General features: G+C 58.2%; 57 protein-coding genes, 1 tRNA gene, 1 other RNA gene and 1 riboswitch (2 of these 60 cut by a window edge). Of the genes, 27 read left to right on the top strand and 32 right to left on the bottom strand.

Annotation, left to right across the window (positions count from 1 at the left end; genetic code table 11):
- Positions 1–1,243: the 5' portion of an autotransporter assembly complex family protein gene (locus tag HB376_RS05835; protein ID WP_255631173.1), read on the bottom strand. Its footprint begins 611 nt before the window's first position; only the first 1,243 of its 1,854 coding nucleotides appear in the window; the start codon lies at positions 1,241–1,243; its stop codon lies beyond the left edge, outside the window.
- A gap of 562 nt (positions 1,244–1,805) precedes the next feature.
- On the opposite strand from HB376_RS05835, the gene HB376_RS05830 reads away from it, so the two are divergent.
- The 4 genes from HB376_RS05830 (at position 1,806) to panD (ending at position 4,230) form a co-directional block, all read left to right on the top strand.
- Entirely contained in the window at positions 1,806–1,994 is a 189-nt protein-coding gene (locus tag HB376_RS05830) for a DUF3460 family protein (RefSeq protein WP_031362245.1), read from the top strand.
- A gap of 113 nt (positions 1,995–2,107) precedes the next feature.
- The gene (locus HB376_RS05825; RefSeq protein ID WP_346730450.1) at positions 2,108–2,893 is read left to right on the top strand and encodes a ScpA family protein; all 786 of its coding nucleotides are present in this window, start codon (positions 2,108–2,110) and stop codon (positions 2,891–2,893) included.
- 105 nt (positions 2,894–2,998) lie between these two features.
- Positions 2,999–3,832 (top strand): pantoate--beta-alanine ligase, encoded by an 834-nt coding sequence (gene panC, locus HB376_RS05820; protein ID WP_213762482.1) that lies wholly within the window; start codon positions 2,999–3,001, stop codon positions 3,830–3,832.
- A gap of 11 nt (positions 3,833–3,843) precedes the next feature.
- Positions 3,844–4,230: an aspartate 1-decarboxylase gene (gene panD, locus HB376_RS05815; RefSeq protein ID WP_047896052.1), complete on the top strand. Its 387-nt coding sequence runs from the start codon at positions 3,844–3,846 to the stop codon at positions 4,228–4,230.
- A gap of 107 nt (positions 4,231–4,337) precedes the next feature.
- Here the strand turns inward: panD and HB376_RS05810 are convergent, their stop codons facing one another.
- On the bottom strand, positions 4,338–4,964 hold the full coding sequence (locus tag HB376_RS05810) for a ParA family protein (RefSeq protein WP_213762644.1): 627 nt from the start codon (positions 4,962–4,964) through the stop codon (positions 4,338–4,340).
- A 162-nt stretch (positions 4,965–5,126) separates the two neighbouring features.
- Between HB376_RS05810 and HB376_RS05805 the strand changes: the two genes are divergently transcribed.
- Complete coding sequence (locus HB376_RS05805) at positions 5,127–5,546, top strand: PaaI family thioesterase (protein WP_213762481.1); 420 nt, start codon at positions 5,127–5,129, stop codon at positions 5,544–5,546.
- A gap of 235 nt (positions 5,547–5,781) precedes the next feature.
- Here HB376_RS05805 and HB376_RS05800 read toward each other — a convergent pair whose 3' ends face one another.
- Positions 5,782–7,266 (bottom strand): cobyric acid synthase, encoded by a 1,485-nt coding sequence (locus tag HB376_RS05800; protein ID WP_213762480.1) that lies wholly within the window; start codon positions 7,264–7,266, stop codon positions 5,782–5,784.
- Between the two features lie 67 nt (positions 7,267–7,333).
- On the opposite strand from HB376_RS05800, the gene cobU reads away from it, so the two are divergent.
- From cobU to HB376_RS05780, 4 genes are all read left to right on the top strand, one after another.
- On the top strand, positions 7,334–7,870 hold the full coding sequence (gene cobU / locus HB376_RS05795) for a bifunctional adenosylcobinamide kinase/adenosylcobinamide-phosphate guanylyltransferase (protein WP_213762479.1): 537 nt from the start codon (positions 7,334–7,336) through the stop codon (positions 7,868–7,870).
- Position 7,871: 1 nt separating this feature from the next.
- On the top strand, positions 7,872–8,813 hold the full coding sequence (cbiB, locus tag HB376_RS05790) for an adenosylcobinamide-phosphate synthase CbiB (RefSeq protein ID WP_213762478.1): 942 nt from the start codon (positions 7,872–7,874) through the stop codon (positions 8,811–8,813).
- Complete coding sequence (gene cobD, locus HB376_RS05785; protein ID WP_213762477.1) at positions 8,806–9,813, top strand: threonine-phosphate decarboxylase CobD; 1,008 nt, start codon at positions 8,806–8,808, stop codon at positions 9,811–9,813. Before cbiB ends, cobD begins: the two co-directional genes overlap by 8 nt.
- A gap of 136 nt (positions 9,814–9,949) precedes the next feature.
- Positions 9,950–10,861, top strand: coding sequence for a cobalamin-binding protein (locus tag HB376_RS05780; protein ID WP_213762476.1), 912 nt, complete (start codon positions 9,950–9,952; stop codon positions 10,859–10,861).
- 4 nt (positions 10,862–10,865) lie between these two features.
- On the opposite strand, the gene cobC is transcribed toward HB376_RS05780, so the two are convergent.
- The 5 genes from cobC to HB376_RS05755 are packed head-to-tail and all read right to left on the bottom strand — an operon-like array spanning position 10,866 to position 15,036.
- A complete protein-coding gene (cobC, locus tag HB376_RS05775) occupies positions 10,866–11,438 on the bottom strand; it encodes an alpha-ribazole phosphatase (protein ID WP_213762475.1) in 573 nt (190 codons plus the stop codon).
- On the bottom strand, positions 11,423–12,184 hold the full coding sequence (locus tag HB376_RS05770; protein ID WP_213762474.1) for an adenosylcobinamide-GDP ribazoletransferase: 762 nt from the start codon (positions 12,182–12,184) through the stop codon (positions 11,423–11,425). The genes cobC and HB376_RS05770 overlap by 16 nt, the downstream gene beginning before the upstream one ends.
- Positions 12,185–12,191: 7 nt before the next feature.
- Positions 12,192–13,241, bottom strand: a complete 1,050-nt coding sequence (gene cobT, locus HB376_RS05765; RefSeq protein WP_213762473.1) for a nicotinate-nucleotide--dimethylbenzimidazole phosphoribosyltransferase — start codon at positions 13,239–13,241, stop codon at positions 12,192–12,194.
- Positions 13,242–13,249: 8 nt separating this feature from the next.
- Positions 13,250–14,047, bottom strand: a complete 798-nt coding sequence (locus tag HB376_RS05760) for an ABC transporter ATP-binding protein (protein WP_213762472.1) — start codon at positions 14,045–14,047, stop codon at positions 13,250–13,252.
- Positions 14,044–15,036: an iron ABC transporter permease gene (locus tag HB376_RS05755; protein WP_213762643.1), complete on the bottom strand. Its 993-nt coding sequence runs from the start codon at positions 15,034–15,036 to the stop codon at positions 14,044–14,046. Before HB376_RS05755 ends, HB376_RS05760 begins: the two co-directional genes overlap by 4 nt.
- 225 nt (positions 15,037–15,261) lie before the next feature.
- Positions 15,262–15,542, bottom strand: a riboswitch (cobalamin riboswitch).
- Between the two features lie 293 nt (positions 15,543–15,835).
- Between HB376_RS05755 and HB376_RS05750 the strand changes: the two genes are divergently transcribed.
- The 5 genes from HB376_RS05750 to HB376_RS05730 all read left to right on the top strand — a co-directional run bounded on the left by HB376_RS05750 (position 15,836) and on the right by HB376_RS05730 (position 18,371).
- On the top strand, positions 15,836–16,219 hold the full coding sequence (locus tag HB376_RS05750) for an ATPase (protein ID WP_213762471.1): 384 nt from the start codon (positions 15,836–15,838) through the stop codon (positions 16,217–16,219).
- Positions 16,216–16,530 (top strand): cell division protein ZapA, encoded by a 315-nt coding sequence (locus tag HB376_RS05745; protein ID WP_213762470.1) that lies wholly within the window; start codon positions 16,216–16,218, stop codon positions 16,528–16,530. Before HB376_RS05750 ends, HB376_RS05745 begins: the two co-directional genes overlap by 4 nt.
- A 229-nt stretch (positions 16,531–16,759) precedes the next feature.
- A non-coding RNA gene (gene ssrS, locus HB376_RS05740) (6S RNA) lies at positions 16,760–16,941 on the top strand.
- 161 nt (positions 16,942–17,102) lie between these two features.
- Positions 17,103–17,561, top strand: a complete 459-nt coding sequence (locus tag HB376_RS05735; protein ID WP_213762469.1) for an EVE domain-containing protein — start codon at positions 17,103–17,105, stop codon at positions 17,559–17,561.
- Positions 17,562–17,645: 84 nt separating this feature from the next.
- Complete coding sequence (locus HB376_RS05730; RefSeq protein WP_213762468.1) at positions 17,646–18,371, top strand: SIMPL domain-containing protein; 726 nt, start codon at positions 17,646–17,648, stop codon at positions 18,369–18,371.
- An 86-nt stretch (positions 18,372–18,457) separates the two neighbouring features.
- Here the strand turns inward: HB376_RS05730 and lgt are convergent, their stop codons facing one another.
- Together lgt and HB376_RS05720 are read right to left on the bottom strand one after the other, a co-directional pair.
- A complete protein-coding gene (gene lgt / locus HB376_RS05725; RefSeq protein ID WP_213762467.1) occupies positions 18,458–19,363 on the bottom strand; it encodes a prolipoprotein diacylglyceryl transferase in 906 nt (301 codons plus the stop codon).
- A gap of 21 nt (positions 19,364–19,384) precedes the next feature.
- The gene (locus HB376_RS05720; RefSeq protein WP_346730447.1) at positions 19,385–20,332 is read right to left on the bottom strand and encodes a LysR family transcriptional regulator; all 948 of its coding nucleotides are present in this window, start codon (positions 20,330–20,332) and stop codon (positions 19,385–19,387) included.
- Positions 20,333–20,438: 106 nt separating this feature from the next.
- Here HB376_RS05720 and ilvD point away from each other — a divergent pair, with 106 nt between their 5' ends.
- A complete protein-coding gene (gene ilvD, locus HB376_RS05715) occupies positions 20,439–22,112 on the top strand; it encodes a dihydroxy-acid dehydratase (protein ID WP_213762465.1) in 1,674 nt (557 codons plus the stop codon).
- A gap of 158 nt (positions 22,113–22,270) precedes the next feature.
- Here the strand turns inward: ilvD and HB376_RS05710 are convergent, their stop codons facing one another.
- The 3 genes from HB376_RS05710 to HB376_RS05700 all read right to left on the bottom strand — a co-directional run bounded on the left by HB376_RS05710 (position 22,271) and on the right by HB376_RS05700 (position 24,790).
- Complete coding sequence (locus HB376_RS05710) at positions 22,271–22,684, bottom strand: DUF2486 family protein (protein WP_346730446.1); 414 nt, start codon at positions 22,682–22,684, stop codon at positions 22,271–22,273.
- A 131-nt stretch (positions 22,685–22,815) separates the two neighbouring features.
- Positions 22,816–23,241 carry a DNA polymerase III subunit chi gene (locus tag HB376_RS05705; RefSeq protein WP_213762463.1) on the bottom strand — a complete coding sequence of 142 codons (426 nt, stop codon included), beginning with the start codon at positions 23,239–23,241 and terminating at the stop codon, positions 22,816–22,818.
- Between the two features lie 37 nt (positions 23,242–23,278).
- The gene (locus tag HB376_RS05700) at positions 23,279–24,790 is read right to left on the bottom strand and encodes a leucyl aminopeptidase (protein ID WP_213762462.1); all 1,512 of its coding nucleotides are present in this window, start codon (positions 24,788–24,790) and stop codon (positions 23,279–23,281) included.
- 229 nt (positions 24,791–25,019) lie between these two features.
- On the opposite strand from HB376_RS05700, the gene lptF reads away from it, so the two are divergent.
- From lptF to HB376_RS05675, 5 genes are all read left to right on the top strand, one after another.
- Positions 25,020–26,117, top strand: coding sequence for an LPS export ABC transporter permease LptF (lptF, locus tag HB376_RS05695; protein ID WP_213762461.1), 1,098 nt, complete (start codon positions 25,020–25,022; stop codon positions 26,115–26,117).
- Between the two features lie 4 nt (positions 26,118–26,121).
- Entirely contained in the window at positions 26,122–27,270 is a 1,149-nt protein-coding gene (gene lptG / locus HB376_RS05690) for an LPS export ABC transporter permease LptG (protein WP_213762460.1), read from the top strand.
- Between the two features lie 53 nt (positions 27,271–27,323).
- Positions 27,324–27,692: a CbiX/SirB N-terminal domain-containing protein gene (locus HB376_RS05685; RefSeq protein ID WP_213762459.1), complete on the top strand. Its 369-nt coding sequence runs from the start codon at positions 27,324–27,326 to the stop codon at positions 27,690–27,692.
- A 339-nt stretch (positions 27,693–28,031) separates the two neighbouring features.
- Entirely contained in the window at positions 28,032–28,373 is a 342-nt protein-coding gene (locus tag HB376_RS05680; RefSeq protein WP_213762458.1) for a helix-turn-helix transcriptional regulator, read from the top strand.
- Positions 28,363–29,667, top strand: coding sequence for a HipA domain-containing protein (locus HB376_RS05675; RefSeq protein WP_213762457.1), 1,305 nt, complete (start codon positions 28,363–28,365; stop codon positions 29,665–29,667). Before HB376_RS05680 ends, HB376_RS05675 begins: the two co-directional genes overlap by 11 nt.
- 179 nt (positions 29,668–29,846) lie before the next feature.
- Here the strand turns inward: HB376_RS05675 and cobA are convergent, their stop codons facing one another.
- From cobA to HB376_RS05645, 6 genes are all read right to left on the bottom strand, one after another.
- Positions 29,847–30,611, bottom strand: coding sequence for a uroporphyrinogen-III C-methyltransferase (cobA, locus tag HB376_RS05670; RefSeq protein ID WP_213762456.1), 765 nt, complete (start codon positions 30,609–30,611; stop codon positions 29,847–29,849).
- A gap of 9 nt (positions 30,612–30,620) precedes the next feature.
- Positions 30,621–31,946: a GTP-binding protein gene (locus tag HB376_RS05665; RefSeq protein ID WP_213762642.1), complete on the bottom strand. Its 1,326-nt coding sequence runs from the start codon at positions 31,944–31,946 to the stop codon at positions 30,621–30,623.
- Positions 31,947–31,977: 31 nt separating this feature from the next.
- The gene (gene cysD / locus HB376_RS05660; protein WP_158936350.1) at positions 31,978–32,940 is read right to left on the bottom strand and encodes a sulfate adenylyltransferase subunit CysD; all 963 of its coding nucleotides are present in this window, start codon (positions 32,938–32,940) and stop codon (positions 31,978–31,980) included.
- Positions 32,941–33,007: 67 nt separating this feature from the next.
- Positions 33,008–33,739: a phosphoadenylyl-sulfate reductase gene (locus HB376_RS05655; protein ID WP_213762455.1), complete on the bottom strand. Its 732-nt coding sequence runs from the start codon at positions 33,737–33,739 to the stop codon at positions 33,008–33,010.
- Entirely contained in the window at positions 33,736–34,275 is a 540-nt protein-coding gene (locus HB376_RS05650) for a DUF934 domain-containing protein (RefSeq protein WP_213762454.1), read from the bottom strand. The genes HB376_RS05655 and HB376_RS05650 overlap by 4 nt, the downstream gene beginning before the upstream one ends.
- A gap of 19 nt (positions 34,276–34,294) precedes the next feature.
- On the bottom strand, positions 34,295–35,974 hold the full coding sequence (locus HB376_RS05645) for a nitrite/sulfite reductase (RefSeq protein WP_213762453.1): 1,680 nt from the start codon (positions 35,972–35,974) through the stop codon (positions 34,295–34,297).
- Positions 35,975–36,194: 220 nt separating this feature from the next.
- Here HB376_RS05645 and HB376_RS05640 point away from each other — a divergent pair, with 220 nt between their 5' ends.
- The 6 genes from HB376_RS05640 (at position 36,195) to HB376_RS05615 (ending at position 42,557) form a co-directional block, all read left to right on the top strand.
- The gene (locus tag HB376_RS05640; RefSeq protein ID WP_213762452.1) at positions 36,195–37,136 is read left to right on the top strand and encodes a CysB family HTH-type transcriptional regulator; all 942 of its coding nucleotides are present in this window, start codon (positions 36,195–36,197) and stop codon (positions 37,134–37,136) included.
- Positions 37,137–37,277: 141 nt separating this feature from the next.
- Positions 37,278–38,420, top strand: coding sequence for an ABC transporter substrate-binding protein (locus tag HB376_RS05635; protein WP_255631197.1), 1,143 nt, complete (start codon positions 37,278–37,280; stop codon positions 38,418–38,420).
- Positions 38,421–38,555: 135 nt separating this feature from the next.
- Positions 38,556–38,640: transfer RNA gene (locus tag HB376_RS05630), tRNA-Leu, on the top strand.
- A gap of 172 nt (positions 38,641–38,812) precedes the next feature.
- The gene (locus tag HB376_RS05625) at positions 38,813–40,036 is read left to right on the top strand and encodes an integrase arm-type DNA-binding domain-containing protein (RefSeq protein ID WP_213762450.1); all 1,224 of its coding nucleotides are present in this window, start codon (positions 38,813–38,815) and stop codon (positions 40,034–40,036) included.
- 1,068 nt (positions 40,037–41,104) lie between these two features.
- Positions 41,105–42,034: a hypothetical protein gene (locus HB376_RS05620; RefSeq protein WP_213762449.1), complete on the top strand. Its 930-nt coding sequence runs from the start codon at positions 41,105–41,107 to the stop codon at positions 42,032–42,034.
- A 202-nt stretch (positions 42,035–42,236) separates the two neighbouring features.
- The gene (locus HB376_RS05615; RefSeq protein WP_213762448.1) at positions 42,237–42,557 is read left to right on the top strand and encodes a hypothetical protein; all 321 of its coding nucleotides are present in this window, start codon (positions 42,237–42,239) and stop codon (positions 42,555–42,557) included.
- 334 nt (positions 42,558–42,891) lie between these two features.
- Here the strand turns inward: HB376_RS05615 and HB376_RS05610 are convergent, their stop codons facing one another.
- On the bottom strand, positions 42,892–43,134 hold the full coding sequence (locus HB376_RS05610) for a hypothetical protein (protein ID WP_213762447.1): 243 nt from the start codon (positions 43,132–43,134) through the stop codon (positions 42,892–42,894).
- A gap of 25 nt (positions 43,135–43,159) precedes the next feature.
- Between HB376_RS05610 and HB376_RS05605 the strand changes: the two genes are divergently transcribed.
- A complete protein-coding gene (locus HB376_RS05605) occupies positions 43,160–44,200 on the top strand; it encodes an SMEK domain-containing protein (protein WP_213762446.1) in 1,041 nt (346 codons plus the stop codon).
- Between the two features lie 555 nt (positions 44,201–44,755).
- On the opposite strand, the gene HB376_RS05600 is transcribed toward HB376_RS05605, so the two are convergent.
- The 12 genes from HB376_RS05600 to HB376_RS05545 form a co-directional block, all read right to left on the bottom strand.
- Positions 44,756–45,514, bottom strand: a complete 759-nt coding sequence (locus HB376_RS05600) for an HAD family hydrolase (RefSeq protein ID WP_213762445.1) — start codon at positions 45,512–45,514, stop codon at positions 44,756–44,758.
- Positions 45,511–46,662: a hypothetical protein gene (locus HB376_RS05595; protein WP_213762444.1), complete on the bottom strand. Its 1,152-nt coding sequence runs from the start codon at positions 46,660–46,662 to the stop codon at positions 45,511–45,513. Before HB376_RS05595 ends, HB376_RS05600 begins: the two co-directional genes overlap by 4 nt.
- Before the next feature lie 82 nt (positions 46,663–46,744).
- On the bottom strand, positions 46,745–47,974 hold the full coding sequence (locus tag HB376_RS05590) for a DGQHR domain-containing protein (RefSeq protein ID WP_213762443.1): 1,230 nt from the start codon (positions 47,972–47,974) through the stop codon (positions 46,745–46,747).
- Between the two features lie 6 nt (positions 47,975–47,980).
- The gene (locus HB376_RS05585) at positions 47,981–48,793 is read right to left on the bottom strand and encodes an HNH endonuclease (protein ID WP_213762442.1); all 813 of its coding nucleotides are present in this window, start codon (positions 48,791–48,793) and stop codon (positions 47,981–47,983) included.
- Positions 48,794–48,942: 149 nt separating this feature from the next.
- Entirely contained in the window at positions 48,943–49,308 is a 366-nt protein-coding gene (locus HB376_RS05580; RefSeq protein ID WP_213762441.1) for a 6-carboxytetrahydropterin synthase, read from the bottom strand.
- Between the two features lie 66 nt (positions 49,309–49,374).
- On the bottom strand, positions 49,375–50,097 hold the full coding sequence (queC, locus tag HB376_RS05575) for a 7-cyano-7-deazaguanine synthase QueC (protein WP_213762440.1): 723 nt from the start codon (positions 50,095–50,097) through the stop codon (positions 49,375–49,377).
- Complete coding sequence (gene dbpB, locus HB376_RS05570; protein WP_213762439.1) at positions 50,094–51,185, bottom strand: DGQHR domain-containing protein DpdB; 1,092 nt, start codon at positions 51,183–51,185, stop codon at positions 50,094–50,096. Before dbpB (HB376_RS05570) ends, queC begins: the two co-directional genes overlap by 4 nt.
- Positions 51,182–52,456, bottom strand: coding sequence for a tRNA-guanine transglycosylase DpdA (gene dpdA / locus HB376_RS05565; protein ID WP_213762438.1), 1,275 nt, complete (start codon positions 52,454–52,456; stop codon positions 51,182–51,184). The genes dbpB (HB376_RS05570) and dpdA overlap by 4 nt, the downstream gene beginning before the upstream one ends.
- Positions 52,453–53,583, bottom strand: coding sequence for a DGQHR domain-containing protein DpdB (dbpB, locus tag HB376_RS05560; RefSeq protein WP_213762437.1), 1,131 nt, complete (start codon positions 53,581–53,583; stop codon positions 52,453–52,455). Before dbpB (HB376_RS05560) ends, dpdA begins: the two co-directional genes overlap by 4 nt.
- Positions 53,580–54,530, bottom strand: a complete 951-nt coding sequence (locus HB376_RS05555) for a hypothetical protein (RefSeq protein ID WP_213762436.1) — start codon at positions 54,528–54,530, stop codon at positions 53,580–53,582. Before HB376_RS05555 ends, dbpB (HB376_RS05560) begins: the two co-directional genes overlap by 4 nt.
- A 496-nt stretch (positions 54,531–55,026) precedes the next feature.
- The gene (locus HB376_RS05550) at positions 55,027–56,226 is read right to left on the bottom strand and encodes a hypothetical protein (RefSeq protein ID WP_213762435.1); all 1,200 of its coding nucleotides are present in this window, start codon (positions 56,224–56,226) and stop codon (positions 55,027–55,029) included.
- Positions 56,227–56,235: 9 nt separating this feature from the next.
- Positions 56,236–56,971 carry the 3' end of a DEAD/DEAH box helicase gene (locus HB376_RS05545; RefSeq protein WP_213762434.1) on the bottom strand. The gene runs 1,631 nt beyond the window's last position, so 736 of the gene's 2,367 nt are visible here — the last part of the coding sequence; its start codon lies beyond the right edge, outside the window; the stop codon is at positions 56,236–56,238.

Here is a 56,971-nt window from a genome sequence, read left to right as displayed (position 1 = left end):
GGTCGGCATAGAAGAGCAGCGAAAACGTGGTGTCTATGTTCTGCAGCGAGCGCGTGCGCTGCACGCCCACGCGTGCGCTGTAGATGCGTGTATCGGATACGTTCGTGTTCGTGTACGAAGCCAGCACGCTGTTCACCCAGGTGCGGCCGTCCGGCGGCATCGCGAGCTGCACCTGGCCGTATTGCTGAGTCTGGTCGAGGCGGCCGGATATCGTGAACGGATAAGCCTTGCCGAAGGTATCGAGGTAGCTGTAAGCGCCCTGGATGTGCGGGCCCGTATCTGTCGCATAACCCACGCCGTAACGCACGCTGTTGTACGGATACTCGCTGACCTTCAGGTGCATCGGCGTTTCATTCGGCTTGGTGACGTCGTTGTCCGCGTCAATAGCAACCGACGCGTAATACGGCGTGTTCTGCAACTGGCGCTGCAACTCGTTCACGCGCGCGACGTCGTAGGTGTCGCCTGGATGAATCCGGTTCACATTGTGAATGATCTTTTCCGGATAACGCCGCACGCCGCTGATGTCCAGCTGGCCGAAGGTGAATGTCGGGCCGCTATCGAATGTCACCGACAAATCCGCTATATGCGTGCGTGGATTCACGCGCGCCTTCGACTCCGAGATTTTCGCGCCGAGATACCGGCGGGCCTGTAGCGCTTTGAGCGCGGCATTCTTCGCGTCATCCCACGCGTTTTGGGAGAACGGATCGCCTTCCTTGACTGAAAACGCGAGGCGCGCGGTGTTTTCCTGCGCGGGGTCTTCGGTCGTGATTGCGCCCTTGAACGTCAGCGAAACGGACGCGATCTTGGTCTGAGGACCGGGATCGACGCTGATGGTGACTGACTTTTTATTGCCGTCATGTTTCACGTCGGTGCGCACGATCGGCGTGAAATAACCGTCGGTCGCGACGAGATCGCGGACTTCCTGCGGCGTGGCCGTGACCAGGAAGTCGAATTGTTCGTCGCTGATGTCGTCACGCTTCTTGAACCGCGACAGATCGAGATGGTCTTTCAACAGCGCCCGGACGCTGCGCGGCGCGTCGATATCCACGTCGTATTTCGCATGCGCCGGTTGGGCCACGGCAAACAACGCCAGTGCGTGGAGCGACCAGAATACACGGCGCGCGGATGTCCACCACCACGCACGGGAAGGCGCCTTCGACGACGCGATGACCGGCGGCGGAAGCCGCCGGTCATCGGCTTGCCCGCGCTTGAAGCGCAGCGGATCAAACAGGCGCCCCGCCAAACGTGACCTCCGGGGTTGAATTAATGGGATTGCGTGGGTGACACGGGATGGCCGGCGCTCGGTGCCGGCTTGATGCTGAGGCGGTCGCGGCGAATTGCCGGCGCATTTGCCTGGCAAGCGCCGAGCGTCGGTCCAGCAGGCGCTATTTCACCACACTGGCGCGGCCGGCTGTCCCAAAAACCACTGGGTTGGCCGATCGGACAACGTTCAACCCGACCGTCGCCCGGCTTCGGCCGCTTCGCCTCACTCGCTCCTGGAAATGCCGGAGGTGCGCCTTGGACGGCTCTGTACGGCGCTTGTTCCGCGCTGCATCAATAATTGACATCGTTTTACCGTCGCTTTTCGTTCACGTTTCGTTCACGCCTCGTTCACTTTTCCGGCCGCTCCGGTAGACCTGATGGCCGATGTCCCCGCTTTCCGGCGACCTTCCGGCGGGTTAACCGCTCCGCTCCCCGATGCTTGCGGTAAAATTGCGATGAATCACGGCGGCAAGTCACGGTGGCAACTCGCTTGGCCCCCCGCCGCGCCCGTTTTCGAATCGCTCTGAGCCAACGGAAGTCGAATCATGTACCTGTCGGACATCACCCAGTTCATCAACCAGATGAAAGAGCAGAAACCGTCGCTCGAAGCAGAGCAGCGCCAGGGCCGTGCGCTGCTGTGGGACAAGCAGCCTATCGACCTGGACGAGAGCTCGGAAATCAAGACATCGCGGGTCGAACAAACGCCCTACGTCTATTACCAGAATTTCTGAACGTGAGTGCCGCCCGCGAGGCGCCGGAGCGTTCGGGACACCCAGGACACTCCGGCAAGGATGATCGCGCCGCGGCGCTTGCCGCGCCCGCGACCGACTCCACGCCGAACACCATTGACGGCGTGGCGTTTGCGCACCTGTACGGCGAGCCGCTCTGGAAGCTGCCAACGGACCTGTATATCCCGCCGGACGCACTCGAGATTTTTCTCGAAGCGTTTGAAGGTCCGCTCGACTTGCTGCTGTACCTGATCCGCAAGCAGAATTTCAACGTCCTCGACATCCCGATGGCCGACGTCACGCGCCAGTACCTGGGCTACGTCGACCAGATTCGCGAATCCAACCTGGAACTCGCGGCGGAATATCTGTTGATGGCGGCCATGCTGATCGAGATCAAGTCGCGCATGCTGCTGCCGGTGAAAAAGGCGGATACCGGCGAGGAAGCGGAAGATCCGCGCGCCGAACTCGTGCGGCGCTTGCTGGAATACGAGCAGATGAAGCTCGCGGCGCAGCGTCTGGATCACCTGCCGCAACTGGGCCGCGACTTCCTGCGGGCAGACGTGTACGTCGAGCAGAGTTCGGCGCAACGCTTCCCCGACGTCGATGCAAACGACCTGCGCGCCGCCTGGGCCGACGTCATCAAGCGCGCCCGGCTGGTCGAGCATCACAAGATCTCGCGCGAGGAATTGTCGGTGCGGGAGCATATGAGCGTGATCCTGCGGCGCCTGCAGAATGCCCGCTTCATGGAATTCTGCGATCTCTTCGACCCCTCGCGCGGCGTGCCCGTCGTGGTGGTGAATTTCATCGCGATGCTGGAACTGTCGCGTGAAGCGCTGATTGAAATCACCCAGGCCGAGCCGTATGCGCCTATCTACGTGAGACTCGCGTATTCGCCGGCCTAAGCCTTCCGCTGCGAGTAGTAGCGCGAAAGCAGCGCAGCGCCCTTCCCCTTTTCTTTCCCCTTGGAGCAGTGTTTTCAAAGCTGCCCGCCAGGAGACACCTGCTAGATGAAAGTCATCAGCTCGATCCATGAACTGCGCGACCAGTTGCGCGGCCAGAACCGAACCGCCTTTGTCCCGACCATGGGTAACCTGCACGACGGCCACCTGTCGCTCATGCGGCTGGCGCGCCAGCATGGGGACCCGGTGGTTGCCAGCATTTTCGTGAACCGGCTGCAGTTCGGACCGAACGAAGATTTCGATAAATACCCGCGCACACTGCAAGACGACATCGAAAAGCTGCAGGCCGAGAACGTATACGTGCTGTTCGCGCCGACCGAAGCCGATCTTTATCCGGAGCCGCAGCAATACCGGGTTCATCCGCCCACTAATCTGGGCGACATCCTGGAAGGCGAATTCCGGCCGGGTTTCTTCCAGGGCGTGTGTACCGTCGTGATGAAGCTGATGTCATGCGTGCAGCCGCGCGTGGCAGTTTTCGGCAAGAAGGATTATCAACAACTGATGATCGTGCGGCAGATGTGCCACCAGTTTGCGCTGCCCACCGAGATCATCGCGGCTGAAACCGTGCGCGACGCCGACGGCCTGGCGCTCAGTTCGCGCAATCGCTTCCTGCAAGCGGCCGAGCGCGCCGAAGCGCCTATCCTCGCAAAAACGCTGAATCGCGTGCGCGATGCGGTGCTGGCGGGCAATCGCGACTTTGCATCGATAGAAAAAGAAGCCGTGGAATCATTGGCACAGCGCGGCTGGCAGCCCGATTACATCGCGGTGAGAAAGCGCGTGGACCTGCTGCCGCCCGGCCCCGGCGATACCGCGACCCCGCTCGTCGTACTGGCCGCCGCCAAGCTGGGCACTACGCGCTTGATTGACAACCTGGAAATTTGAACGAGAAACACATGCAGCGAACGCTTTTGAAATCGAAGATTCACCGCGCCACGGTCACGCATTGCGAATTGCATTACGAAGGTTCGTGCGCTATCGACGAGGATTTGCTGGAAGCGGCGAATCTGGTTGAAAACGAGCAGATCGATATCTGGAACGTGAACAACGGCGAACGCCTGACGACCTATGCCATCAAGGGCGAGCGCGGCAGCGGCATGATTTCGCTGAATGGCTCGGCAGCGCGCCGGGCGCAACTGGGCGATCTGGTGATCATCGCGGCGTTTGCGCTGGTCGATGAGGCGGAACTGAAGGCGGGCTGGAAGCCGGATCTCGTGTTCGTCGATGAAAAGAACCGCATCAAGGGAAACCGCGACCACGTGCCGACGCAGAACTGGACCTGAATCGGGTTCTGGTCTGCTAAGAAAACGCAAAAAAACGCCGGTCGGCTTTCATGGAAATGAAGCCAACCGGCGTTTTTTATGGTCTTCGGGGTCGTCTACATCACCTTCTACTTCTTCGACACCCATTCAATAATCGGCTGCCACTGCTCGATATCCTTCTCCACCCGGCTTTTAGCGACGTCCCAGATAGTGAGCCCGTGCGCCGCGACCTGCACGTAGTTCTGCGTATCGCGGATAAAACCCAGCACCGGCAGGTCAAGCCCTTCCACGAACCGATGCAGCTGATCCGCTGATTTCGTCCGGGCATCCACCCGCATACCCACCACGCCGACCTCGATCGTGCCCTTGCGTACCGCCTTCTCTTTCTGCAGCCGTTCGAGGAATTCCTGTGTGGCGAGAATATCGAACATGGACGGCTGCAACGGCACAATCACCTTGTCGGCCAACTCCAGCGCCAGCGCGAGACGGGTGCCGTGAATCCCTGCAGGCGTGTCGATAACCGCCTTCTCCAGGCCTCTCGGCGGCTTCGACGGCGCATCAACGTTTGTCTTCCACTCTTCTATCTTCGGCAGCGTGTCCGGGCGCAAGCCAAGCCAGCCATGGGCAGACTGCTGCTTGTCCAGGTCCGCGAGTGCGACCCATTCGCCGTTCGCCGCAAAATAACCAGCCAGATTAGTAGACAGCGTGCTCTTGCCCACGCCGCCCTTCGGATTCGCCACCACGATCACCGTCATAGGTTCAATCCACGCGTTGTCGGCCGCGCTCCACAGCCGATAACCCCCGGCGTGCTGTAAGCGCTGCATTAAGTGAAAAGTTCGAGCCGTTGATACTATCGGATTTGCCTATTTCAATCCATGCGCGTCAACAACGCCACTCAACTTCAAGGACTCCGCAACATGGCCACACTGCGCCCCGAAATCACCCTTGACTATCTGCGCGAACGCCAGCGCGGCCGTCTGCCGGAGCTGCTCGGCGTGGAGCTCGTATCGATGGAAAGTGGTACGCTGACCGGCAAACTCACCGTTCGGCCCGAAGTGCTCGCACCGAACGGTTTCCTGCATGCGGCGACGGTGGTCGGCCTTGCCGACACGTGTTGCGGCTACGCCTGCATCGCCCATCTGCCCGAGGGCGCGAAGAATTTTACGACCGTGGAACTGAAGAGCAACCACGTGGGCACGGCGCGCGAGGGCGTCATCACGGCCAAGGCGACCGCCGTTCATCTCGGCCGCAGCACACATGTCTGGGACGCGGTCGTGACGAATGGCGAGGGTAAAACCATCGCGTTGTTTCGATGCACGCAGATGATCTTGTATTGAAGCTGCGCCGGGGTGGTCAACAGTTTCGGCGATGGGCGAACGTGGGCCGGCTACGGTGCATCGCCGGGATCTGTCGCGTCGGATAGTCAGACCACGGACATCGGGCGAACCATCTATTGCAGGTAAAGTTGGGCCAGCCGAGGCGCTTCTCCAGGCGCGTATCGGCTAGCCGGATGTTGCCCTCACCCGAAACCCGACCCGAGCCCGAACCACGCCCCGCCCCGCCCCGCCGCTTTCAGGCGAACATTGCGGCAATAGCGTCAAGGTCCAGCGCTTGCCCGAGCGTATCGGCGAGACGGTCCAGCGAAGCCTCCCGCAATGCTGGGTAATCGAGCGCCGCGGCATCACGCAGACCCGCCCATTCGAGCAGCGACGCGCAGGCTTCCGGGGTATCGAAGATGCCGTGCAGATAGGTTGCGGCGATCTGGTTATCGGCGGAAATCGCGCCGTCCGGACGCTCGCCGTCGAGCATCACGGCCGGCTGGGCGAGCGCTGCGCCCGTCGTGCGGCCCATGTGGATCTCGTAGCCTCGCACGGGCGCTGGGATAGGGCCCGCGGTTAAGGTCAGCCTGCCAGTCACGTTGTCGAGCAGCTTGTCCGCCGTCAGCGTGGTGTCGAGATCCAGCAGGCCCAGCCCGTTCACGCAGCCTGCCGGCCCTTCGAACCCCTGCGGGTCATCCACCGTGCGGCCCAGCATCTGCATGCCGCCGCAAATTCCCAGCACCTTGCCGCCGTATCGGAGATGCCGCTCGATCGCGCGATCCCAGCCGTTTTCGCGCAGCCACGCCAGGTCCCGCTGCACGCTTTTCGACCCCGGCAGCACGATCAGATCGGCCGGTGGCGGCGCCGTCCCCGCACGCACGTAGGAGAAATCGACCTGCGCGTGTGCGCGCAATGCATCGAAATCCGTGTGATTGCTGATGCGCGGTAGCGCCGGCACGATCACCTTCAGCACCTCGCCGCCGGCTTCGCCCCGGGTGTGTAACTGACTCGGCAGCATGTCCTCGGCATCAAGCGTCAGGCCGTGCAGATAAGGCACCACGCCAAGCACCGGCTTGCCGGTCTGCGCTTCGAGCCAGTCGAGACCCGGCTGCAACAGGCTGATATCGCCACGAAAACGGTTGATTATGAAGCCGCGAATCCGCGCCCTTTCGGTCTCCGATAAACACGCGAGCGTCCCCAGCAAATGCGCGAACACGCCGCCACGGTCAATATCCGCCACCAGCACCACCGGGCAATCCACGCGCTCGGCAAACCCCATGTTGGCAATATCCCGGTCCCGGAGGTTCACCTCGGCCGGGCTTCCCGCCCCTTCCACGATAATCGCGTCAAAATGCTGCTGAAGCCGGGCGTATGAGGCGAGAACCGCGTCGAAGGCAACGGTTTTGTACGCGTGATACGCACGGGCATCGAGATTGGCGTGCGCGTGGCCGTGGATGATCACCTGCGCGCCGCGATCGCTGGTCGGCTTGAGCAGCACGGGATTGAAGTCGATTTCCGCATCCACGCCCGCCGCAATTGCCTGCAGCGCCTGAGCGCGGCCAATTTCGCCGCCGTCCACGGTTACCGCGCTGTTCAGCGCCATGTTCTGCGGCTTGAACGGCGCGACCCGCCTGCCGCCGCGCCGCGCGAGCCGGCACAAGCCCGCGACCAGCGTGCTCTTGCCGGCATCGGAGGTCGTGCCCTGGATCATCAGCGTGCCGCGCGGTGCAAATTGCATGGGTGTTTCCGTGCTCATCGGTTCTCTGGGAAGCCGCTATGGTAGCGCCCGCCGGTACAATATTGCGATGACTTCACCCGACCTCACCTTCATTCTCGGCGGCGCGCGCTCGGGCAAGAGCGCGTTTGCCGAACGGCTGGCCGCCGACAGCGGTTTGCCCGTTACCTACGTGGCCACGGCGCGTATTGGCGATGCCGAATTCGCCGCGCGTGTGGAACAGCATCGTGAACGCCGGCCGGCGCACTGGGCGCTGGTCGAAGCACCGCTCGATCTGGGCGGCGTGCTGCGCGAACTGGATCGCGAAGGTCATGTGGTGCTGATCGACTGCCTGACGTTATGGCTCGCCAACTTGCTGTTCCCCGCTGACGGCAGCACACCCGACGAGCCGCCGCTTGAGGCTTTCAGCGACTTCGACGCCGCGCTTTCAAACGTCCGCGGCCAGGTAATCATAGTGAGCAACGAGATCGGCCTGGGCGTGGTGCCAATGGGATCGGTGACGCGCCTTTACGTCGATGAACTCGGCCGCATCAACCAGCGCGTCGCCGCCGCGAGCACGCATGTGACCATGATGGTCGCCGGCCTGCCGCTCGTCCTCAAAGGCTGACATGCTGCTGCTCTCCTTCTACGTTACGGCGATGCTCGCCATTGCCGGCGTGGTGATCGACCGGATCTTTGGCGAACCGGCCACGCGGCATCCGCTGGTCGCGTTCGGGCGGCTTGCCACGCGCATCGAAGCAAAGATGAATACGGGTTTCCGGGCGCGGCCGGCGGGCATTCTCGCGTGGCTGCTGGCCGTCGTGCCGCCGGTGGCAGTGAGCTGGATTCTCGTGAGCGTGCTGCCGTTCGCCGCTGCGTGCGCCGTGCATGCCGCGCTGCTGTGGTTCTCGCTCGGCGCCAAAAGCCTGCGGGACCACATCGTGCCGATCGCCCGTGCCCTCGGGATCGGCGACCTGCCCGCCGCGCGAAAGCTGACGGCGCGGATCGTCTCGCGCGACACCACCCACGCCGATGAAGCCGCGCTGTCCCGCGCCGCCGTCGAATCGGCTCTGGAAAACGGCAACGACGCGATTTTCGGCGCGCTGTTCTGGTTCGTCATCGCGGGCGGACCGGGCGCGTTGATGTTCCGCCTCGCCAACACCCTCGACGCGATGTGGGGTTACCGCACGCCGCGTTACCTGCGTTTCGGCTGGGCGGCCGCCCGTTTCGACGATGTCCTGAACTTCGTGCCCGCGCGGCTCACGGCCGCAAGCTACGCCCTGATGGGCGACACCCGCACGGCGTGGCGCTGCTGGCGCACGCAGGCGCCGCTGTGGGACAGTCCGAACGCGGGGCCGGTGATGGCGGCGGGCGCGGGAAGCCTGAACGTGCTGCTCGGCGGCCCGGCGATTTATAACGGAGCTCTGGAAACGCGGCCCGTGCTCGGGTTCGGAATGACCGCGTCGTCGCGGCACGTGGTGGCGGCGCTGCGACTGGTCGAACGCACGATCCTGCTTTGGCTCGCGGTGCTGCTGGTGCTGGCTTTCATGGGCGTGGGGCTTCATGGCTGATCCCATCCGGCATGGCGGGAATCTGCGGGAAACCGCGCGTCGATACGGAATCGCGCTGGGCGACTGGCTGGATTTATCGACGGGGATCAATCCGCGGGTCTATCCGGTCCCGCCCGTTCCAGTGGACGCATGGCGCCGCTTGCCGGAGGACGCCGATGGCCTCGCCGAGCTTGCCGCGCGCCACTATGGAGCGCCGGAGGCGCTGCCGGTTGCGGGCAGTCAGGCGGCGATTCGTGCGCTGCCGGGCGTGTTGAAGCGAGGCGTTGCGGCCGTTGCACCTTTGACCTATGGCGAGTACGGGCCGGCGTTTGAACGGGCGGGGCATCGGATAGTCAGCCTCGATGTCGCATCGATCGATTTGAAGGATGACATTGATCACGTGATCGTTGCGAATCCTAACAATCCGACGACCGAACGTATCGCGCGTGATGTCCTGCTGCGGTGGCATGAGCAATTGTCCCGGCGCGGCGGTACGTTGGTCGTTGATGAAGCGTTCGCCGATGCCTACGGCGATACGGCGATCTCGTTGGCATCGGAGAGTGGGCGGCCGGGATTGATCGTGCTGCGCTCGGTCGGCAAGTTTTATGGGCTGGCTGGGATTCGCGCAGGGTTTGTGCTCGCGGCGCCCCCCCTACGCGATGCGCTTTCGGAAGCGCTCGGTGCGTGGACCGTAAGCGGTCCGGCACGACACGCGGTGCAAGCCGCGTTCAATGATCTTTCGTGGCAAGCAGAGACTCGCGCCACGCTGGCTCGCGATAGCGCAAGACTAGCCGCGTTGATCCGCAATCAAGGTTTCGATCCCCATGCAACGCCGCTTTTCGTATGGTTCGAGACCGACAAAGCAAAGGCACTGCAGCATGCTTTGGCCTCGCGCGGAATCTGGACACGGCTCTTCGAGCACGGCGCGTTGCCAAGTTTGCGGATTGGTTTGACGGGATCGGAAGAAGAATGGGAGCGGTTTGAGGAAGCGTTTAACGTCGCGGTGAAAGCGATCCGCTGAACGACTGAGCCCTTCCTATCGCGCGGTTCACTCTCCCAATGCTAATCAAAACCGAACGCGTATTCGTGCTTCGATCACAAGACCCGCTTGTTATGCTGCCCGAGCCATACATGACGCACCCGAACCAACACTCCTCATGACCCTGCGCCACTTCCTCACGCTCACCTTCATCGCTACTGCGATTTTTGCATCGGCCCAAGCCCGCGCCGAAACCCTCACTGTCACCGACGACACCGGCGCCGCCGTCACCCTCGCCACCCCTGCACAACGCATCGTGAGCCTTGCACCCCACGTCACCGAACTCCTGTTCGCGGCGGGCGGCGGTGCGCGCGTGGTCGGCGCGGTCAGCTATAGCGACTACCCGCCGCAAGCCAAAGCCATCCCGCGTGTTGGCGATAACAAATCGCTGGACCTCGAGCGCATCGTCGCGATGAAACCCGATTTGATCGTCGTCTGGCGGCACGGTAATGCAATGCGTCAGATCGACCGGTTGCGCGAACTGCATGTGCCGCTGTTTTTCAGCGAGCCGCACAGACTGGACGATATCCCTGTCACCATCGATAAACTCGGAGTCCTGCTCGGGACATCGGCTCAGGCGAACAAGGCGTCGGAAGCGTTCCGTCGCGACATTTCCGATTTGCGGACGCGTTATTCGAACCGCCCGTCAGTGAGCGTGTTTTACCAGGTCTGGGACGACCCGCTGATGACGCTCAACGGGTCGCAAATCATCAGCGAAGTGATAGATCTATGCGGTGGTCACAACGTGTTCGCCGACCTGAAACCGCTGGTGCCCACCATCTCGACTGAAGCCGTCCTCGCCGCCGATCCCGAAGCGATCGTGACGGCCACGCCGGGCGCGACGAGTTCGGAACATGCGTTGCCGTCGCTGGATGCATGGCGCAAATGGCCATCGATCAAAGCCGTCGCGCGCAACAATCTGTTCGGTATCGATGGGGACCTGATCAACCGCCCGACACCGCGTCTCGCGCTCGGAGCGGCCGCGTTGTGCGAAGACCTGGAAGTTGCCAGAACGCGGCGTCCGAAGTAGAGATTCAGGCGTTCCAGCGCACCAACAACCACTGATCGCGCACGCGTTTCAACCAGACGATCGCGCCGAAATCCAGCGGCCATTGGATCGCGTTCGCGCGCGGGACGCCGAGCAAATGAGCGGTCAATACACGTATGACACCGGCATGCGCCACCGCGTGAACCGGGCCAGTTGTATTGGCGGTACAAATTGAATCGGCCCAACCGATTACCCGCTCGGCAAACTGCGCGACGCTCTCACCGCCATGCTCGCGGGCGTGTTCAAGATCCTCTGCCCAGGCATCGAGCATTGCACGATCAAGGCCATCCCAGCGCTGCCCTTCCCATGCGCCGAAATCGAATTCCTGCAAACGTGCATCGGCTTGAATGGGACCAAGTGCTTCGGCTAGCAAACGGCATCGGCTTAACGGACTTGTATGCCAGAGGCCTTCAACTGCCGGCACTTTCAGCAGCCGTAAATGCTCCTCCAGCACACGCGCGGAATCGGCCGCATCGCCTAGAAGCGGGACATCGGTGCGGCCATAACAAATCCCGGTGTCGATACCAACGGCCGGATGGCGAATCAGGACGAGATCCATCCGAGTCCAATGAGGTAGATGGCAAGTTCAAAAATCTGCTGCGCGAAGCCGAGGCAATCGCCGGTATAACCGCCGATACGTTTGACGAAGTAGCGCCCCATGGCAAAACGCAACACACCGAGCGCCACGATCATCACGCATCCGAGCCGCCAGTCGGGCCAGAAAAGCCAGGGCAATCCGAACAAGGCGGCTAACAGAAACGCCCACGTGCTCATCTTATGCGCGACCGGTTTCGCCTTACCTTCGGCCCGCACATAGTCGAGCGTACAGAGATAGCTGATGGCGAACGTTCGGCTCGCCGCATGCGCCGCGACGATCGTCCATGCGGTGCGCAGCGGCAGCATCGTGGCCAATGTCTGCCACTTCAGCGCAAGCACGACGATCAGCGCAATCGCGCCGAACGCGCCGATTCGCGAGTCGTGCATGATGCGCAACACGTCCTCGCGGGTAGTTGCGCCGCCGAAGGCATCGGCGCAATCGGCGAGGCCATCTTCGTGGAACGCGCCCGTGACAAGCAACGTTGCCGCCATCGACAACAACACGGCCACGCCCGCCGGAAAGACCTGCAGCGCGGCGAGATAAACGACTGCGCCGAGCCCGCCGACCAGCGCACCGATCAACGGAAAATAGCGCGCCGCCGCGTTCAGATAATGCGCTTCGAAACCGACCCAACGCGGTACCGGCACGCGAGTGAAATACCCGAGCGCGGTGAAGAAATAGCGAAGTTCCTGCGATGGCCGGTTCATCACGGGATCACACGGCCTTATCGGACACGCCGGCCGATTCGAAGCTCGCCATTTCATTGATGAACGCCACCGCCGCGCGCAACAACGGCAACGCAAGTGCGGCACCGGTGCCTTCACCCAGACGCAATCCAAGCTGCAGCAACGGGGCTGCGTTGAAATGCTCCAGCATGCGCCGGTGCCCCGTTTCATCCGATGCATGCGCGAACACGCAGTAATCAAGGACCGCCGGGTTAAGCGCGTGAGCCACAAGCAACGCCGATGTAACGATAAAACCATCGACGAGAATCGTCATGCGCCCTTCAGCCGCCGCGAGGAACGCGCCCACGATCATCGCGATTTCAAAGCCACCGAAGGTGGCCAGTATCTCGATCGGATCGGTGGATGCCGCGTGTTTCTTTAAAGCTGCGGCAAGCACATCGCGTTTGTGAATCAAGCCGGCGTCGTCCAGACCCGTGCCGCGTCCGACACACGCATCAATTTCAACGCTGCAGATCCGGCTCATCAGGCACGCCGCCGCCGATGTATTCGCTATCCCCATCTCGCCAAAGCCGATCACGTTGGTCCCGAGCGCCGCGTGAAAACGCACGCGCGCAGCCCCACGTTCGATGGCTTGCAGAACTTCATCGCGCGTCATCGCCGGTTCGTTCGCGAAGTTACGCGTACCGCCGCGCCGGATCGCTGCATCGACGAACCCTGGCGCTGCCGGCGATGCACTCGCCACACCCGCGTCCACCACTTCGAGCGTCATGCCCGCCGCCTTCGACAACGCATTGATCGCCGCCCCGCCCGCGATGAAATTCGCGACCATCTGTACGGTGACTTCCTGCGGAAACGGACTCACGCCTTCGGCCGCAATGCCGTGATCGCCGGCAAAAACAATGATCGCCGGCCGCTCGATACGTGGCCGCAAAGTCCGTTGAATCAGCCCGATCTGAAGCCCGAGTGATTCGAGCCGCCCGAGACTGCCGGGCGGTTTTGTCTTCGTATCGATCACATGTTGCAACTCGCCCGCCATCGATCGAGCGAGCGGTTCAGGACGGGGAAGTATGTCGTTCATAGTGTTGTTCACGGAGAGGTTGAACGCATCACGGGCACGAGCGCCTCGTGACCATCCTGCTGGATCAGGGTAAGCGGATAACCGAACGCCGCGCCGGCACGCTCGGGCGTGAGGACATCGCGAACGCGGCCGGCATGCGTGTGGCCCGCGCCGTCGAGCAGTAAAGCGTGCGTGGCGAAACGCCGGGCAAGGTTCAGATCGTGACACGAGAAAATCACGCTGCGTTGTTTCGATCCGACCCAGCCGCTCAGCGCTTCGAGGCAATCGATCTGATGATGCACGTCGAGATGCGCCAGCGGTTCATCGAGCAACAATAGCGGCGCGTCCTGGCACAAGGTCGCGGCCAGCGCCACACGTTGACGTTCACCGCCGGACAACGACAGGACATCGCGTGAAGCGAATTCGGCAAGGCCGAGCCTATCCAGTGCCGCGTGCGCAGCCGCGCGGTCCGCGTCGCTTTCCCAGCCCCAGCCAGTGAGATGCGGAAAGCGGTTGAGCATGACGGTGTCCAGTACGGTCGCGCTGAACGCATCGTGCGTGGCTTGTGGCATCAACGCGCGGCGGCGGGCCAACTCAATAGTGCCCCAGGCGCTCAACGCTTTTCCATCGAGTGAAATCGCATTCGATGCCGTCTTCGATACCCCCGCCATCGCTGCAATCAAGGTCGTCTTGCCCGCACCATTCGGACCGGCGATGCACCACATTTCGCCGGGCGCGAAGGTCTGCGTGAGGTCCGCGACCAACACGCGAGTTGCTGCACGAGTACCCGCGCGCAACGTGAGATGAGTGATCTGAAGTCCGTTCATGGCGCGCGCCTGAGGAGCATCCACAAGAATACCGGCACGCCGATCAGCGCGGTGATGACACCCACCGGCAACTGCGCCGGCGCGATCACCGTGCGCGCGATCAGGTCCGCTCCCATCACCGCCAGTCCGCCGGCCAGCGCCGATGCAGGCAGCAGCATGCGCTGATCGTTGCCGAACGCGAGCCGCAGCACATGCGGCACCACGAGCCCGATAAACCCGATGGTCCCGGCCGTCGTCACGGCAGCGGCTGCCGCCAGCGACGCAACGAGATACACGCGCACTCTCAACTGCACGACGCGCACGCCAAGCGCCTCGGCCGCTACGTCGCCGCGCAGCAGTATGTTGAGCTGGGGCGCGACCGGTACGATAGCGATCAACGCAATTACCAGCGCGATTAAAGCGGTCCATGGCATCGCGACGCCGTTCAGGTCGCCGGTCAGCCAGAACACCATGCCGCGCAAGCGATTCTCGGGCGCGACCGCGAGCATGAGGGTGATCAACGCGCCCCACCCCGCGGCGATCACCGCGCCGGTGAGCAGCAATCTCGGCGATGTGTCCTGCGGTTCCCCACGCCACAACTCGCGCCGGGCGAGGCCGAGCACAAGCAGTATCGATAAGAACGCGCCCGTGAACGCGGCAACATCGACGCTCCACCACGACAGGGAGAACAACATCGCGGCGAGCGCGAACGCAGCCGCGCCACCCGATACGCCAAGCACATACGGTTCGGCCAAAGGATTGCGCAGCAAGACCTGCAGCAATGCACCGGCCATGCCAAGCAGAGCACCCGCCGCAAAACCACCGAGCGCGCGCGGCAGGCGCAGGCTGAGCACGATTTCATCGATCACGTCAGTCGACCGGGACACGAGCGCCTGCATCACCCGCAGCGGCGACACGGCGATACTCCCCAGCGCCAGCGACGCCACGAACACAGCGAGCGCGGCCAGGCCGAGCCCGGTCCAGACCATGAAAGCGCGCTGGGCGTTCATGCGCTTGGTGTTCACTGCGGCAGTCGGCCGGGCATGATCGAGGCGCCGCGACGCGGCGTGCGGCGTGCTGTACGAGTGCGCAAGCTGATGGTCCTTGTTGAAGAGGTTGCCGAGGTTATCGATAAGCGCGCCGCCCCACGGAACGGCAAGCTTTGGGCGACCAACGGATTGCCGCTGAACGGATAGTACAGATCGTCGAAGCTTGAAGCACGGCGGATGATCGCCGCCGTTGCGTTCCCCCAAAGCTGGTATCCGGGCTGTCGACCCATCGGGCGACCTTCCCGTGCGCGGACGCGCAGTGGCCAACCGCGTGCTGCCGGACGCCATTTTTCGAGTGGTGAAATGGGCGGGGCAACGCGCCAGGACCGGCTTGCAACTTGGGTTCGAGTCGCTTACCGTTGCGGGGGCAGCGCAGAGTGAGTCGTCCGGGCTGACTCTGCTCCCTGCTTCCCGTTTAACTGCGCGCTGGCAGCGCACGCATGAGCACCAGGGTGGCGGGAGTTTAAGATCGGCACAATGGCCCGTCAAGAAAGCAGGACCATGCGGGCATATTGACCGTCCACAACGTGGTTCGATTATTCGATTTACCCCTGTTTTAAAGGCTCCCGCGCGATATTCCGAAGAACGCTCGCACGCCTGAATGAATGGGAAAATGAATCGATATAAAACGTTTCCCCTTACAAATAAAGGGCCGTGCCCATGCTTTGAAGACCGAATGCTGTTACGTCTGGAAACGAACCAAATTTCTGAAGCGCCGGAGAAGCGCGCTAAAATGCGAGGTCTTAAGAGGACGCAGCACATGCTCAACGAACTCGAATCACTGTCACAGAATATCGGCCGGCTGATCAAGATCAGCGAACGCCATCATCAAGCTCACCACGCGTTGGCCCAGCAACTCGAACAGTTGCGCGCCGACTATGCCAACACGCAGGGCGAACTTGCGGCCATGCGCGAAGAACGCGACGCACTGGTGGCGGAACGCGACTCGCTGTCGGCCAAGATCGACGACGCGCAGATTCGCCTCAACGCGATTCTCGAAAAATTGCCGCGTGCGAAAGCTGCACCGGAGCCGGATAACCAGCTTGCCCTCTTGCCTCCCGATGGCGGCATCGAACCGGATACCGCCGACTCGGCGCACGGTGCGTTGCATGAAGAATCACACCATCACGGAGAAAAGGCATGACGACGAAACAGATCGAGGTATCCATTCTCGGCGCGCCGTATCGGCTCGCATGTTCGCCGGAAACCGAAGGCGCGTTGCGCGAAGCGGTCGCGCGCGTAGATGCGGAAATGTCGAAAGTGCGCAACGCAAGCAGCGTGCGCGGCACCGATCGGATCGCGGTGATGGCGGCGTTGTCACTGGCGTCAGAATTGCTCAAGCTGCAAAACAGCGTGCGTCACGGCGAGGCGTTCCCGGCCGAAGAAATTCGCCGCACCATGCATCAAATGAACGAGCAACTGGGCGTCGTGATTTCACAATACGAAGCGCAGTAGTTGCTGAGGTAGTTGCTGCAATAGATACGGTAGCGGTAAGTGTGTAGTGGCTGGAATTTGCTTTAAGTGCTTGACGTACGAGCTAATATCCGGATGTTATTTTGTTGCCGGAATGCTGGCACGATTCTGCGTCAACCGCTACGTCTTCAGGCATTTAACGAATTCATCGGTCACCATAAAGTTTTCCTGGATCATTGCTGCATCGTCTCGTCGATTGGTGTAAAGTGACTGCTCCCTGCCTGGTTTGCCAAGGTCATATATTCCTTGAACCAATGCCATTGTGCACGGTTGTGGGACCTTGTAGCACTGGCGAGCGCGTCACTCTGTCTGATGAGCCCAAAGTGCTGCTTACTGCGACCAATCTTGAACCCAGGTTCAGGATGCCGGCCTAGCGGCTTGGGCGGGGACCCTTTTCAACAGCATGCGTGTTTTTATGCGCATGCTAGTAAGCGGTTGAGTTGACTGAATGGACTAACGGCGCTGGAGCTTCTCCGGCGCCGTTTTCTTTTGCATCGTGAATCCTGCATCGTGCATGCTTCTTTGCACGGCACCTTTCTCCATGGAAGACATTCATGCGCTACTGGCTGATGAAGTCGGAACCAAACGAAGCGAGCATCGACCATCTCGCTCACGCTCCCAAAAAAACCCTGCCCTGGACCGGCGTGCGTAATTACCAGGCACGCAACTTCATGCGCGACGGCATGCAGGTTGGCGACGGTGTGCTGTTCTATCACTCAAGCTGTCCGCAGCCGGGAATCGCAGGCATTGCGAAGGTGTCGTCGGCCGCTTATCCCGATCCCACTCAATTCGATTCCTCCAGCCACTACTACGATCCCAAGTCATCGCAGGAAAAGCCGCGCTGGTTGCTCGTCGACGTCCACTTCGTGAAGAAGACGCCGCTTATCCCCCTCGCCACGCTACGCGATCACGCAGAGCTTGCCGATATGCAAGTGCTCGCCCGAGGCAATCGGCTGTCGATCACACCGGTTACCGAAACGCAATGGCGCTTTATCACCGAACACCTTTTGTAACCTCGTTGAAGGGAACTTCGCGAGCATGAGAAGCGCCTAAGCTTCGCGTCACATGACGCGCACTCATGCTTATGGAGTTACACGATGACAAAGAAAAACACCACTTCCACACTGGCAGCCGCTGTGCTGCTTGCAGGCGCTGCCATGGCACAGAGCGCGTTTGCGCAAAGCGTCGTTCAGGCCCAGCCGTCGGGCGTGTTGTCGCTCGCAGCACAGGCCAGTGCTGACGTGCCGCAGGACGTGGTCGACATCACCCTGTTCTATGAGCAGGAAGCGCAAGACCCGGCCTCGTTGACGTCGGTGCTCAATCAACGCGCGGACGCCGCGCTGCGCCAGGCCAAGGGTGTCGATAACGTCACCGCGCACAGTGGTTCGTTCACCGTCTATCCGTCCACCGATCGCGATGGCCGTATTTCCGCATGGCGCGGCCGCACGGAAGTCGTGCTGGAGTCGAAGGACTTCGCCGCTGCGTCCAAGCTGGCGGGCAAGATGAGCGATTCAATGCAAGTGGGCAGTGTGACGTTCTCGCTCTCGCCGGAAGCGCAGCGCGCCGCGGAACAGAGACTCTCGACGCAGGCCATTGCTTCGTTCAAGCAGCAGGCACAGAGTTCGGCCCAGGCATTCGGCTATAGCGGTTATGCGATCCGCGAGGTGAACATCGGCCATAACGGGTCGTCGCCGCGTCCGGTCATGATGATGGCCGCGCGCAACATGAGCGCGGATGCAAAGATGTCGGCACCCATGGCGCTGGAAGGGGGCACGTCGACGGTGACCGTGAACGTGTCGGGTTCGGTACAGATGAACCGCTAGACGCTCAGTTCAAGTCTCGCTATATATAAAAAAGCCTCGCTGCGCGCGAGGCTTTTTCATGGCATTTGCAAAGGCTGATCTCTCGTTCAGGAGAGTTTCGCGGACTCCGACGGCACTGCGCGCCCACGTCGATACGACCAGACAAGCAGTCCAATTCCGCCAATGATCATGGGCAGCGAAAGCCATTGGCCCATCGACAGGTTCATGGCCAGCAGGCCCAGATAATCATCAGGTTCACGCGCGAACTCAACCGTGAAGCGCGCGAGGCCATAACCAATCAGGAACACCGCGGAAATCCCGCCCACCGGCCGCTGCTTGCGCGACATCAGCCACATCACGATAAACAATGCGAACCCTTCCAGCGCGATCTCGTACAACTGCGACGGATGCCGCGGCAGCATCTGGTAACGCTCGAAGATCTCATTCAAATGCCACTGCGCGGCCTGCTGCGGATGGGTGCGCAGCCAAATGGCGTCGTCGGGGGATGCGTTCTGGAACAGCATGGCCCATGGCGCGTTCGGATTGGTCACGCGGCCCCACAACTCGCCATTGATGAAGTTGCCGAAGCGACCGGCCGCCAGCCCGAGCGGGACCAGCGGCGCGACGAAATCGGTGACTTGCAGCCAGGTCCGGTTTCTTTGCCACGCGAACAGGACCATCGCGAGAATCACGCCGATCATGCCGCCGTGGAACGACATGCCGCCTTCCCACACCTTGAAGATATCGAGCGGATTCGCGAAGTAGAAACTCGACTTGTAGAACACGACATAGCCAAGCCGGCCGCCCAGGATGGTGCCGAGCACCCCGTAGAACAGGATGTCGTCGATATCCTTCGTGGTCCATCCTTGCGCCGAGACGTACGGCAAGCGCAGCCGCAAGCGCCCGATGACGATGCACTGGATGAACGCCAGCAGATACATGAGGCCATACCAGCGCACAGCGAGCGGACCGAGATGAAGCGCGATGGGATCGAAATTGGGGTGAATGAGCATGTTTCTATTTACGTGTTGGGGTCACGGCAACGCAGGCACGGTAGCCGCATGAGCGCGCACTATATCGATAAAACCGGCGAGCACCGGGCTGACCTCCGCCGCGCGCCACACGAGTCCGGTCTCAACCACCGGCCCCGATTCGAGCAACGGACGATACACCACTCCGGTCCTGCGCAGATGACGCAGCGATTGCGGCACGAGCGCGACGCCCATGCCAGCCGACACAAGACTGACGATGGTCTGCATCTGGATGGCTTCCTGCCCGACCCGCGGCATCAGGCCAGCCGCGCCGTAGCAACCCATAATGATGTCATAGAATCCGGGCGCGAGACGCCGTGGAAAGACGACGAGTGGGGCATCGGCGAGTTGGTGAAGGCTCACAGGCGTCTCCGACCATTCTTCGGCGCCCAGCCCGAGCGCAGCCGCGGCGTCGCTGGACATGGCGATGACCAACGGCTCGCGGGCGATCGGCAAATACGACAGCGCGACGGCGTGGCGTGGCGGCAGCGGGGGAATGACGAGCCCGGCGTCTATGCGGCCGGCCACCAGCTCTTCCACCTGAACGTCGCTGGTGGCTTCCACGAGTTGCAGCCGGACGCCAGGGTAACGGGCGCCAAAATCGCGCAGCAAGAGCGGCAGGAGCCCGTAATCGGCGGTGGAAACGAACGCAAGCGATAAACCCCCCGCCTCGCCCCGCGCGAGCGATTGCGCGAGCGGTCTTAACGCATCCGCGCCGGCGAGCAGCCGTCGCACTTCCGGCAGCAGATCCTTGCCCACGGGCGTCAGCTCGACTGAACGCTTCGTACGTACAAACAACGCAACGCCCAGCATGTCCTCCAGCGCCCGGATAGCCTGCGACAACGGCGGCTGCGTCATCGCGAGGCGCCCTGCGGCCCGTCCGAAGTGCATTTCCTCGGCAACCGTCACAAAATATCGCAACAATCTGAGTTCAATGTTCCGCGTTTCCACTGATATGTTCCACGACCTAGTAGACCCTGAATAATATATTGGACACGCGTTCGTACAAGCTTCATCCTTTCGCGACCAGACAATAAAATCCTCAAGGAGCCCCCACATGGCCTTCAATCGCCGCTCGAAAAACATCACGCAAGGCATCGCGCGTTCCCCGAATCGCTCGATGTATTACGCCCTCGGCTACAAGGACGAAGACTTCGACAAGCCGATGATCGGCATCGCCAATGGTCATTCCACCATCACGCCGTGCAATTCCGGCCTGCAAAAGCTGGCGGACGCCGCCGTCGAATCGATTCGTAAATCGGACGCCAATCCGCAGACATTCGGCACGCCAACCATCTCCGACGGCATGTCGATGGGCACCGAAGGCATGAAGTACTCGCTCGTGTCACGCGAAGTGATTGCCGATTGTATTGAAACGGCTGTGCAAGGCCAGTGGATGGACGGCGTGGTCGTGATCGGCGGCTGCGACAAGAACATGCCAGGCGGCATGATCGGCCTCGCGCGCATGAACGTACCGGGTATCTACGTGTATGGCGGCACGATCCGTCCGGGCAACTGGAAGGGCAAGGATTTGACCATCGTGTCGTCGTTCGAAGCGGTCGGCGAGTTCTCCGCCGGGCGGATGTCGAAGGAAGATTTCGACGGCATCGAGAAAAACGCCTGCCCATCGAGCGGTTCGTGCGGCGGCATGTACACGGCCAACACCATGAGCTCGTCGTTCGAAGCGCTCGGCATGTCGCTGATGTATTCCTCGACCATGGCGAACCCCGACGAAGAAAAGGTCACGTCCGCGGCGGAATCGGCGCGCGTGCTGGTCGAAGCGGTCAAGGCCGATCTCAAGCCGCGCGACATCATCACGAAGAAATCGATTGAAAATGCGGTTGCGCTGATCATGGCGACCGGCGGCTCGACCAACGCGGTGCTGCACTACCTGGCTATCGCCCATGCGGCCGAAGTGGAATGGAGCATCGACGACTTCGAGCGTATGCGCAAGAAAGTGCCGGTGATCTGCAACCTGAAGCCGTCGGGTCAGTACGTGGCGACCGATCTGCACAAGGCCGGCGGGATTCCGCAAGTGCTGAAGATTTTGCTCGACGCGGGCATGCTGCACGGCGATTGCATCACGATTACGGGCAAGACCATCGCGGAAGAACTGAAGGACGTGCCGTCGAAGCCGCGCGCTGATCAGGACGTGATTTTCCCGATCAACAAGGCGCTCTACGACGAAGGCCATTTGGCCATCCTGAAGGGCAACCTGGCGCCGGACGGCGCCGTGGCGAAGATCACCGGCCTGAAGAACCCGGTCATCACCGGCCCGGCACGCGTGTTCGAGGACGAACAAAGCGCGATGACCGCGATTGTCGCGGGTCAGATCAAGGCCGGCGACATTGTCGTGTTGCGTTATCTCGGCCCGAAGGGTGGTCCGGGCATGCCGGAAATGCTGGCGCCTACGTCAGCGATCATCGGCCAGGGGCTGGGGGAATCGGTGGGCCTGATTACCGATGGACGCTTCTCCGGCGGCACTTGGGGAATGGTGGTGGGTCACGTTGCCCCGGAAGCCTATATGGGCGGCACGATCGCGTTCATCAAGGAAGGTGATTCGATCACTATCGACGCTCACAAGCTGCTGTTGCAACTGAACGTGGATGACGCCGAGATCGAGCGTCGTCGCGGAGAGTGGACGCAGCCTGCGCCACGTTATACGCGTGGCGTGCTGGCCAAGTATGCTGCGCTCGCGTTGCCGGCAAACAAAGGCGCGGTAACGGGTTGATCGCGGGGTAATTGCTCGCTGTTTTTCGCTCGCGCCGGCGGACCGTTTCAGGTTCTGCCGGCGTAGGCAGGAAATTTAATGCCGGGTTAAATGCCGGATTACCGCTGCGCTGGGTCGGACTCGGCTCCGTCAGCCAGAATTGCCCCGAAATCCCCTTCTTACTTGCGCCCTCGCCGTTCCAGTTCGTCGGCCACCGCCTCGCGCACCCATTGCGTCAACTCGGTTTCCAGCGCCAACGCAACCTCCCGCGTAATCTGGCTGACTAGCCAGGTGGAATGCTCCTGCAACGATTCCCTGCAGCGTTCCTCGATCAACGCCCGGCCATCGCCAGTCAAAAAATGCGTGAAGCGCCCGCGCAGCCTGTCTGCGATCACATCGGCGTCACGATCCGCGCCGTGTGCAAGCTCCTCGTGCGATGGCACAGCCGCCGGCGATAACACCGGCTCCGGCGCCCGCGGTGCAACGCGGGCACGGTCTGGCCGGCCCGGCACGATGATATCGGTCAGCACGGGAATGGAGGAATCGAAGTTTTCGGGTGTTTCAGCCGTATCGGGCGCGGTGGTGATGGGCACGAGTGGACTCCGTCTCTCTTGATGGCAGGCTGTTGGAACCTGATGGCAGGCCGACTGCGGGCTAACGGTAACGGCGGGCGTTTTTGCGATCATACCGCGTGGCCCCCGCACACTGCGACTGAGCGGTGCGCTCAGCCGCCCTGCTTGTAATTGTTGAGCACATAGCCCCGATCGCGATAGAAACGATACCGGTCGCGCCCAGCCACGAGTTCCTGCTCCTCGTTGCCGACCACTTCCAGCAGGCGTTCAAACCGCGCGAACTGCGGCGGTACGGTTGCGCCGAGGTTCAGCAGGATCTGCTGCTGCAGATCCTGCCCCAGCGATTCCAGCGACGCAGTCAGCAACACCGGCGTTTGCCCCGCCAGCGCGCTGTCCGCCATGCAATGCGGCACGAACTCGAGCGGCTTGAAGGTCCACAATTGCTCGTCGAACCGCTTCAACCGCTCGGGTTCGGCCAGCACGATCAACGGCTGACCGCTCAGGTAAGCCTTGCGCACGAGGCGGCAGGCGTACGCGATCGAATCCCCCACATTCGAATGGAAATCGATACGCGTCATGGCTGTGCCTCCCCGCTCACGCTTGGTTCAACCACGCTCATTGGCCCGCGCGATCGACCAGGAACTGCGTGAGCAAGGGCACCGGACGACCGGTTGCGCCCTTTGCCGCGCCGCTTTTCCACGCCGTACCCGCGATGTCAAGGTGAGCCCAAGGATAGTTCTGCGCGAAACGCGACAGGAAACACGCCGCGGTAATCGCGCCGCCCGGCCGTCCGCCAATGTTCGCGACATCGGCGAAATTCGACTTCAGCAGGTCCTGATACTCGTCGTCGAGCGGCATGCGCCAGGTCGGATCGATGGCTTCCTTCGACGCATCCAGCAACTCGCCCGCCAGCGCGTCGTCCTTCGAGAACAAAGCGGTGTTGTGATGGCCCAGCGCCACGACGCACGCGCCCGTGAGCGTGGCGATATCGATAACTGCCGCGGGTTTGAAGCGTTCCACGTAGGTCAGCGCGTCGCAGAGAATCAGGCGGCCTTCCGCGTCCGTATTCAACACTTCGATAGTCGTGCCGGACATGGACGTGACAATGTCACCCGGCTTTACCGCGTTGCCGGCCGGCATGTTCTCGCACGTCGGAACCACACCGATCACGTTGAGCTTCAACCCCATTTCCGCGATCGCGCGCATGGTGCCGAACACCGAACCAGCGCCGAGCATGTCGTACTTCATCTCGTCCATGCCTTCGCCGGGCTTGATGGAGATGCCGCCGGTGTCGAACGTAATGCCCTTGCCGACCAGCACGACCGGCGCGGCCTTCGCGCCCGCGCCCTGGTGATGCATCACGATGAACGCGGGCGGTTCGACCGAGCCTTTCGCGATCGACAGGAACGAACCCATGCCCAGCGCTTCGATCTGCTTCTGGCCGAGCACTTCCACCTTCAGCTTGAATTCCTTGCCCAGCTTTTTCGCGGTATGGCCGAGATAGGTGGGCGTGCAGACGTTCGGCGGCAAGTTGCCGAGATCGCGCGTCAGGTCCATGCCGTTGGCGAGCGCCGTGGCGTGTTTCAACGCGAGCTTCGCAGCCTTTTCGTCGGCGGCATCGATGCTGAACACCACTTTCTTCAACGCGCGATCGCCGTTTTCCGGCTTGCTTTTCATCTGCGTGAACTTGTAGGTCAACTCGCGCAGCGCGAGGATGGCGCAGCGCACACCCCAGTCGCTGGTACGCTCGGGCACCGGCAGTTGGGCGAGCGTGAACGCCACGTTCGCGATCTTCGTGGCAAGCAGCGCCCGCCATGCGGCGCGCGCGGCTTCCGTGTAAGCCTTCTGATTGAAAGCGTCCTGCTTGCCGAGGCCGACCAGCAAAATCCGTGACGCCCCAATCCCCGTCACTTCGGTCAGCATCAACGTGGAACCGGCCTTGCCGCTCATGTCGCCAGCTTTCACCGTGCGCGTAAGCAGCCCCTTGGTGACCAAATCCATCTCGCGGGCTGCGCCCGTCAACGTCTGCGCTTCGAACACTCCGAGCACTACTACATCGGCCTTTCCGTTAAGGAAACCATTTGCCGAGCCTTTGCTCCAATCACAGGCTTTTATGCTAAAGTCCATCGCGCTTATCCTCGGATAAAATCTGGGCTGAAGGAAGAAAGCCGCAATTATCCGCTATTTTTTTCCGAGGCGGTCGCGGGCAGCGATACCCGGATTGAATGTCTCGCTCATGACTCGGTCGACTCGTTCATCCGGCACGTTTGTCATGGCGTGTGGTCCAAACGTGGTCCAAGCGCGGCCCGCACATAATCCAACCGCCTGGTCGCCGCCGGTTTCCACCTGACAATCAATGATCTTCGAACGCTCCCTTCAGCGTGAACTCGCGTATACGGCTGGCGCCGTATTCATGGTGCTGCTCACGATCATGCTGACCACGATGATGATCCGCATCGTCGGCTTTGCCGCATCGGGACAAGTCGATCCGCGCGACGTCGTCGTGCTGATCGGCCTCACCGTCATCGGCTATCTCGCCGTGATCATGATCGTGACCCTGTTCGTGTCCATCCTCTTCGTGCTGACGCGCTGGTATCGCGACTCGGAGATGGTCGTGTGGCTCGCGTCAGGCGTCAGTCAGACGGCGCTGATCAAACCAATCGCGCTCTTCTCCACGCCAATCATCCTGGCCATCGTATTTTTTGCGTTCGTGGTCTGGCCCTGGTCGAATTTGCAAAGCAAGCTCATCAAGGCACGGTTCCAGCAACGCGACGAAGTCTCGCTGCTCGCACCGGGTCAGTTCCGTGAATCGCAAACCAGCCACCGCGTGTTTTTCATCGAAAAGATGTCGCCGGATCAGGGGCACGTGCAGAACGTGTTCGTGACGAGTACGGAAGGCGGCAAGGTCAACGTGGTGGTATCGAAGAACGGCCATACCGAAACGCACGCCAATGGGGACCGCTTCGTGGTGCTGGAAAACGGCCGGCGCTACGACGGCATTCCGGGGCAGCCGAACTTCCGGATCATGGAGTTCGAGCGCTACGGCGTGAAAATTCAAAGCCAGCAATTCGTGAACACGCCTACCACGACCGGCATGTATACGAACGAGTTGCTGGCCAATCCCACCCGCGACAACCTTGCCGAAATCGCGTGGCGCGCGGGTCTGCCGCTGATCGCGATCAACCTGATGCTGCTCGCCATTCCGCTCTCCTACCAAAACCCCCGGCGCAGTCGAACAATCAATCTCGTGATGGCAGTACTGATCTATCTGACATATTCCAACCTGCTGAACGTGGTGCAGTCGTGGATCGAACAAGGCCGAGTGTCGTTTGTTGTCGGGCTGGTGGGGCTGCACATAATCGTCTCGGTCATGGTCGCGTTCATCTTCTGGTTGCGCATACGTAATCGGCCGCTCTTCAAGCTGTCGGCGTTTACCCGCTCGAAAGGGGCCTGACGCAATGCGCATTTACGAACGGTATTTCGCGCGTCAGATCTATCTCGCGTTCATCTTCATCCTGTTCGCGTTCTCTGGCCTGTTCTTCTTCTTTGACTTGATCAACGAGCTGAATACGGTCGGCCACGGCAACTACAAGTTTGGGCTCGCCGTGCTGCGAGTGGGCTTGCAGACGCCCTCGCGCTTCTACGAAATCATCCCGGTTGCCGCGCTGATTGCGGCCATCTACGTGTTCGCGCAAATGGCCGCCGCGTCCGAGTTCACCATTTTCCGCGTATCCGGATTGTCCACCGGCAAGGCGCTGCGCTCGCTGCTCAAGATCGGCATACCAATGGTCCTGCTCACGTATGTGATCGGCGAAGTGGTCGGCCCCTACTCGGACCAGCTCTCCGAGAAAGTGCGGCTCGAAGCGCTGGGCTCGTCGGTGTCGATGAACTTCGAATCAGGCGTCTGGGTGAAAGACACGCTGACCGCGCGCGCGGACGGCGAACAGGTCACGCGCTTTGTAAACGTGGGCACGCTGAATCCGGATACGACCATTGCGAACGTGCGCATCTACGAATTCGATTCGTTGTTCCGGCTGACGAACGTGCGCATCGCTAAAAGTGGCGTGTTCCAGCCGCCGGGCCACTGGAAGCTCACCGACGTAACGGACACCGAACTCATCGACGCGCCGCCACAAACCGTGAATCCCGGCGACGCGCTTAATCCCGTGTATCGCGCGAAACAGATCACCCTGCCGGAGTATTCGCTGCGCTCTGAACTCACGCCGCAGATTTTGTCGGTGCTGCTGGTGTCGCCAGACCGGATGTCGATGTTCAACCTCTTCAGATACATCCAGCATTTGACGGAAAATCATCAGGACACGCAGCGGTATCAGATCGCGTTCTGGCGCAAGATCTTGTATCCGCTCGCGGTGCTGGTGATGCTGGTGCTGTCCCTGCCGTTTGCGTACCTGCATACGCGCGCCGGCGTGGTCGGTGTGAAGGTGTTCGGCGGCATCATGATCGGCATGAGCTTCCAGCTGGTCAACACGCTGTTTTCACACATTGGTACGCTGAACACCTGGCCCGCGCCATTGACGGCCGCAGCGCCGGCGCTGGCGTACCTGATCGTCGGCTTGATCGGGTTGCGGTGGGTGGACCGGCATTAGGCTTCAAGCATTAGGGCTTCAGGCGTCAGCGCTTTGAGACGAGGGAGAACGCGATGAGCAAGCACGGCATGATCCTGTTCGGTCACGGCGCACGCGATCCACGCTGGGCCGAGCCTTTCGAACGGCTCGCCACGAAGCTGCGCGCAATGCGCAGCGCGCCGGTATCGCTGGCGTTTCTTGAACTGATGACCCCCGATTTACCTACGGCTGTCGAACGCCTGGCGGCGGATGGGTGTGACGCGCTCACCGTCGTGCCCGTGTTCTTCGGTCAAGGCGGTCATATACGGCGCGACCTGCCTGAGTTGCTCGATCGATGCCGCGCGATGTTTCCATTGCTGACCATCCAATGCGCAACAGCGGTGGGCGAAGACGACTCGGTGCTGGATGCGGTCGCACAATATTGCGTTCGGCAGATTGAGTAGGTTTATCGCTCCTCACTAGCGTGCTGGCGAAAGCTCGACCGTTTTCCACAATGCCCCGCGAGTCATGGACTTCCGGGGCATTGTTCTGTCCGAAGGATTTTCCTGGCCGACGCCATTGTGCCTGCGCGCCGAAGAGGGCCGGAGCGAGCTTCAGCGGACACCCGGTGCGGGCAAATCACCAATCAAACGCGTTCTAATCAGCCAAAAATGGTCATATCTGATCAATTAATCCACTTATTTGTTCAGATATGACCATTTTTTCCATATAGAAATATTGACGATCTTAGGATTTTGTCTATACTGACCAATTAAGTGGGTTTATATGTCAGATACGACAAAATGAAGCGCAACAACAAGGATTTTTCTTCGCCAGAACTTGGGCTTCAGGCCACGGGACTTGGACGCGCGGTCGCCGCCGCCCGGATCGCACGCAACATGACCCGGAAGGATTTTTCCGAACGAGCCAACATCAGCCCGAGCACCCTGATACGCATAGAAAATGGCGATGTTTCGGTCAGTTTCTCGTCGTGGCTGCACGCGTTCGAACGTGCCGGCCTCCTCGGATTGCTCCAGCCGCTCGCGAATCCGCAAAACGACGTGGTCGGCGAAGCGCGGCGCAAGACGGAATCTCGCGTGCGTCCACGCAAGACCGCTTCGAAGACAGGCGAGTATGATTTTTAATACAACAACCTGGAGCAAATACGTCTTCATCGCCCTCGAAGGAGCGGCCGAGGCGGTCCCTGCCGGTAAGCTCGAACTACTCGAAGAAGGTATCAAGCCCGTCGGGTCGACCTTCGTCTACGGCAACAAGTACTTACAGCGTGCGAACGCCGCTGCCGTGGACCCGGTCAGCATGCCTCTGAGCGAGGCGAAGAAGTCCAAGGAAACGGTATTTCAGCCCCCTGCAGGACTGGCGCTGTTTGGCGCAATCCGTGACGCGGCTCCGGATTCCTGGGGACGGCGCGTGATTGAGAATATGTTGAGGGCGGCGCCCGACGGTTTGCCCGAGACTGAATATCTGGCTCATGCTGGCCCCCACCGGACTGGCGCGCTGGATTTCAGGGACTCCCCCACCGCACCGGCAGAACCCGGCAAGTTGCCGGATGCAAAAGAGCTTTCTTATCTGCTCGACGCTGCAGCCATGATCCAGGACGGCAAGCCGGTTCCGAAAAAGCTGCAGTTACTCTTTAGCGTTGGCGCAACTTTCGGCGGCGCGCGACCCAAAGCCGTGTTGCTGGACGATGGACGACAATGGGTCGCCAAATTTCCTGTCGCCCGGGACGGTTTCAACGTTCCCGTCGTGGAGCGTGCAACGCTTGAACTCGCCCGCGAGTGCGGTATGCGCGTTCCCGCAACCAGGCCCATTCACTTGGCCGACGGGCGCGATGTCATGCTGATCGAACGATTTGACCGCGTGCCGTTGCCCGGCGGTACGTTCGGCAAACGCCACGTCGTGAGCGCGCTGACCATGCTCAAGATGCATGAAAGCGATACCGCATCGGCTAATTACACGGACCTGGCGGACCTGCTCGGTGAACGAGGCGCCACGGGCTTTGTCGCGGCCGACAAGATCGAGCTGTTCAAGCGAATGGTGTTCAACATTCTCGTGACGAATGACGATGACCATCTTCGCAATCATGCGTTCGTGTGGGACGGAGCAAACAAGGGCTGGCGCCTGAGCGACCTTTACGACGTCGTGCCGAAGCCGCAGGTCGGCTCCGAGCGTTTCCTCGTACTGGGCGTAGGTCCGGCAATGGGCCGGCTGGCGACGCTCGACAATGCCCTCTCCGCGGCGGGCCGATTCGGTCTGCTCAAACACGCGGCCGTTGAAATCATCCAGCGTTTGTCGGCTGTTGTGAGAGAGTGGCGGACTTATTTCGAGGAGTTCGGTGTTCCCCGAACCGAGTGCAACAAAATCTCCTCTGCATTCCGCAAGCCGCAGGCCATTGGGCTGCGTGAAGTGGAGAAAGCGTAGTGCGTCAACGCTCGCGAAACGGGTCGTTGAAGCACGCAATTGCACAGGCATCAGGAAACCGGCGCAGGTGAAAAAAGCCCCGTGGGTCAGTGACCCACGGGGCTTTTCAGACGACGAATCACAAGCGGTCTAAAGCTCGCCAGGGCGGCGCGGTTTCGCCGCGTCGCCTGCGGCCTCACTCAGGCAGCAGCCTGTTGTAATGCCGCTTCCACGCTTTGGACCGGTACTACCATAACCGACCGCTCCGCAAACGCTTCACCGATCATCAGCAAACTCGGCTGCGATGCATCGAGCCAATCCTGCGCTTCCCCAATCGCCATTTCGCCCAGCGTCAGCGTCAGCGAACGTTCGCGCGGCGTACTGCAAGCCTCGACGATGGCAACCGGCGTCGACGCCAGCCGCCCTGCATCGATCAGTTGCTGCGCAATCTCCGGCGCGCTGTCACGGCCCATGTAGAACACGAGCGAATCCGCGCTGGCCTGCTCGCGGATTTCATCGCTGTCAGGGGCACGGCTGTACGTTGCCAGAGCAACACTACGCGATACCCCGCGCAAGGTCAGCGAACGCTTCAACGTCGCGGCGCTCGCCAGCGCGGCCGTGATCCCCGGCACCACTTCGTACTCAATACCCGCCGCTTCGAGCGCGCGCATTTCTTCGTCGGCGCGGCCGAACAACATGGGGTCGCCACCCTTCAGCCGCACGACGATCTCGTGTTCGCGGGCGGCATCGACGATCTGCTTGTTAATGAAATGCTGCGCCGTTGAACGCTGTCCGCAGCGCTTGCCCACCGCAATCTTGCGCGCGTCCGGCGCGTAGTCGAGCATGGCCGGCTCGATCAACGCGTCGTGCAGAACGACCTGCGCCTGGCTCAACAACCGGGCGCCCCGAACCGTAATCAGGTCCGCAGCACCCGGCCCCGCTCCGATCAAATACACCTTACCCATAGTCGATTCTCAGGCTGAATACGAGCGAATCATCCCGGCCGCAACCGTGTGATGCGTCGCTTCATCGATAAGAACAAACGCGCCCGTGCCCTGATGCGTGTCGTAGGCATCGCAGACGATCGGCTTTTGAAGCGTCAGCGCCACGCGGCCGATGTCGTTCATCGTCAGGTTATGGCGGTCCACCGAATGCAGCAGCGTATGCACGTCGAGCACTTCCTTGATTGCACCAATCCGCGCGAACACCGTGTTCGTGGTCTGCTTCAGCAAGTACTTGCGTTGCTGTGAAAGCGGCTCCTCGTCGAACCAGCAGAGGTCAGCGTCCAGCTTCTTCGCCGGCTCGATCTTGGCGCCGCTCGTGTTGCGCGGCACGAACGTATCGCCACGCGAGACGTCGACATCTTCCGCCAGGCGAATGGTCACCGTCTGGCCCGCGAACGCGCGATCCACTTGCGCCACGCCGCCCGGAACCGGTGCGATGATCTCGGCAACGGTTGCATCGCGATTGGCCGGCAACACGGTGATGGTGTCGCCCAGTTTCACTTCGCCCGATTCCACCCGGCCCATGTAGCCGCGGAAATCGTCGGCCTGACTGCCGTCCTGTCGCGCGACCCATTGCACCGGGAAACGCAGCGCTTGATCAACAGGTTGCGTAACCGGCAGCGCTTCAAGCAGATCGAGCAGCGGTTCGCCCGCATACCACGGCATGCGCTCGCTCGCGGTCACGATGTTGTCACCCTTGAGCGCCGACACCGGCACGAAGCGCACATCGGCAATTCCAAGCCGGCGCGCGAGTTCAACGTACGCGTCGCGGATCTCGTTGAAACGCGTCTCACTGAACTCGATCAAATCCATCTTGTTGATCGCGACGATCACATGCTGCAGCCCAAGCAATTTGACGATCGCGCTATGGCGCACCGTCTGCGGCAGCAGTTGCGCCACGCCATCCTGCAACGTCACGCGCGTGGCATCCACCAGAATGATCGCGGCATGCGCGGTCGATGCGCCCGTCACCATGTTGCGCGTGTACTGCTCGTGGCCGGGGGTATCGGCGATGATGAACTTGCGCTTCGCAGTCGCAAAATAACGGTACGCCACGTCGATCGTAATGCCCTGCTCACGCTCGGCTTCAAGGCCATCGGTCAGCAGCGACAGATCGATTTCGTCACCAACAGTACGCTTGTTCTTCGCCCGCGACAACGCCGACAACTGATCCGACAACACCGCTTTGCTATCGAACAGCAGGCGGCCGATCAGCGTGCTCTTGCCGTCGTCGACGCTGCCTGCCGTGATGAAACGCAACACGCCGAGGTCTTCGGGTTGATGAATACTCATGATGTTTCCCTGTTCCTTGTTTGCGGCGTGATGCTTAGAAATAACCTTGTTTCTTACGGGTTTCCATGGCGGCTTCGGACGCTTGATCGTCCATGCGCGTGGCGCCGCGTTCCGTGATTTCCGTCACGGCGGTTTCCGCGATGATCTTCTCGACGTCGTCGGCATCGCTGGCAACGGGGCACGTGCAACTGATGTCACCGACGGTACGGAAACGCACTTGCGCGACTTCGGACACTTCGCCTTCCAGCAGCGGCGTGATCGGCGTCAGCGGCACGAGCAAGCCATTGCGGCGAATAATTTCGCGATCGTGCGCATAGTAAATGGACGGCAATTCAAGCTTCTCGCGCCCGATGTATTGCCAGATATCCAGTTCGGTCCAGTTCGAAATGGGGAACACGCGCAAGTGCTCGCCGTTATGCAAACGCGCGTTGTAGATGCTCCACAATTCCGGGCGTTGCGCTTTCGGGTCCCACTGGCCGAATTCATCGCGGAAAGAGAAAATGCGCTCTTTGGCGCGGGCCTTTTCTTCATCGCGACGCGCGCCGCCGATCAACGCCGTATAACCGTATTCCTCGATGGTTTCGAGCAACGTCACCGCTTGCGCAGCGTTACGCGAATCCGTTTCGCGACGCAGACGCACGGTACCTTTCTTGATTGAATCTTCGACATGACCGACCACGAGTTCCGCACCAATTTCAGCGGCGCGACGATCGCGAAAGTCGATGACTTCGCTAAAGTTATGACCGGTATCGATATGAACCAGCGGGAACGGCAGCACGGTCTTGCGACCCGAGCCTAGGCCAAATGCCTTCAACGCAAGATGCAGCACGACGACCGAATCCTTGCCGCCGGAGAACAGCAACGCAGGTTTGCTGCACTCGGCCACGAGTTCGCGCAGGATGTGAATGGACTCGGCTTCGAGCCAGTCGAGGTGATCCATCCGGGTCTCGCGATTCGCGATCGGAGCGTTGACTGTTGAATCGAGCGTGCTGCTCATATGCGTCGTTCCTTGGTTGCTTTGCATGACACCCAGCTTGTGGCGTCGTGCGTCAATATCAATGCGTTCAGAGTGCCGAGGTTGGCGCTGCGCTGCGGTCTTCCACGATCCTTATATTCGTCACGTGCAAGCCGCATTCCTTCGTGTCCCGCGATTCCCACCACCAGCGCCCTGCCCGGCTATCTTCGCCCGGACGGATAGCGCGCGTGCACGGCTCACAGCCAATGCTCGGATAACCGCGCGCATGCAGCGGGTTGACGGGGACATCGAAGGCCTTCAAATAGGCCCAGACATCGGCTTCGGTCCAGTCCGCGAGCGGATTGAACTTCGCGATACCACGCGGCGCGTCGTGCTCTTCCTCATGCAACTCTACGCGTGTTACCGATTGCTCGCGCCGCTGTCCCGTGACCCACGCGCTCACGTCCTTCAGCGCGCGATTCAACGGCTCGACCTTACGAATTCCGCAACAGCTTTTACGCAGATCGACGCTCTCGTAGAAGGCGTTCAAACCGTGGTCGCGCACATACTCTTCAACCGCTTCCGGCAGCGGATAAAACTGTTCAATATCGTATCCATACCGCTCTTTCACGCGATCAATCATGCCCAGCGTTTCAGCATGCAGACGACCGGTGTTCAGCGAGAAAATGCCGATCTTTATGCCGCGCGAAAGAATGGCGTGCGTGAGCAACATGTCTTCGGCGGCGAGACTGCTGGCTAGCTTGACGTTCGCATGACGTTGCGCGATGGAATCGAGCAGCGCATCAAGACGACCGACTTTGGCTTGCAGTTCGGCATTCATGCAGACGCTCCGGCGGCAGCTTTGCCACGACGACGGAACAGCGGTTCCGGATTGTCCACAGCGCTCTGGTACGGGATGCTCAATTCACCGAACGCGTTCAATGCGTCGTGAATGTCTTTATCGGCACGAACGGCGAAGGCGTCGAAACCGCAACGCGCGTGGAAGCGCAACTGATCGCGCAACACGTCGCCAATAGCCCGCAACTCGCCGGTCCAGTGATAACGCTCGCGCAGCAAGCGGCCTATGCTGAAACCACGGCCATCGCTGAACTTGGGGAAATCGACGGCGATCAGCGCGATCTTGTCGAAGTCTTCGACCAGTTCCGCGGGTTCATCGTCGGGGGCGAGCCACACGCCGATCGGTTCCTTCTTGTGCGCCGCGGTCAACGCGTTCTTATGCTCTTTCCACCACGTGAACGGCACAATTACCTTACCCGGCAACAATGCATCGACGGCGGGCAGCGTGCCATCTTCAGCCGCACGCACCACGTTCCAGTCGTCTTCAACCACTTCGCGGTTCTTGATTATCAAAGCCATGTGCTTATTCCTTAGCGTTTCAAGCATGTGCCGGCTGGCGCGACGCGTACACGCGTTCCTTGAACGGCGCGATGCCGATACGGCCATACGTCTCGATGAAACGCTCGCCTTCAATGCGATTCTCAACGAACGTATCGATCACTTGCGACACGACCTCGGGCATCTCTTCCGCCGAAAACGACGGGCCGATCACGCGGCCAAGATGCGCGCCCGTTGCGCCCGAGCTTTGCTCGCCGCCGAGCGTGACCTGATACCACTCCGAGCCGTCTTTATCGACACCGAGCACACCGATGTTGCCAATGTGATGATGACCGCACGCGTTGATACAACCCGAGATGTTGAGCGTCAGGTCGCCGAGGTCGTACACGTAGTCGAGATCGCTGAAACGTTCTTGAATCGCTTGCGCGATCGGGATCGACTTGGCGTTCGCGAGCGAGCAGAAATCGCCGCCCGGGCACGCAATGATGTCGGTCAGCAAACCAATATTCGATGTCGCGAAACCCAGCGCTTTCGCGCGTTCCCACACCGCGTACAGGTTCCGCTTCTTCACGTTTGCGAGGATCAGGTTCTGCTCATGCGAGACGCGGATTTCGCCGAACGAGAATTCATCGGCGAGATCGGCGACGGCTTCCATCTGCTTGTCCGTTGCATCGCCCGGCGCAATGCCGGTCGGCTTCAGCGACAACGTCACCGACGCATAACCCGGCACCTTGTGCGGCCGCACGTTGCGCTCGATCCAGCGCGCGAACGGCTTGCTGTCGATGAGATGCTTTTCATACGACACATCCGTATCCGGCAGCTTTTCATACGCGGGCGGTGCGAAGAACTGCGACACGCGCGTGAGTTCTTCTTGCGTGAGCGTGGAAGGACCGTCCTTCAAATGCGCCCACTCTTCCTCCACTTGCTGCGCGAATTTCGCGGGGCTCAGCGCCTTCACGAGAATCTTGATCCGCGCCTTATATATATTGTCGCGACGGCCGTAGCGGTTATACACACGTAACACGGCTTCGCAATACGTCAGCAGATGCTGCCAGGGCAGGTCTTCCTTGATGATCGCGCCGACGATAGGCGTACGACCCAAGCCGCCGCCCGCGAGGATGCTCGCCACCACGTCGCCCGCAGCGTTCTTCTTCAGATAAACGCCAAGATCGTGCACTTGCACGGCTGCGCGATCTTCCACCGAGCCATTGACCGCGATCTTGAACTTGCGCGGCAGCCACGCGAACTCAGGGTGGAAAGTCGACCATTGGCGCAGGATTTCGGCCCACGGACGCGGATCGACGATTTCATCGGGCGCGACGCCTGCGAATTGATCGGCGGTGATATTGCGGATGCAATTGCCTGACGTTTGAATGCCGTGCATTTGCACCGACGCCAGTTTGCGCAAGATTTCCGGCGTTTCTTCGAGCTGGATCCAGTTGAACTGGATGTTGGTCCGCGTCGAAAAGTGGCCATAACCGCGGTCGTGTTCACGCGCGATCGTGCCGAGCATGCGCATCTGGTCGCTGCGCAAGTTGCCGTACGGAATCGCGATACGGTGCATGTACGCGTGCCGCTGCATGTACAGGCCGTTCTGCAGACGCAGCGGCCGGAATTCTTCTTCGCTCAACTCGCCGGACAAACGGCGGCGCACTTGGTCGCTGTATTGAGCGACGCGTTCGTCGACGATTTTCTGGTCGATCTGATCGTATTGATACATTCGGGGGCCCCAGTTTTCAGTAGTTCCGTCAGTACGGCGTCCTAGCCACGCCGCACGTCTCTATAAGTAGAGTCATTGCCTGGAACGCCGTTCGGACGATGCGTTCATTTGCTTATGACAAATACAGATATCGATATTGGAAAAATTGGCTCGATGGTAATAAACTTCCTATATATTGCAAACGACTGATAAATTACTTTGATATGCGGATGGGTTATATATGAATCTGCACCAGTTCCGCTTCGTGCGCGAAGCCGTCCGGCAGAACTACAACCTCACCGAAGCCGCTAAAGCGCTGTTCACGTCGCAGCCGGGGGTATCGAAAGCGATCATCGAGTTGGAGGATGAACTCGGGGTCGAGATCTTCACGCGTCACGGCAAACGGGTTCGTTCGCTGACGGAGCCAGGGCGAATTATCCTGGCATCGGTGGAAAAAATCTTGCAGGAAGTGGAAAGCCTGAAGCGTGTCGGTAAAGATTACGCGGCACAGGATCAGGGCAATCTGGTGATCGCGGCCACGCATACACAGGCGCGGTATTCACTGCCGAACGCTATCGCCGAGTTCAAGAAGCGCTTTCCGAAGGTGCATCTTTCGATTCTGCAAGGCAACCCGACGCAGGTCGCCGAAATGGTCATACATGATCAGGCGGATATCGCCATCGCCACCGAAGCGCTCGCCAACTATAAGGAGCTGGTGTCGCTGCCGTGTTTTCAGTGGCACCACGTGGCCGTGATGATGCCGGACCATCCGCTGCTCGAACGCAAGCTGCTGACGCTCGACGACCTCGCGCAATACCCGATCATTACCTACGACAACGCGTTCGCCGGCCGCTCGAAGATCAACCAGGCGTTCGCATTGCGCAATCTGTCGCCCGATATCGTGCTGGAAGCCATTGATTCCGATGTGATCAAGACCTACGTCGAACTGGGCTTGGGCGTGGGCATTCTCGCGGATATCGCGTTTAACCCCGAACGCGACAAACACCTTCGCGCAATGCCCGTCGGCCATCTGTTCGGCACGAATGTCACGCGGCTCGCTTTGAAACAAGGCGCGTATTTACGCAGCTATGTGTACACGCTGGTCGAACTGCTCTCGCCTTCGATGAACCGCAAGCTGATCGAGCAGGCGCTGTCCGGCGAGCACGAAACCTACGAGCTTTGATTGACCGGGGTTCGAGCACGACCTAAGACACGGGCAACGCTCGCGTCGAAACCCGCGCCGTGCGATTTTTGTCATCCCACACTTCAGCATTTTTAAACCACACCTCTTCGCGGAGACCTTCCAATGAAGTTGTCGAAGTTCATGCGCCCGGCGCTGATGGTCAGCGCGCTCGCGTTTTTCAGTGCAGCGGCTAACGCGCAACTGAAAGTTGGTATCGATTTGTCGAGCACCGGTCCGGCGGCCGCCATCGGCATCACGAGCAAGAACGCCATGCTGATGTGGCCGAAGACTATTGCGGGTCAACAGGCGGAATACATCATTCTCGACGACGGCTCCGACCCGGGCGCGGCCGTGCGCAATATCCGCAAGCTGATTACAGAAGACAAAGTCGATGTGATCGTCGGACCGAATATCACGCCAGCAGCGCTCGCGGCGCTCGATCCGGTGGCCGAATACCAGACGCCGATGATCACGCTGATCGGCTCGGCATCGGTTGTCGAACCGCAGGAAGGCAAGAAGGTGTGGGCGTTCAAGATGGCCCAAACCGACGGCGCAATGGCCGACGTGATGACCCGCACGATGGTCAACCGGAACGTGAAGACGGTCGGTTTCATCGGTTTCGCCGATAGTTACGGCGATAGCTGGTTCAACGAATTCTCGAAGTTCGCCGAGTTGCGGCATATCAAGGTGGTCGCGAGCGAGCGTTTTAATCGCACCGACACGAGTGTGACCGGGCAGATTCTCAAGCTGATGGCCGAGAAACCCGATGCGGTGCTGATCGCGGGCGCGGGTACGCCGACGGTGTTGCCGGAACGCACGCTGATCGAGCGCGGTTATAAAGGCGCGATTTACCAGACGCACGGCATTGCGACGCCGGAGTTCATCAAGCTCGGCGGCAAGGACGTGGAAGGCACGCTGTTCCCGACGCAGCCGGTGGTGGTCGCGCGGACTTTGCCCTCTGATCATCCATCGAAGAAAGCGGCGCTGGCTTTCGTCGATGCCTACGAGGCGAAGTATGGCAAGGGGTCGGTCACGCAGTTTGCCGGCGATGCGGCCGGGGTCTATCCGCGGCTGCAGGATGCGGTCGGGCGTGCGTTGAAAGCCGGGCAACCGGGGACGGTGGCATTCCGGGTGGCATTGCGCTCGGAGCTGGAACACGCGCATGAACTGGTCGTGCCTAACGGCGTGGTCAACACGAGCGCGACCGATCACGTCGGGTTGGATCAACGGGCGAGCGTGATGGGCATCATCAAGAACGGCCAGTTCACGTATTTGAGCCAGTGAGTGCGCCGGTGAACGCGGTAGCCTGCTGCGTGGATCCAGGGGCTTGCCCGCGGAAACGATTTTCGGCATAATCGCTGACTTGCCGGTTGGTGTCGGGTTTTTTCCGCCCCCAGTCGGCTGGTTCAAATGCTGTTTGCCCGGGTGGTGAAATTGGTAGACGCAGGGGACTCAAAATCCCCCGCCGCAAGGCGTGCCGGTTCGATTCCGGCCCCGGGCACCACAAAATATTCCGGCAAGTTCCAGAGAAGTTCAGAAACCCGCGCCAGCTCATGGCTTCGCGGGTTTTTTTGTCCTGGGTGGTCGGGCTTGTTCCGTGGACATCTGTTGGTATCGGATGGTATTTTTGTTGGTATCGACCTCGCAAACGCACTTTTCCGCTTCGAGATACCAACATGCCGCTCACCGACATCCAGATTAGGAACGCACGCTACAACTCAGACGGAACCGGCAACCGCCTGTCAGATGGTGGCGGCATGTACCTTCAGCTCGATAAGTCCGGCGGGAAATACTGGCGGATGAACTATCGGTTCGTCGGCAAACAAAAAACGCTCGCGCTCGGCGCGTATCCAGCTGTGCCGCTAGCGGCAGCTCGCAAGAAACGCGACAACGCGCGCGAAAAGCTTGCTGCGGGAATAGACCCTGGCGAGGCGAAGAAAACCGAAAAACGCGCTGTGCGCATCGCCGCCGCCAACTCATTTGAAGTCGTCGCCAATGGCTGGATGGAAGAACGCAAGACGGTTGTTGAAATCGGTCAGTACGAGAAGACATCGGCCCGCTTCAAGAACGATGTGTTTCCGTGGCTGGGCAAGAGACCGATCACCGAAATCGACGCCCCGGAGATCCTTTCTGTCCTGAAGCGCATCGACGGCCGGGGCGCGCGATTTACGGCCCATCGGGTGCGCAGCGAGATCAGCCGGGTCTTCCGCTTTGGCATCAAGGAGGGGTTTTGCAAGACCGACCCGGCTAAGGATCTGATCGGCGCGATACCACCCCCAGTAGAAAAGCATTTCGCGGCTATTACCGAACCCGTGAAAGTCGGAGAGATGCTGCGCGCATTTGACGGTTTTTCGGGCACGTTTCCAGTGCTTTGCGCGCTCAAGATAGCACCGATGATATTCGTGCGGCCCGGCGAATTGCGGCAGGCGGAATGGACTCAGTTCGATCTGGACAAGGGCGAATGGCGCTACCTTATTAGCAAGACCAAAACAGAGCACCTGGTGCCACTTGCCACGCAGGCAGTTGCAATCCTGCGCGAACTGCACGCGATGACGGGGCAAGGCCGATTTGTATTTCCGAGTGCACGCTCCAAGCTTCGTCCGATGAGCGAAGCTGCCATCAATGCAGCGCTGCGCCGACTTGGCTACGATACTCGCACGGAAATCACGGGCCACGGCTTTCGGGCGATGGCTCGTACAATTCTGCATGAGGAACTCGAGCAGAAACCGGAGGTGATCGAGCATCAACTCGCGCATGTCGTTCCAGATAACCTCGGTTCTGCCTACAACCGTACGAAGTTCATCCGTGAGCGGCGCGTCATGATGCAGCAATGGGTTGACTACCTTGATCGGATCAAAGCCGGGGCCGAGGTCGTTTCAATTGCCGCACACCGACGATAAGTCCGGTTTCGCTACGAGCTTGTGCAACCTTTCTATCATCCGTTGCTGTCACCCAGTTTCGCGGTGTTGGACAGCAGCAATTTTGCTGGACCCGACGATCAGGATGACGAAGCTTTACGTCCAGAATTGTCATAAGTCGTGCACCGTTGGCATGCTGCGAGGGACTGCTTGCGCCGAGGTCCGAAATCATTGAGTCGCCACGTAACGTAGTGGGCGATTTGCACTCATGGAGGTAGTGTGCCTCCTCCCGGGGATGCGAGCTTCGGTGCGACAACAATAGCAGGTGCGATCGACTCGACAACTGGGTGTGTTCGGCGAGCCTTTCCCCCAACTGAGAGACAACAGCACCACAGTCTGGGCATTCCCATGTCCACCGCTCAACCAATCCATTCACTTGCCGGCTCGTCGCTCGCTGTCGCGCCCCGAGGTCCTCGCTGGGCTTACCTGGCGCGGCGGCGGCGCCTCGAGTGAGCGAATCTGGTCGATCGAGAGCATATTGCAGCAGCCCGCCGCGTCGTGAAGATGTCGTAGCGGTCGCCGCCAAATGCGATCTTGCTGCGTGACCGACAATCGCCTGCCGTGTTAAACACTGCTTCAGCCACAGATGACTTTCCACGTGTTCTCTGGCCGCGGTTCATTTGGCCACGGTGAATGCCCACTTCCGAGAACGCCAGCACCACAGCCCAGCCCTCTTCGACCGTTCCAAGCGGCGCACGAACAAATTGCGCGCATCCTATCAACTCCCGGCCGATTGCGAATTCGGCAATCATTGATCCGCGCGGACTGACGCTAGCCCGATTACGAAAACATTCGTGTGAATCGCAGCCTGGAATTCTCAGTGATGATTGACCGCGGCTCCAAAATTCGATAAATTCACACCTGTAATTGGGGGCGCACATCTGTGCGTCGTGCATCCTTGAGACACTTGGAAGCACGTGTCGGCTCCCGTCTTAGAACTGACCGCGAGTCGGTTGTAGGCCGAAGGACAACATAGTCGCGACGAAAGTAGATCTGCCTGCGCTGAACTAGCGGGGTGGGTTCTTTCGACCGTATATTATGGAGTTCCGAATGCCGATCATTAACTCTGACGATCAACAGCACTTGGCGCTGCACCTTGAGAGGCTGCGTCAACTTCCGCGAGTTCTCCTTGAGACTCCTGCCGTTCCCTTCCCAGCAACTGCTGCTATAGACTCGGCCTGCCCGCAGGAAATCGCCCAGTGGGCATATTGGGGGGAAAGTCTGTATCCCGCGACGCTCGATGACTTCATCAAGTCGACCAAATCAGGCGGGTCCCACGAGAAAACCGCGAAAAGTCGTATCGGTGCCTGCCGTCGTGAGGTCGCTCGCCTCAACAACACCTTGATGATGCGTGGCCAACGCCCTATTTCCGAGGACGTTGCCCCCAATGCGGGCCAACTGGGCAAGGCCATCCCGACTGGCATGGCAAACTACGCCGTCATGTTGATCGACCAGATCAAGGCAGATCGTACATTTCTCGCATCGAAGCAATCGAACCAACGCCTGGACCTCTTGGCGAAAGATCTCGGTTTCAAAGGATACGGCGCGTATAAGAGCTTTTGCTCCGAGCTTGAAAAAGTTTGCGCCGAGATGGGTTTCGGTAGCTACCGCAATCTGTGCAAGGGTAGCGCCTACATCTCCCATCTGCGGGAAGCCCGCCCCGAACTCAGTGGCATCCTAAACTCCGAAGAATGGAAGACTGGTGAGGCGGTCTTTCGGCAGCGCTCTCCGTATTTGATCGATCGCATTATCGAGTGCCGCAAATCCCCGCGTGATTGCGACTTCTGGATTGAGCCGCAGGGCGGACACCTCTACTGCGTCTTCCGCGATGGCGAGGTCTTTGGCTGGGACATCATTTTAGGTACGTTCGAACGGGGCTACGAGCCTGCAATGCCCGGCCATGAGCAAGCTCGAGTTATGGCAGCTAAGATCCTTTCCGAGATCTTCGCCGAGGCCGGGACTCCGCCCGACGCCGACTGACGATCTCACCGCCGCCGCTCTGCTGGTGCCGGCAGATCCACCCGATTGTGGCACTGCGTGTTTTTACGAAGCAGACCTGGTCGGTGAACCCACTATGCAAGCAATTTCGTAGTCGGATCCAGCCTGCGCGGAGCTAGAACGGCGCTTGACTACTCGGAGCCAATGCGTTTGGCAAATCTGGACAAAAAAATCGGAGTGAACGATGTACGACGATAGAGCATTTGAAGCTGGCTGGAACGCTGGCGTTATGGCGGATGGAGAGCCGGACGCTTTTGAGTTTTCGCAGTACAAGGACGAATACCGCGAAGGCTTCGTTTTCGGCTATGGATACGCGCTGGGGTTCCGCATGGCTAGTTCGTGGTTTGGGGTCAGCGAGTCGGGACGGATGGTGTGCAAGTACTCATTGTGGGGCGCCGAAGCACTCGGCAGAAAACACTTCAAAGATCCGGCGTTGCTTCAGGTCTATCTCGACGGTTACAACAGCGAAATGGAATCCGAGGCTGAGGACGACCAGGATGACTGAGGCGTCGACCTAGTCCCTGCTAGGCGGCGAACCTCGTACATCGAGGGTCGCCGCTTTCTGGCGCAGATACAAGCATAGGTGCGTTGCCTGTGCATCAATCGTGTTCCGTGGCGCGCACTGCGAGGTCGCCTATCAACTAACCAATTCGACGGTGTACTGGATCACTTCCCCGCATCGCGCTCGCGGCATCAATTACAGTTGAAGATGTCCACTTCAGCCGTTGACCTTCAGGATAGTCCCCATCATCGAAGGCTCCGCACACAGCAATGCCATCGAGTTAGAACGTCCGCTACGGAACATCCCTAGCATCCCGATAACAACCCTTCTCCGATACTTATGTTGCGGCGTGTCCCTTGACGTCAATGATCGCGTCGTGCTCCGTCGGCTGAAGGCAGTCAAACTCTTCAAGCACAAAGACCGTGAGCTTTTTCCACAGGTCAACGACTATATCGCGTGTAACTTTTTTCACTAGCTCAGGAAAATCTTTCTCGCGATAATAGCCAAGTCCACTTGGCTTGAAAAGGCGGGCCTTAGTGGGCGGATGACAGCGATCGGTAATCAAAAATATTTCGAACATGTGAACCCACTCAAAAGGAAACCTGATGCTTACTAGAGGTTATTTTATTGGTGACATCATCGACGAGCTATCCTCGTTGTCTGCGCAAATCGATATGCGCTGCAAGTTGGGGATGACAGACCTAAATGTCATATCGGAAAATTATTTCAAAGATATTTTAAATATCATACTAAACGCACAATTACTTAATTTAAATGAACATCGCTCGAATGAGCCGGGCTTAGACCTTGGGGATGCGATTCGCAAAGAGGCATTTCAGATAACGTCTACTGCAAACGCGGACAAGGTTAATAAAACGCTCAAGCGCCTGACCGCCAAACAGAAGGACGAATACAACAAGTTTCGGGTCCTCATTATCGGCAAGAAACAAGGTTCGTACTCACTGGATCCTGCCTCGGTCGCAAGCGTCGGATTTCACGTCTCCGATATCTGGGACCTAGATGACCTAGCCCGACTCTGCATGAGCCTTCCTCTTGAACGACTTCAGGCTCTCCAAACCTTCATACGCGCCAATAGTGTAAAACTTAGAATAGAGCTAGAGCTAGCCGACGATAGCGGACAATATCCTACAAATGGGTATGACAAATGGGAAACCACACCCACTCCAAAAATGGGAAATCTCGCGGCCTTTAGAAAATTCTGCGCGGCGGCCGCAGAAGTCAATTTGGATGCTATCGAAGAGCAAGAGCTTGGAGAATCCTTTAGAGTCTTGTCACGTTCACTCATAAGGACGCCACGCATCACGCGAGAGTTTCTTGCCATGCTGTTTGAACGTCGATCAAGGACGAGAACAAGAAGAAGTAATGACAGTCAATATGCCTTTGTTGTCGTCGAAATCGGCCGAAGGCTCTATACCGGGAGTAATTTTCTTGAAGAAGTTTCGTTGCTCGAGCATGCTGATCTCGCTTACCTCAACTATGAGGATGAATCTGAGCTAGGGTTGCCGGAAGTCATTCTAAGGTTATCGGATAACGACGATCTCGCAATGAATTTCGTTAGTTTCGTGGAAAAAAACAAACTGAGCTACAGAATGGTCTTGGGAAACGTGGATTTCTCTGCATTCTGAACCGCAAAATGGCCAAGATTAAATTGGCCTCACCTTCGTTCCCGATCCCCTGCCGAACAACATTCCGCCGCCGCAAGACCCTATCGACGCTCAACTGGGACTACTGATTGGTCAAGCAGCGGATGGTGTGTTGAAGGCTGACCACACAGTCACCTAGTCGCGCCGTGTCTTACGATGGACAAACAGCCGCTTACGGTGACAAAAACGTTTGAGATTGTTGATACAGCGCAAGGAGGTAAGACGTTCGGATTTAAAATATTTTATTCAGCAGAACTGAAAGCTAGCCACGCGACTAATGCCAAAAACACGCTTACAGTGAAGTTCGCCATGCATGGAACCCAGGCCATCCAATGACAAGCTTTTCCAACCAAAAAAATGGCAGTTTCGTTGGCGGTAAGCGGAAGCCGGCAACGATTCAACTGTCAGTCTGTGCGATGAACGTTGATTCGCACCGGGCACATATCGCCTTTGCATCTAACGTTCACTGAAAATTGCGTCTTCTGCATATAGACTCTGCACGACGTCAAGATGTTGCCCGCGACACGCTTACTTACCCTAGACTGCGGCAGGCATCTTCGTGATCCATGCGATCGCATCGCTAAAATCACTTGCGACATACGTGGCACTTTCCCACGAGTCGGAGATGTGCCAAGCAGGCCGGAATCGACTCGGAATTAACACCGCCGAGCATCCTGCCGACAACGCCGGTTCGATATCTCGATCAGGTTGGTCACCGATGACCGTTACAGACGCAGACGCAAAACGCTCTCGTAGTCGTCGAAATTGAGTAACCGTCTTCGTCACTTCAAGCACACTTTCGAACGCCCATCCAAGTCCATGGATTTCGATTATTTTGCGTTGTTTCTCGATCCTGCCTTCCGTGAGCATATAGACGCTTAGCCCCGTTCGCTGCGCTAACTGTAGGCCTTCCTCGACGCCAGGCAGCAAGCCCGGCGTTTTATCTCGCGCAACAATATAGTCGGCGACGATTTGTTCAGCAAGCGGGATGGAGATTGCTTCGGAACTACGATGTCCAGTCAGCGCTGCCCGTGCAGCCACGTCGGGGGAGCCACCTCGCAGTCCGTCCACTAATGCGAACACCAGCATAATTGGAGGGTAGCGAAAGTGGAGATGATGCTTGGCCGCCAAAGCTTGGTCATACCGGCGGACAAAATCCAGACGTCCATGCGCCGAATTTCGATTATCTATAATCGCCTCGACCCTGCTGAGCAGCGCCTCCTGCGCCTTCGCATACACCGAGTCTGTATCCCAAAGAGTGTTGTCTGCGTCACACAAGACGACCTGCTGCATCATGGTTTGGCTCCGTCGGCGGTTCCCCTATTACCCGAGGAGCTTACGGGAGCGCTCGCCGATGTGCTACTGGTGGGGCTCTCTTGCGCCGCCGAAGCAGCACCTGATACGGGGCACCGCCCGGCAATTGGCGACGACACGGGGGTGCTCGCTCCTGCCGCCTTGTCTCTTTGTGCCTCATGTAGACCTGACCCACCACCCATCGCAGAAGCGCCAAGTTGCGCACCGTTATCGTCTTTGGTTGAATCCTGCGCACCAGTTGTCGGTTTATTCACATCCAACTCGATTTTGGTTGGAACAACAGCAACTACAACAAATAATGACAATAGCCACAATATCAACAGACGTATGCCACATTGAAGTAATTTCTGCGCCGGCTGCAAGTACCGCAGTTTGTCCCCACACTTTGCAGCCACTAGGTAGCTTTCAGTAATATAATTTTTGTAATACTTCAACGTTAGAGAGCTTCCGCTACTCCCTGCCGTTGTATTTTTCACGAATGATCTTGCCCAGCCGACGGGATCTGTTCGCAGAATACTTTTGAAAAAGAGATGCGACAATGCATCCGGGAAAACTGCTTCATCCACATCGGTTAGTTTGCGGGGCTTGTCATTCACAGTGCCTGGTTTGAGTGATTTATCACCCGGCTTCTCCGGTTTCATTTCCGGCCAAACAAAACGCGTTTGCGTCGCATGAAAACTCACTAACGCGCCGAATGCAACAAACATAATAAACATTCCAAACGACAGATAAACTACACTGACCGGGATACCGTAGCCTAACGAGCTACGAAACACCGGCCTTAATGGATACGCATCCACGAATTTGGCGAAAAGCGCGCCCGCCGCTGCCGTCAAGAATGCGACAATGGTAAGCAGTCTTGCGGATTTCTGATCTTGGTATTCGGTTAGATCCTTTACCTCCTTCAAGGAATCTTTCGCCCTATCAAGGTATTTTTCATCCAAGCTATCCATACTATCAAGCAATTTTAGTTGATCTTCTATCGCAGTGAGATAGATTTTCGCGTCAATAGATGCGCCATCCTTACGAGGATAATAAGTTATCTCTTTCCCTATAAATGCGTGTACAACCGCACGCATCATGCTCAGATTTTTTTTACTTTTTCCTAGTGCAGCAGGGTTCTGATCCATGAGCAAAAATCCAATAATTAGTTTTTCAATTATAAACAACGCTTGTCGCAGAAATTATGTACAAAAAATAAAGAGGCGACCGTTACACCTGAGACTTCTTTATCTTCGTTGGTCGAGCGGCTTTTTTCGTTTGTTCACCAGAAATGGCCCCGATATTTACTGTTTCAAGCGAGATATGCCAAGGTCGGTTTGCCTTCATATTGCTTGCCATCTTTTTTAAATCCGACAACAATAACTCTTGCCCGGCCCGGGTGTCGAGACCCGTCATCGCCCATTGAACGTCAAAGAAATTCGGTTCCATTTTTTTTAAAACTTGACGAACATGTTTTGCTAACACGTCTGGATCCGAATAATCAACATCTCCATCTGCGAAAATTAACAGTTTCTCAAGCGAGTCACAAATGTAAGCTGTCACAGCCTGCACGCTGGCCTTCTCAAGCAAATGAGAACCGGGATTCCAAAGATCCGCCCAATCTTTTTTGATAACATTCCAAATTGCCGCAAACGTGTCAAGTTCCTGATCAACCACCGCAAGCAGCGAGTTTCGATTTGCTACTTCGCTTAATCCGGCTTCCAGGGCGTTGGCAACTATGAACCCGCTTTGATTTTTCGCCCACTTTAGCTCACCTTTAAATGGACTATCCGCCCCGCCATCAAAGTAGTCTAGCGCTGTAATTTTATCTTCATCTACATTCGTGCTACCGCTGTCCAGCATGCGCGAAAGTAAATCGTCTTCCTTATAGGAAGTGAAGAGCGCTTTTACCTGGCTTGAGCTCACTTTCGAACTATTGTTATTAATTACCAAGAATTGAAATGCGCCTTCTGTATCATCTGCTCCCATAATGCCAACGACATTCAGACTAATGTCATCCTCAAATTCGTGAGAGCCAATGACTCGATGTTGACCATCCACAATAATTCCGGCAGCCTCGTTCGGTTTCCACGTAACCGATAACTTGCCGAAGCCTCCCGTTTGACCATCAAGCTCATATTCTTCAAAATTGACCGCATCGTCATTGAATATGATGACGATTGAAGTCGCGATAGTGTTACCTGTATACTCAAGGAATTCCTTGATTCTCAGCACTTTCGTTCGATTTAGTCGTCTCTGAATAGCTTTTGGCTTTTCAGGGGACATCCGATCGATATAAGCCCACTGATAAATCTCCGAAGCCGGCGCATGAAAAAGGTAGAATCGGAGATTGTCGGAATCAGTGCGTTGAACGTTTTCAAGCGCCAAATATTGGCGATTTTGTGCTGCGGATTTCATCGCAGCCGTTTTCTTTGCTACAGGTTTTTTTCTCGAAACCATACGGATCTACTCCATTGCATTATTTAGTATTTCAAAGAAAGTATATCGAGTTTTTGGCTGAAGGGTCAGCTTGGGAATCGCACCCTTTAAGAGACCAATAGCATCTTTCAAGGATATCCGAGAAGATGAAAGCGGCGTCTGACCACTTGCTACCTTCATAAGTCGGTGCAGAGCAATTGAGAGTAGTATCTCCCGGGGAAGGGCTCCGTTCACGTCAAGTTTTTCGTTGATCGCTTGAGTTGGAAACCACGCCCAATTAAAAGCGTGTTGCCTCGTGCTATTGCAATCTCCGCATGCAATCGCTAGATTCTCCGGGCTTGAGTCGCCTCCTAGAAATTCGGGCCACAGGTGTTCAACCGTCGCTTTAAAATGAGACGGCGTACCCTTCTTTCGGGATGTTGGAATGCCACACCAACAGCACGTCTTCACAGCGTTTCGGTGAACCTCAGTGATTGACGCAACGGTAAGCTTGCGATTGATATAAGCCAACGCAGCCAGTCGAGCGGATTGCGCAATCTGCGTTGTGATATCGAGGCGTTGATGCAAACCCACAATCAATCTCAATCGGTGCATCAACGCGTTGACTGAAGCACGCTCGTTGGCTTCATACAGTTCCACGCTAACATTCAAGCTACGGTAGGTGAGTTCCATCGATGCGATCAACCGGCAAAGCTCAGTCAGTCCAGCTGACGAAACCAGCCAACTCTGATCTGCAAAGAGCGCAGGCACACTTGGAGCCACGTACTGGTAGACCGCAAGAAACAAGCGCTCGCCGTCGGTCTCCGGAATCCAACGAGCAATATTCGAAACTGTCGCCACGTATGATCCTATTATTGGATTCGACGACTCTGTTGGGCGTCGCGTGTTGTAGTGGGGGCAGAAAGTAAATAATGTCCGAAAAACCATCTACCTCAAAGCTTGCGTGCCAGCCACGTCAGTTGGAAGAACTTTCGTTCGATCGGCCGGAGCTAGTCAATATACAACGTACATTTGTCACCGGATGCACGTCGCGAAATAGAGATCTTTGTCAGCATTGGGAGCGCCGGGGTAAGCGATCTAGCAATATATTCGCAAAGTCTTTCGAGCGTCGGCACTTCGAGCCCTGCCACGTCATCCAAGAGACGGTGATCCAACTGGTCTCGCACGTCACCTATAAGCAGTTGAAGTTTGGCTAAATCGATCAGCATACCCGTCGTCGGGTCCGGCATCCCCGAGACACTGACCTCTGCATGGTAGGTATGACCATGGATGCGGCGACTGGCGTCAGTATCGACCTCTCGATTGAGGGTATGAGCCGACTCGAAATAGAACTCTTGCGTTAGTTCAAATTTCATCTCCTATTCATCTCCGCGCTAAACGCCATATAAGATCAACCGTAAAAATATCTATACGTCTGTCACTCACGGCAAGGATATTTGTCCCAACGGCCCTTGCCGCCACGTCTCGTAACCACGCGCGCGCAAATCACAAGCCGGACAAGCAGCACATCCGTATCCCCACGCGTGGAACACGCCACGTTCTCCCAGATAACACGTGTGAGTCTCTGATCGAATGAGATCGATTAGATGCGCGCCGCCAAGTTGATATGCAAGGTCCCATGTCGCGGCCTTGTCTAGCCACATCAGCGGCGTTTCGATCACGAGACGGCGATCGATACCGAGGCTTAGCGCAACCTGCGTCGCCTTGATGGTGTTGTCCCGGCAATCAGGATAGCCAGAGTAGTCCGTTTCGCACATCCCCCCCACTATCACGTCGATGCTACGGCGATACGCCAGCGCTGCAGAGAGCGTGAAAAAAAGCAGGTTTCTGCCTGGTACAAATGTGTTCGGGAGCCCATCTTCCTGAAATGCTATCTCGGCGTCGCTGGTAAGGGCGGTGTCACTGATAGTGGCGAGTACATCCAGGTTCAGCAAATGATCATCCCCGAGACGATCAGACCATGCGGGGAACTGCGTCTTAATGCGCTCTCGCAGCACTTGACGGCACGCGAGTTCGACACGATGGCGTTGGCCATAGTCAAACCCCACTGTTTCAACGCGTGTGAACCGTTCCAATGCCCACGCCAGGCAAGTTGTCGAATCCTGCCCACCCGAGAAAAGCACAAGTGCCTTTTTCCCATTCATGCTTCAATCCTCCGTGGCTTTCGTGCCTTGACAAGTTCTGCGCGCTTAACCAAACCAACAAGATGCAGTGCGAGGCGTTGAATTTGCCTAGGGGTGTTCTCGACTTCATCCCATTTCGAGACCGAACCGTCCGCAAACGTCCATGCGCCTGAAGTCCAAGCGGTGTGTTGCGCTAAAGGCTCGAGGCCCCGTTTAAAATCGTTGACCTTGATGCTTCCGGTTCGGCTATAGAGTGTCTCCATAACATATCCCATGGACACAATCCCGGCACCGTGAATTAATCGTGAGGTCCGAGGCGTCTGTTCGTGCCACGCATCAGGAAACACCTCTGCAACGGCCCCATAAAAATTGCTCAACAACTCAAATGCGAAATCCATTCGGGTTGCAGGCACTGAGTGATCACGTAGTGCCCCACTGTCCGCCGAATTCATGATGACCTTTTGCAGGGACGTATCTTTAATGGCCCCACCAGGATTTGTGTGCATGCTGATCAGGCCGCTCAGCGAGGACTCCGACCGATAGTTCAGCATCTCGGCCAACTTCGCGGCGAAGGCGCGCGAAGTAAGGCGTTTGGGTAACGCCGTCACTTCTGGCAACAATTCGTAGATAAGCGACTTCGGGAGCGGTCGAGTGTTGTTTATGAGGATAAATTGGCGTCGTAGTTCTTCGTCGCTATCACAGATAACGCATGAAACAAAGACTTCGAAATCATCGCGCTTAGCCTGGGATAACGCCGTTAGGCGCTGCTGCCCGTCGACCACAAAGCCGGGTTTCCCTTCAGATATTGAAATGGTGAGTTGATAAACTCCATCACCGAGATCCTTTACCCGGGTACCCCCCAAAAACCCTACAACAATCGCATTTGGAAGCACCGCTTCCTCTTTTTGGAGGTAGTCTCGAATCTCTTGGATATGCCCTGCGATCTGAGGGCGTTGGAAACCGAAAAGCTTGCCGTCCTTACCACGACCAGCACGACTGATCTCGCAGGTGGCAAGCACATCCGCAGCGGTGGCTGCGAACGCAAACACGCGCGCTCCTGCCGCCTGCTTAGCGCCAATAGCTCGAACTTTAAACAGCTTTGATGTCATCGAACAGCTCGTTTGAAATGTTGGTAATAGACAGCTAGGTTATGGAATCCACGCCGTTTGTTTCGATTACTGCCACGAAAGATCACGGCTTCAATGCCCGCTTCTTGACACACCCTGCACCCGCAGCGCTTCCATGGACTTTCCTCGAGCGTGCGGCGCATTGCGGCTTCTGTTTTGTCGACGACGATTTCGTTAGCCGCCGTGCTCTTCTTAGGATCCCAAAGAAACTCGCGGTTGTATTCAATGACTGACTCAACCGTGCGATTGACTGAAGCCCTGCCCTTGTCGAAAGCGCGCAGATCTTCCAACGCGCGCTGTTCGAGTTTGATAAGTTGCTCCTGATCCGTACCAGACTCTCGCGCCTTGCGTTTTAAGCGTGCGTTCTCTGTTGCCTGTGGGATCCGGATTGCAGTGTAATAGTCGAGGCCACCCTTACTGTTAGGAAGGTAATAATTGGCTTTAGCGTCCTTGAAGGCCCGGGTCAAAGGCGACGTACTGTCAAAACTTGCAATGCCATAATCAGTGAAGTCCTGGATCTGTTCCGCCTTTGCGAAACCTAGTATGTGCAGTCGCACCTTACTTGATACCTTTCGCCGAATCGCCTGTAGGCAAAGGTGCACCTGATCAGCAGACAATGGCACCATGCCGCCTATGGCAAGATACGTGTAGCCCATCTTCTCCAAGCGTTGGCCAGCATTCGCCATGCTGTCCGGTGACCATCCCTGAATGACACCCATTGGGGTGAATCCTCGCCCCATGGACTTAGACGCCTTTAGAAAGGCCGAAGCGTTTTCAAGCGTGATATCGAAGCGTCGTCGCGCTGCAGGCGTCCCGCCGCCCATATCTTTGAGATTCGGATCGAAATCAAAGATGATATGGTCGACCGAGCAACCGTGTGTAAAACCGCCATCTGTATAGAAATCCAGCATCATCTCCGGCGTGTAGGGTGGGACCTCCCTGTCCACGTAAGAAAACGCGCCGCAATCCCCAAAAATCTCCATTTTTGCAAAGCGCTTGTCCTGCAGACGGAGAAACGACTTGGCGCCGATCCGTCGGAACCGCATCATCAGATCCTCGGGATACTTGCCAGGGAAAAGGTCGTCGCCAACTATGCCCCGGGACACGAGAATTCCTTGGTAGGGCGCTGTTTTAAAAAATTCATGGGGATACACGTCGCCCCAGTACATTTCTCTGTCGTTTCCCATCCGATCTGCTTCAAAATCGAAGTTGGGATCGATCATGTCGAGTGAGTCAGCGAATATGAACTTCATCGTATGATTCGCTGAGCGTAAAGTTGTACAAGCACCTGTGAGAGCATTTTGATGTCTTGTGGTGTGTTCTGAATTTCGTCCCACCCACGATCCGCTGACTGCCAACGTCCCTCGGTCCATGCGCAGTCGCCCGCGATACGGTTGAGTTCTTTCACGAAGAATGCGCGTTGTCCTTTTCGGCTCGTGGCGCGCGCAGCAATACGATCCATCAGATCACCCAACGCTGCGATACCCGCGGAGTGCATGAGACGGCTTTCAGAAGGGGATCTACCCCACGCATCAGGGAACACGTCTTTGACCGCGGACCAGAAATCGATCAACGTTTGCAACATCGAACTTGCATCACCAGTTTGATCTCCCAATGCCTTGAAGTCTGCAAGCGCACCATTAGGATTGCTCAGGCTCCGTTTAATCATGTCGAGAATAGCTGTATCCGATACCAAGCGTTCAGGGTCGGAAACCTGAGATGCTCGTCGTATCATCCCTTGCAGTGGGGATTTTTCATGCGTGTTTAAAGCATTGCAAAGCTGGCTGGGCAATTGCCGCATAGTGAGGTCTCGCGGCAACGAAATGCCTTGGGTCTCAGGCAACAGTTCGTCAATGAGTCTTTGAGGCAGGGGCTTGGCCCGATTCACCAGAATGAATTGCTCGCGCTGAACATGGATTGAATCTGTCTCAAAGGCAACGACAGGTACGACCAGGTTGCTATTCGAAGACTTGGACAGAGCCAACGACCTCTGCTGACCGTCCACAATCCAGGCTGATCGCTGACCTTCTTCGCGAACCGGAATGTGCAGACGTCCGAGGGTGACATCCTCGACTGTGACGGTAGCCTTGCCGCCGCGCGAGGAGTCAAATTTCATGTTCGGTTCGAGCGCCAAGATAATTGCGTTGGGAAACAGCGTTCCACCGTTATCAATATATTGCGCAATCTCGTTGACGTGATCACGTATCTCCTTGCGCTGGAAGCCTTCAAGGTCGTGATCTTCTCCACGCTTTATTCTGCGAATATCGGCGATGCGCCGGACGTCACCGCCCGGAAGAAACATCAGATAGACCGTCGTTTCTCCCTGCTGCGTTTTGATCGCAGGCGCGATTATTATTTCGGATAACTTAGCTGACTTCATTCATTTTTCCAGGCGTCCGAGAATCGATGCTGCTCACAGGCAAGCCCCATTACATTTCGAAGTGTGTCTAGTGCGCGACTCTTTGATACTCCGTCACGCTTGAAAGTATCGATCGCGCAACAAAGAAAATTGTCGTCAATACGTTGCCGCACGACTCGCTGTGGCGCAAAAAGATGTGCTAGCGACAAGCGAACCCGTCGGGCATGATCCTCGACTGTTTGGATTCCCTTGTCCCGACGCAGCAAATGAACGAAATGCGTGAGCGCTCTCGCCGGATAATCGAACTCCGTGCCTCTCAGCACAAGGCTCGGGTCGTTTAGTCGCGCGTCGTAAGGCATGACCAGAGGCCGTAATCGAGTACTCGTCAAGGTGGCGTTTTTAACCCCAACGATCCGAACTCGGGCACATAGCCGATCTGGCAAATCAGCGAGTTCATCGCCGATCATCTCGAGATACGGCCCCGTCGCTGCGATGATAATCAACGCGTCAGGCCGACGCCGTAGCAACGCACCGATGGGTTTTATCCTTCCTTGCGTCGCGTGGACAGCGTGCCACCAATCGTGCGCGCCAAATCGAGAACGACCAGTCGCTTGACCCAGAATGCTATCTTGGCCGCCACGGCTGACTGACAGGCTGTAGGAAGGAATCGGTATGTCATTCCTCACAAGCCCCATTCCCGCAGACAGCACGTAGAAATGCTCGCCCGCCGTCTGAGCTGCCCTCTTCGCGATTTCGAATCCTCGACCGCTATAAAGCTTGTCTGCGCGGACGTGAACTCCGGCGCGCTCGACGCGTGCGTGCCACTCAGCCGAGATCTCCCAAAGCGAAGATCTCGACAGCGAGGACGCCCTGAGTCCGGCGTCGACAGGCGCAGTTTTTTTGGCACTGCAATTTACAAGAGCAATTAACTGCATCGGCTGAAAAACTGCACGTTTGAATAACTGCAATTATCGATCAAGAAGGTGTTGTTGTCACGTACCACAACAACTATGGCAGCGTCGGCCCAATCGCGCTGACGCAGTTTGAGCCTTCCGCCAATCGGTGGTCCCCAAATTGGCGACGCAAGTCCATGCCAAGAGCAAGCAGGGCCGAGTAGAAGAAAAAGGGGACGGAAGGGTCAGCCTGGGCGCCCAGGGGCGACTGCCTTGCGTTTGTATGCTGGCAGATGAAGAACCAGAGAAAAGCGATGCCTGGGTCCAAAACGCAATCGCGACATCGCGGTGACACGATGGTGTTTTGTGCTTCAGCGACACACTTTTAGCTAATCGCGGTTTCGCGTCTTGCCTATTACAGGACGAACTCGCCCTGTATCCAGTTCGATTGATGGCAGAATTGCCGTCGTGGATCGTCGATGACTAACAAATGAAGCGCATGATTACATCAGCGTGAAATAAAATCCCGCTCTTTTCGCAGATAGGCAATGGTCGCGAAGCAGTCCGTGAATCACGGCACCGGCGGGGGTTCGATTACATACGATGCATTCTTTCCATGTGGACGAGCGCAGAAGTATCTCGAATCACACGCAACGCATGTATCAGCGTCTTCGCAGGATGGATGCCAAGCTTGCGATATATCCCCCAGTGCAATTTCCTGCGAAATACGCTGCTCGATATCGACGACAACGCTGTCAAATGCCTGCCCGGCTGCCTGAATACTGGCTGGTGTGACCGGGATAACTCTCAATGCCCGCTGGATCCGGAACGACTCGCTTAACTCATGGCCAGCACCCGAACCCGATCGCGCCGTTGTAAGAACGTAATAGTCCTCGCTCCCTCGAACGGGTAAGACATCAGTACGCCCAGCCTTGACCTGCCCTCGTAGCCCGATTACATCGGTCGTGCTAGGCATTAACTCGTTCACGTAAAGCACGATTCCTGCGATGACCGGCTTGGCCTCGACTTTGCGAGCGCGTAACCACGCGTACATCTGAATTTGCCAGTCATGCTGCTGCCAATAGTGCTTTTGCTCGAATCCGACATCCGGGCGCGCCGCGCCCTTATAGTCCACGATCACCTCAAATTCCGGCGGCAAAGTGATGCCTTGGCTAATCAATGCCTTCTCGATCGCTGCTCGTATCAGATTGTCTGCCGGCACTTGGCTTAGGCTGATATTTGTAAGGACGTCGGCCACGCCCGTTACGCCGTACCGTTCTGCGCGAAGACCCGCTACGGTCCCTCCGCCAGGCAGCGGCCGAGAACCTGCCAGTGGTTCTTCCGCGAATACAACAAGCGGAAACAGATGAGGGCCAATAAGGTTAATAGCTTCGGTGGCGCGTGCATACGCAGTTCTTCGTGCATCTCCGTTTCGTGGAATCTTCCCTTGAATGGCAAGCACTGCTTCGACACGACGCCCAATCTCGCCGATGTCGTGCTCCGGAAGCCCTTTGCCAGCCTCGCGGTCGGTCCATTCGATTTCGGTCGAGGGCCAGGGAAGGGGGATGCCGCGCTGTTTCCACAGCGTGTACGCCATTTCCATTACGCCGTGAATAAACTCGCCGAACCACAATTGAACCGGCCGCGCGGGCGGCAACGCACTACCGTTTTGATAGCGGTACTGAAGCCCACAACGCAGAAACGACAGCAGGTCACCTGTCAAGCTGTAGCTTGGGATAGTCGTCGGCTCGTGACGAGCATCAAGTGTCATAAGATTTCCCTAAAGCAGGGTTAGCGGCATGCGTTCTGGCCGAGTCGGCGTACCGCTTTTTAGCGGGGGATTGTTACTTCTCCACGCCCATGAACCGTCCCGCGTCCAGAACGTAGCAATGTTTTGCACTGTCGTCCGATACTCAATGCTCTTGGTCAGACCAACAAGCAACAGAGCGACTTGAGCACGGCTATAAGCCACGTAGTAGAGGCGCATCAGATCATCAAACGTCCGATCGAGGTCACTACGCACCGTCCGAACAGCGCCGACGGCAGTGTATGGCGCAAGGGCCGACTCCATCAAAACGGTGTTGGAAGGATCTCGCGGAAACCGGCGAAACGCTTGTTTCGCGTGGTTAGTCTTGAATTCAGAGCCGACATCCACAATGACGAGTGGGTATTCCAAACCTTTCGATTGGTGGATCGTCATGATGCTGAGCCGGTTTCGCGGTACAGCAAATAGCAAATCCTCGTCAATCTCGATCAGCTTCTCTGCGATAGGAGACAGCAAATCTGCCACCACAACGGAGCGACTACGTTGGTCATGCGGTGCAACATCAAGGACCGCAAATCCGTAGGCAGAATAGTGAGCGCCTTGCACAACGCATCGCATGATGGCTTCGAGGTAGACCAGATGCTCTGGATCTCTCTGAAACTCTGGAAACCAAACGATCAGTTTGTACAGAAGATCCAGCAGAGGGATCTCATCAGGCCAGGTGCCGGTGCTTGCTTTGCGTATACGCCAT

It is taken from the genome of Caballeronia sp. dw_19, assembly GCF_018449515.1.
In the GTDB taxonomy this organism is placed as follows: Bacteria; Pseudomonadota; Gammaproteobacteria; order Burkholderiales; family Burkholderiaceae; genus Caballeronia.
This window is presented reverse-complemented; position numbering and strand designations above follow the sequence as displayed.

Bases quoted from the DNA above. Each gene is read 5' to 3' on its own strand.
- panC (WP_213762482.1), top strand. From the start codon at position 2,999: ATGAAAGTCATCAGCTCGATCCATGAACTGCGCGACCAGTTGCGCGGC.
- panD (WP_047896052.1), top strand. From the start codon at position 3,844: ATGCAGCGAACGCTTTTGAAATCGAAGATTCACCGCGCCACGGTCACG.
- HB376_RS05810 (WP_213762644.1), bottom strand. From the start codon at position 4,964: ATGACGGTGATCGTGGTGGCGAATCCGAAGGGCGGCGTGGGCAAGAGC.
- HB376_RS05805 (WP_213762481.1), top strand. From the start codon at position 5,127: ATGGCCACACTGCGCCCCGAAATCACCCTTGACTATCTGCGCGAACGC.
- HB376_RS05800 (WP_213762480.1), bottom strand. From the start codon at position 7,266: ATGCAATTTGCACCGCGCGGCACGCTGATGATCCAGGGCACGACCTCC.
- cobU (WP_213762479.1), top strand. From the start codon at position 7,334: ATGACTTCACCCGACCTCACCTTCATTCTCGGCGGCGCGCGCTCGGGC.
- cbiB (WP_213762478.1), top strand. From the start codon at position 7,872: ATGCTGCTGCTCTCCTTCTACGTTACGGCGATGCTCGCCATTGCCGGC.
- cobD (WP_213762477.1), top strand. From the start codon at position 8,806: ATGGCTGATCCCATCCGGCATGGCGGGAATCTGCGGGAAACCGCGCGT.
- HB376_RS05780 (WP_213762476.1), top strand. From the start codon at position 9,950: ATGACCCTGCGCCACTTCCTCACGCTCACCTTCATCGCTACTGCGATT.
- cobC (WP_213762475.1), bottom strand. From the start codon at position 11,438: ATGGATCTCGTCCTGATTCGCCATCCGGCCGTTGGTATCGACACCGGG.
- HB376_RS05770 (WP_213762474.1), bottom strand. From the start codon at position 12,184: ATGAACCGGCCATCGCAGGAACTTCGCTATTTCTTCACCGCGCTCGGG.
- cobT (WP_213762473.1), bottom strand. From the start codon at position 13,241: ATGAACGACATACTTCCCCGTCCTGAACCGCTCGCTCGATCGATGGCG.
- HB376_RS05760 (WP_213762472.1), bottom strand. From the start codon at position 14,047: ATGAACGGACTTCAGATCACTCATCTCACGTTGCGCGCGGGTACTCGT.
- HB376_RS05755 (WP_213762643.1), bottom strand. From the start codon at position 15,036: ATGAACGCCCAGCGCGCTTTCATGGTCTGGACCGGGCTCGGCCTGGCC.
- HB376_RS05750 (WP_213762471.1), top strand. From the start codon at position 15,836: ATGCTCAACGAACTCGAATCACTGTCACAGAATATCGGCCGGCTGATC.
- HB376_RS05745 (WP_213762470.1), top strand. From the start codon at position 16,216: ATGACGACGAAACAGATCGAGGTATCCATTCTCGGCGCGCCGTATCGG.
- HB376_RS05735 (WP_213762469.1), top strand. From the start codon at position 17,103: ATGCGCTACTGGCTGATGAAGTCGGAACCAAACGAAGCGAGCATCGAC.
- HB376_RS05730 (WP_213762468.1), top strand. From the start codon at position 17,646: ATGACAAAGAAAAACACCACTTCCACACTGGCAGCCGCTGTGCTGCTT.
- lgt (WP_213762467.1), bottom strand. From the start codon at position 19,363: ATGCTCATTCACCCCAATTTCGATCCCATCGCGCTTCATCTCGGTCCG.
- ilvD (WP_213762465.1), top strand. From the start codon at position 20,439: ATGGCCTTCAATCGCCGCTCGAAAAACATCACGCAAGGCATCGCGCGT.
- HB376_RS05705 (WP_213762463.1), bottom strand. From the start codon at position 23,241: ATGACGCGTATCGATTTCCATTCGAATGTGGGGGATTCGATCGCGTAC.
- HB376_RS05700 (WP_213762462.1), bottom strand. From the start codon at position 24,790: ATGGACTTTAGCATAAAAGCCTGTGATTGGAGCAAAGGCTCGGCAAAT.
- lptF (WP_213762461.1), top strand. From the start codon at position 25,020: ATGATCTTCGAACGCTCCCTTCAGCGTGAACTCGCGTATACGGCTGGC.
- lptG (WP_213762460.1), top strand. From the start codon at position 26,122: ATGCGCATTTACGAACGGTATTTCGCGCGTCAGATCTATCTCGCGTTC.
- HB376_RS05685 (WP_213762459.1), top strand. From the start codon at position 27,324: ATGAGCAAGCACGGCATGATCCTGTTCGGTCACGGCGCACGCGATCCA.
- HB376_RS05680 (WP_213762458.1), top strand. From the start codon at position 28,032: ATGAAGCGCAACAACAAGGATTTTTCTTCGCCAGAACTTGGGCTTCAG.
- HB376_RS05675 (WP_213762457.1), top strand. From the start codon at position 28,363: ATGATTTTTAATACAACAACCTGGAGCAAATACGTCTTCATCGCCCTC.
- cobA (WP_213762456.1), bottom strand. From the start codon at position 30,611: ATGGGTAAGGTGTATTTGATCGGAGCGGGGCCGGGTGCTGCGGACCTG.
- cysD (WP_158936350.1), bottom strand. From the start codon at position 32,940: ATGAGCAGCACGCTCGATTCAACAGTCAACGCTCCGATCGCGAATCGC.
- HB376_RS05655 (WP_213762455.1), bottom strand. From the start codon at position 33,739: ATGAATGCCGAACTGCAAGCCAAAGTCGGTCGTCTTGATGCGCTGCTC.
- HB376_RS05650 (WP_213762454.1), bottom strand. From the start codon at position 34,275: ATGGCTTTGATAATCAAGAACCGCGAAGTGGTTGAAGACGACTGGAAC.
- HB376_RS05645 (WP_213762453.1), bottom strand. From the start codon at position 35,974: ATGTATCAATACGATCAGATCGACCAGAAAATCGTCGACGAACGCGTC.
- HB376_RS05640 (WP_213762452.1), top strand. From the start codon at position 36,195: ATGAATCTGCACCAGTTCCGCTTCGTGCGCGAAGCCGTCCGGCAGAAC.
- HB376_RS05635 (WP_255631197.1), top strand. From the start codon at position 37,278: ATGCGCCCGGCGCTGATGGTCAGCGCGCTCGCGTTTTTCAGTGCAGCG.
- HB376_RS05625 (WP_213762450.1), top strand. From the start codon at position 38,813: ATGCCGCTCACCGACATCCAGATTAGGAACGCACGCTACAACTCAGAC.
- HB376_RS05620 (WP_213762449.1), top strand. From the start codon at position 41,105: ATGCCGATCATTAACTCTGACGATCAACAGCACTTGGCGCTGCACCTT.
- HB376_RS05615 (WP_213762448.1), top strand. From the start codon at position 42,237: ATGTACGACGATAGAGCATTTGAAGCTGGCTGGAACGCTGGCGTTATG.
- HB376_RS05610 (WP_213762447.1), bottom strand. From the start codon at position 43,134: ATGTTCGAAATATTTTTGATTACCGATCGCTGTCATCCGCCCACTAAG.
- HB376_RS05605 (WP_213762446.1), top strand. From the start codon at position 43,160: ATGCTTACTAGAGGTTATTTTATTGGTGACATCATCGACGAGCTATCC.
- HB376_RS05600 (WP_213762445.1), bottom strand. From the start codon at position 45,514: ATGATGCAGCAGGTCGTCTTGTGTGACGCAGACAACACTCTTTGGGAT.
- HB376_RS05595 (WP_213762444.1), bottom strand. From the start codon at position 46,662: ATGGATCAGAACCCTGCTGCACTAGGAAAAAGTAAAAAAAATCTGAGC.
- HB376_RS05590 (WP_213762443.1), bottom strand. From the start codon at position 47,974: ATGGTTTCGAGAAAAAAACCTGTAGCAAAGAAAACGGCTGCGATGAAA.
- HB376_RS05580 (WP_213762441.1), bottom strand. From the start codon at position 49,308: ATGAAATTTGAACTAACGCAAGAGTTCTATTTCGAGTCGGCTCATACC.
- queC (WP_213762440.1), bottom strand. From the start codon at position 50,097: ATGAATGGGAAAAAGGCACTTGTGCTTTTCTCGGGTGGGCAGGATTCG.
- dbpB (WP_213762439.1), bottom strand. From the start codon at position 51,185: ATGACATCAAAGCTGTTTAAAGTTCGAGCTATTGGCGCTAAGCAGGCG.
- dpdA (WP_213762438.1), bottom strand. From the start codon at position 52,456: ATGAAGTTCATATTCGCTGACTCACTCGACATGATCGATCCCAACTTC.
- dbpB (WP_213762437.1), bottom strand. From the start codon at position 53,583: ATGAAGTCAGCTAAGTTATCCGAAATAATAATCGCGCCTGCGATCAAA.
- HB376_RS05550 (WP_213762435.1), bottom strand. From the start codon at position 56,226: ATGACACTTGATGCTCGTCACGAGCCGACGACTATCCCAAGCTACAGC.